This is a genomic window from Streptomyces sp. OZ13 (assembly GCF_052068155.1).
Classification (GTDB): Bacteria; Actinomycetota; Actinomycetes; order Streptomycetales; family Streptomycetaceae; genus Streptomyces.
This window is the reverse complement of record NZ_JBQHCZ010000003.1, coordinates 1-56,497: the sequence shown is the minus strand read 5'-3', so window position 1 is coordinate 56,497 and position 56,497 is coordinate 1. Positions and strand designations below refer to the sequence as shown.

The 56,497-nt window shown below is 72.2% G+C and carries 50 protein-coding genes and 1 pseudogene (1 of these 51 cut by a window edge); 21 read left to right on the top strand and 30 right to left on the bottom strand.

The genetic code is table 11. The annotated features are described in order from the left end of the window. On the bottom strand, positions 1–243 hold the 5' portion of the coding sequence (locus tag ACTMTU_RS07240; protein ID WP_441262655.1) for an arsenate reductase family protein. It extends 120 nt beyond the left edge of the window; 243 of the gene's 363 nt are visible here — the first part of the coding sequence; it begins with the start codon at positions 241–243; the stop codon falls past the left edge of the window. A 122-nt stretch (positions 244–365) separates the two neighbouring features. Between ACTMTU_RS07240 and ACTMTU_RS07235 the strand changes: the two genes are divergently transcribed. Then, the gene (locus ACTMTU_RS07235; RefSeq protein WP_441262654.1) at positions 366–632 is read left to right on the top strand and encodes a hypothetical protein; all 267 of its coding nucleotides are present in this window, start codon (positions 366–368) and stop codon (positions 630–632) included. A 10-nt stretch (positions 633–642) separates the two neighbouring features. On the opposite strand, the gene ACTMTU_RS07230 is transcribed toward ACTMTU_RS07235, so the two are convergent. The 4 genes from ACTMTU_RS07230 to glnA all read right to left on the bottom strand — a co-directional run bounded on the left by ACTMTU_RS07230 (position 643) and on the right by glnA (position 4,375). Continuing rightward, positions 643–1,509 carry an MOSC domain-containing protein gene (locus ACTMTU_RS07230; protein WP_441262653.1) on the bottom strand — a complete coding sequence of 289 codons (867 nt, stop codon included), beginning with the start codon at positions 1,507–1,509 and terminating at the stop codon, positions 643–645. Between the two features lie 41 nt (positions 1,510–1,550). Further along, positions 1,551–2,144: a GNAT family N-acetyltransferase gene (locus tag ACTMTU_RS07225; protein WP_441262652.1), complete on the bottom strand. Its 594-nt coding sequence runs from the start codon at positions 2,142–2,144 to the stop codon at positions 1,551–1,553. Positions 2,145–2,191: 47 nt separating this feature from the next. Further along, positions 2,192–2,827: a class I SAM-dependent methyltransferase gene (locus ACTMTU_RS07220; protein ID WP_441262651.1), complete on the bottom strand. Its 636-nt coding sequence runs from the start codon at positions 2,825–2,827 to the stop codon at positions 2,192–2,194. 138 nt (positions 2,828–2,965) lie between these two features. Then, positions 2,966–4,375 carry a type I glutamate--ammonia ligase gene (gene glnA / locus ACTMTU_RS07215; RefSeq protein ID WP_189476444.1) on the bottom strand — a complete coding sequence of 470 codons (1,410 nt, stop codon included), beginning with the start codon at positions 4,373–4,375 and terminating at the stop codon, positions 2,966–2,968. A 207-nt stretch (positions 4,376–4,582) separates the two neighbouring features. Here glnA and ACTMTU_RS07210 point away from each other — a divergent pair, with 207 nt between their 5' ends. Then, entirely contained in the window at positions 4,583–5,050 is a 468-nt protein-coding gene (locus ACTMTU_RS07210; protein WP_441262650.1) for an RDD family protein, read from the top strand. A 621-nt stretch (positions 5,051–5,671) separates the two neighbouring features. Here ACTMTU_RS07210 and ACTMTU_RS07205 read toward each other — a convergent pair. The 4 genes from ACTMTU_RS07205 to lipB form a co-directional block, all read right to left on the bottom strand. Then, complete coding sequence (locus ACTMTU_RS07205) at positions 5,672–6,379, bottom strand: DUF4191 domain-containing protein (protein WP_159692709.1); 708 nt, start codon at positions 6,377–6,379, stop codon at positions 5,672–5,674. 18 nt (positions 6,380–6,397) lie between these two features. After that, positions 6,398–6,607 carry an SCO2195 family GlnR-regulated protein gene (locus ACTMTU_RS07200; protein ID WP_307705989.1) on the bottom strand — a complete coding sequence of 70 codons (210 nt, stop codon included), beginning with the start codon at positions 6,605–6,607 and terminating at the stop codon, positions 6,398–6,400. Positions 6,608–6,843: 236 nt separating this feature from the next. Further along, the gene (gene lipA / locus ACTMTU_RS07195; RefSeq protein ID WP_441262649.1) at positions 6,844–7,830 is read right to left on the bottom strand and encodes a lipoyl synthase; all 987 of its coding nucleotides are present in this window, start codon (positions 7,828–7,830) and stop codon (positions 6,844–6,846) included. Between the two features lie 156 nt (positions 7,831–7,986). Further along, complete coding sequence (gene lipB / locus ACTMTU_RS07190) at positions 7,987–8,820, bottom strand: lipoyl(octanoyl) transferase LipB (protein WP_441262648.1); 834 nt, start codon at positions 8,818–8,820, stop codon at positions 7,987–7,989. A gap of 295 nt (positions 8,821–9,115) precedes the next feature. Between lipB and ACTMTU_RS07185 the strand changes: the two genes are divergently transcribed. Further along, complete coding sequence (locus ACTMTU_RS07185; RefSeq protein WP_441262647.1) at positions 9,116–10,564, top strand: regulator; 1,449 nt, start codon at positions 9,116–9,118, stop codon at positions 10,562–10,564. Positions 10,565–10,675: 111 nt separating this feature from the next. On the opposite strand, the gene ACTMTU_RS07180 is transcribed toward ACTMTU_RS07185, so the two are convergent. Together ACTMTU_RS07180 and ACTMTU_RS07175 are read right to left on the bottom strand one after the other, a co-directional pair. Continuing rightward, a complete protein-coding gene (locus ACTMTU_RS07180; protein ID WP_441262646.1) occupies positions 10,676–12,043 on the bottom strand; it encodes an NAD(P)/FAD-dependent oxidoreductase in 1,368 nt (455 codons plus the stop codon). Between the two features lie 173 nt (positions 12,044–12,216). After that, positions 12,217–13,116 carry a TIGR01777 family oxidoreductase gene (locus ACTMTU_RS07175; protein ID WP_441262645.1) on the bottom strand — a complete coding sequence of 300 codons (900 nt, stop codon included), beginning with the start codon at positions 13,114–13,116 and terminating at the stop codon, positions 12,217–12,219. Positions 13,117–13,159: 43 nt separating this feature from the next. Between ACTMTU_RS07175 and ACTMTU_RS07170 the strand changes: the two genes are divergently transcribed. After that, entirely contained in the window at positions 13,160–13,663 is a 504-nt protein-coding gene (locus ACTMTU_RS07170) for an N-acetyltransferase family protein (RefSeq protein ID WP_441262644.1), read from the top strand. A 29-nt stretch (positions 13,664–13,692) separates the two neighbouring features. Here the strand turns inward: ACTMTU_RS07170 and ACTMTU_RS07165 are convergent, their stop codons facing one another. Beyond that, on the bottom strand, positions 13,693–14,214 hold the full coding sequence (locus ACTMTU_RS07165) for a DUF4240 domain-containing protein (protein WP_441263149.1): 522 nt from the start codon (positions 14,212–14,214) through the stop codon (positions 13,693–13,695). Between the two features lie 133 nt (positions 14,215–14,347). Here ACTMTU_RS07165 and ACTMTU_RS07160 point away from each other — a divergent pair, with 133 nt between their 5' ends. Continuing rightward, on the top strand, positions 14,348–15,265 hold the full coding sequence (locus ACTMTU_RS07160) for an SDR family oxidoreductase (protein ID WP_441262643.1): 918 nt from the start codon (positions 14,348–14,350) through the stop codon (positions 15,263–15,265). Here the strand turns inward: ACTMTU_RS07160 and ACTMTU_RS07155 are convergent. The 7 genes from ACTMTU_RS07155 to ACTMTU_RS07125 form a co-directional block, all read right to left on the bottom strand. Further along, entirely contained in the window at positions 15,256–16,221 is a 966-nt protein-coding gene (locus ACTMTU_RS07155) for a helix-turn-helix transcriptional regulator (protein WP_441262642.1), read from the bottom strand. The genes ACTMTU_RS07160 and ACTMTU_RS07155 overlap by 10 nt on opposite strands. Before the next feature lie 7 nt (positions 16,222–16,228). After that, positions 16,229–17,056: a MerR family transcriptional regulator gene (locus tag ACTMTU_RS07150; protein WP_441262641.1), complete on the bottom strand. Its 828-nt coding sequence runs from the start codon at positions 17,054–17,056 to the stop codon at positions 16,229–16,231. 103 nt (positions 17,057–17,159) lie between these two features. Then, positions 17,160–19,829 carry a pyruvate dehydrogenase (acetyl-transferring), homodimeric type gene (gene aceE / locus ACTMTU_RS07145; RefSeq protein ID WP_441262640.1) on the bottom strand — a complete coding sequence of 890 codons (2,670 nt, stop codon included), beginning with the start codon at positions 19,827–19,829 and terminating at the stop codon, positions 17,160–17,162. A 308-nt stretch (positions 19,830–20,137) separates the two neighbouring features. Then, positions 20,138–20,761, bottom strand: coding sequence for a GntR family transcriptional regulator (locus tag ACTMTU_RS07140; protein ID WP_441262639.1), 624 nt, complete (start codon positions 20,759–20,761; stop codon positions 20,138–20,140). Positions 20,762–20,877: 116 nt separating this feature from the next. Beyond that, the gene (sucB, locus tag ACTMTU_RS07135; RefSeq protein WP_441262638.1) at positions 20,878–22,674 is read right to left on the bottom strand and encodes a 2-oxoglutarate dehydrogenase, E2 component, dihydrolipoamide succinyltransferase; all 1,797 of its coding nucleotides are present in this window, start codon (positions 22,672–22,674) and stop codon (positions 20,878–20,880) included. A 55-nt stretch (positions 22,675–22,729) separates the two neighbouring features. Continuing rightward, positions 22,730–24,118 carry a dihydrolipoyl dehydrogenase gene (lpdA, locus tag ACTMTU_RS07130; RefSeq protein WP_037774878.1) on the bottom strand — a complete coding sequence of 463 codons (1,389 nt, stop codon included), beginning with the start codon at positions 24,116–24,118 and terminating at the stop codon, positions 22,730–22,732. Between the two features lie 300 nt (positions 24,119–24,418). Continuing rightward, positions 24,419–25,936 carry a leucyl aminopeptidase gene (locus ACTMTU_RS07125; protein ID WP_441262637.1) on the bottom strand — a complete coding sequence of 506 codons (1,518 nt, stop codon included), beginning with the start codon at positions 25,934–25,936 and terminating at the stop codon, positions 24,419–24,421. A gap of 276 nt (positions 25,937–26,212) precedes the next feature. Between ACTMTU_RS07125 and ACTMTU_RS07120 the strand changes: the two genes are divergently transcribed. Genes ACTMTU_RS07120 through ACTMTU_RS07100 form a run of 5 tightly spaced genes read left to right on the top strand, consistent with a single transcriptional unit; the run spans position 26,213 to position 32,972 of the window. After that, positions 26,213–28,516: a hypothetical protein gene (locus ACTMTU_RS07120; protein ID WP_441262636.1), complete on the top strand. Its 2,304-nt coding sequence runs from the start codon at positions 26,213–26,215 to the stop codon at positions 28,514–28,516. A 52-nt stretch (positions 28,517–28,568) separates the two neighbouring features. After that, on the top strand, positions 28,569–30,083 hold the full coding sequence (gene pelF / locus ACTMTU_RS07115; RefSeq protein ID WP_441262635.1) for a GT4 family glycosyltransferase PelF: 1,515 nt from the start codon (positions 28,569–28,571) through the stop codon (positions 30,081–30,083). Then, on the top strand, positions 30,080–31,504 hold the full coding sequence (locus tag ACTMTU_RS07110; RefSeq protein WP_441262634.1) for a hypothetical protein: 1,425 nt from the start codon (positions 30,080–30,082) through the stop codon (positions 31,502–31,504). The genes pelF and ACTMTU_RS07110 overlap by 4 nt, the downstream gene beginning before the upstream one ends. 14 nt (positions 31,505–31,518) lie before the next feature. Beyond that, positions 31,519–32,151 carry a spherulation-specific family 4 protein gene (locus tag ACTMTU_RS07105; RefSeq protein WP_441262633.1) on the top strand — a complete coding sequence of 211 codons (633 nt, stop codon included), beginning with the start codon at positions 31,519–31,521 and terminating at the stop codon, positions 32,149–32,151. Further along, entirely contained in the window at positions 32,148–32,972 is an 825-nt protein-coding gene (locus ACTMTU_RS07100; RefSeq protein WP_441262632.1) for an endo alpha-1,4 polygalactosaminidase, read from the top strand. Before ACTMTU_RS07105 ends, ACTMTU_RS07100 begins: the two co-directional genes overlap by 4 nt. A 9-nt stretch (positions 32,973–32,981) precedes the next feature. On the opposite strand, the gene ACTMTU_RS07095 is transcribed toward ACTMTU_RS07100, so the two are convergent. Together ACTMTU_RS07095 and cobS are read right to left on the bottom strand one after the other, a co-directional pair. Further along, on the bottom strand, positions 32,982–34,172 hold the full coding sequence (locus tag ACTMTU_RS07095; protein WP_441262631.1) for a hypothetical protein: 1,191 nt from the start codon (positions 34,170–34,172) through the stop codon (positions 32,982–32,984). 63 nt (positions 34,173–34,235) lie between these two features. After that, the gene (gene cobS, locus ACTMTU_RS07090) at positions 34,236–35,030 is read right to left on the bottom strand and encodes an adenosylcobinamide-GDP ribazoletransferase (protein WP_441262630.1); all 795 of its coding nucleotides are present in this window, start codon (positions 35,028–35,030) and stop codon (positions 34,236–34,238) included. Between the two features lie 77 nt (positions 35,031–35,107). On the opposite strand from cobS, the gene ACTMTU_RS07085 reads away from it, so the two are divergent. Next, positions 35,108–35,863, top strand: coding sequence for a hypothetical protein (locus ACTMTU_RS07085; protein WP_441262629.1), 756 nt, complete (start codon positions 35,108–35,110; stop codon positions 35,861–35,863). Between the two features lie 172 nt (positions 35,864–36,035). Here the strand turns inward: ACTMTU_RS07085 and cobT are convergent, their stop codons facing one another. Both cobT and ACTMTU_RS07075 read right to left on the bottom strand, forming a co-directional pair. Beyond that, positions 36,036–37,130, bottom strand: coding sequence for a nicotinate-nucleotide--dimethylbenzimidazole phosphoribosyltransferase (cobT, locus tag ACTMTU_RS07080; RefSeq protein WP_441262628.1), 1,095 nt, complete (start codon positions 37,128–37,130; stop codon positions 36,036–36,038). Between the two features lie 86 nt (positions 37,131–37,216). Beyond that, positions 37,217–38,416 carry a bifunctional adenosylcobinamide kinase/adenosylcobinamide-phosphate guanylyltransferase gene (locus tag ACTMTU_RS07075; protein WP_441262627.1) on the bottom strand — a complete coding sequence of 400 codons (1,200 nt, stop codon included), beginning with the start codon at positions 38,414–38,416 and terminating at the stop codon, positions 37,217–37,219. Positions 38,417–38,512: 96 nt separating this feature from the next. Between ACTMTU_RS07075 and ACTMTU_RS07070 the strand changes: the two genes are divergently transcribed. Next, a complete protein-coding gene (locus ACTMTU_RS07070) occupies positions 38,513–38,716 on the top strand; it encodes a hypothetical protein (protein WP_441262626.1) in 204 nt (67 codons plus the stop codon). A gap of 71 nt (positions 38,717–38,787) precedes the next feature. On the opposite strand, the gene ACTMTU_RS07065 is transcribed toward ACTMTU_RS07070, so the two are convergent. From ACTMTU_RS07065 to ACTMTU_RS07055, 3 genes are all read right to left on the bottom strand, one after another. Next, on the bottom strand, positions 38,788–39,864 hold the full coding sequence (locus ACTMTU_RS07065; RefSeq protein WP_441262625.1) for a S1C family serine protease: 1,077 nt from the start codon (positions 39,862–39,864) through the stop codon (positions 38,788–38,790). 71 nt (positions 39,865–39,935) lie between these two features. Then, positions 39,936–40,649: a class I SAM-dependent methyltransferase gene (locus ACTMTU_RS07060; RefSeq protein WP_441263148.1), complete on the bottom strand. Its 714-nt coding sequence runs from the start codon at positions 40,647–40,649 to the stop codon at positions 39,936–39,938. A 95-nt stretch (positions 40,650–40,744) separates the two neighbouring features. Beyond that, entirely contained in the window at positions 40,745–41,344 is a 600-nt protein-coding gene (locus tag ACTMTU_RS07055) for a DUF3043 domain-containing protein (RefSeq protein ID WP_441262624.1), read from the bottom strand. A 272-nt stretch (positions 41,345–41,616) separates the two neighbouring features. Between ACTMTU_RS07055 and ACTMTU_RS07050 the strand changes: the two genes are divergently transcribed. The 5 genes from ACTMTU_RS07050 to ACTMTU_RS07030 all read left to right on the top strand — a co-directional run bounded on the left by ACTMTU_RS07050 (position 41,617) and on the right by ACTMTU_RS07030 (position 48,206). After that, positions 41,617–42,414, top strand: coding sequence for a PspA/IM30 family protein (locus ACTMTU_RS07050; protein WP_078535378.1), 798 nt, complete (start codon positions 41,617–41,619; stop codon positions 42,412–42,414). Positions 42,415–42,452: 38 nt separating this feature from the next. Beyond that, the gene (gene pspAA, locus ACTMTU_RS07045) at positions 42,453–42,737 is read left to right on the top strand and encodes a PspA-associated protein PspAA (RefSeq protein ID WP_441262623.1); all 285 of its coding nucleotides are present in this window, start codon (positions 42,453–42,455) and stop codon (positions 42,735–42,737) included. A 275-nt stretch (positions 42,738–43,012) separates the two neighbouring features. Beyond that, positions 43,013–44,254 (top strand): sensor histidine kinase, encoded by a 1,242-nt coding sequence (locus tag ACTMTU_RS07040; protein ID WP_441262622.1) that lies wholly within the window; start codon positions 43,013–43,015, stop codon positions 44,252–44,254. Then, positions 44,251–44,937 carry a response regulator gene (locus tag ACTMTU_RS07035; RefSeq protein WP_441262621.1) on the top strand — a complete coding sequence of 229 codons (687 nt, stop codon included), beginning with the start codon at positions 44,251–44,253 and terminating at the stop codon, positions 44,935–44,937. The genes ACTMTU_RS07040 and ACTMTU_RS07035 overlap by 4 nt, the downstream gene beginning before the upstream one ends. Positions 44,938–45,080: 143 nt before the next feature. Continuing rightward, a complete protein-coding gene (locus ACTMTU_RS07030) occupies positions 45,081–48,206 on the top strand; it encodes an efflux RND transporter permease subunit (RefSeq protein ID WP_441262620.1) in 3,126 nt (1,041 codons plus the stop codon). Between the two features lie 138 nt (positions 48,207–48,344). Here ACTMTU_RS07030 and nadA read toward each other — a convergent pair whose 3' ends face one another. Further along, positions 48,345–49,532, bottom strand: coding sequence for a quinolinate synthase NadA (nadA, locus tag ACTMTU_RS07025; RefSeq protein ID WP_441262619.1), 1,188 nt, complete (start codon positions 49,530–49,532; stop codon positions 48,345–48,347). A gap of 270 nt (positions 49,533–49,802) precedes the next feature. On the opposite strand from nadA, the gene ACTMTU_RS07020 reads away from it, so the two are divergent. Further along, the gene (locus tag ACTMTU_RS07020) at positions 49,803–50,159 is read left to right on the top strand and encodes a HesB/IscA family protein (RefSeq protein ID WP_005318559.1); all 357 of its coding nucleotides are present in this window, start codon (positions 49,803–49,805) and stop codon (positions 50,157–50,159) included. Positions 50,160–50,234: 75 nt separating this feature from the next. Here ACTMTU_RS07020 and ACTMTU_RS07015 read toward each other — a convergent pair whose 3' ends face one another. Beyond that, positions 50,235–51,683, bottom strand: coding sequence for a hypothetical protein (locus ACTMTU_RS07015; protein ID WP_441262618.1), 1,449 nt, complete (start codon positions 51,681–51,683; stop codon positions 50,235–50,237). Between the two features lie 132 nt (positions 51,684–51,815). Then, positions 51,816–52,040: a hypothetical protein gene (locus ACTMTU_RS07010; RefSeq protein ID WP_441262617.1), complete on the bottom strand. Its 225-nt coding sequence runs from the start codon at positions 52,038–52,040 to the stop codon at positions 51,816–51,818. 127 nt (positions 52,041–52,167) lie between these two features. On the opposite strand from ACTMTU_RS07010, the gene ACTMTU_RS07005 reads away from it, so the two are divergent. Continuing rightward, the gene (locus ACTMTU_RS07005; protein WP_441262616.1) at positions 52,168–53,142 is read left to right on the top strand and encodes a carbohydrate kinase family protein; all 975 of its coding nucleotides are present in this window, start codon (positions 52,168–52,170) and stop codon (positions 53,140–53,142) included. A 401-nt stretch (positions 53,143–53,543) separates the two neighbouring features. Here ACTMTU_RS07005 and ACTMTU_RS07000 read toward each other — a convergent pair whose 3' ends face one another. After that, positions 53,544–54,995, bottom strand: coding sequence for a cysteine desulfurase/sulfurtransferase TusA family protein (locus tag ACTMTU_RS07000; RefSeq protein WP_441262615.1), 1,452 nt, complete (start codon positions 54,993–54,995; stop codon positions 53,544–53,546). 273 nt (positions 54,996–55,268) lie between these two features. Here ACTMTU_RS07000 and ctaC point away from each other — a divergent pair, with 273 nt between their 5' ends. Both ctaC and ACTMTU_RS06990 read left to right on the top strand, forming a co-directional pair. Next, entirely contained in the window at positions 55,269–56,240 is a 972-nt protein-coding gene (gene ctaC / locus ACTMTU_RS06995; protein WP_441262614.1) for an aa3-type cytochrome oxidase subunit II, read from the top strand. Next, positions 56,237–56,497 (top strand): annotated as a pseudogene (locus ACTMTU_RS06990) (cytochrome ubiquinol oxidase subunit I); the annotation flags it as partial. The gene ctaC and the pseudogene ACTMTU_RS06990, both read left to right, overlap by 4 nt.

The following is a 56,497-nucleotide window of genomic DNA, read 5'->3' as shown; positions in this document are numbered from 1 at the left end:
CCAGCGGTCACGGGAGGCGTCGTCCCGCGGCCAGCCGGCGATGCCCAGCTCCTTGGCGACGGCCTCGCCGGTGCGTGTGATGTCCCAGGGCTCCAGGCCCAGACGCTCGAGGACGGCGCGGATCTCGTCCTCGGTCGGCACGTCCTCGAGGTAGCGGCGGACGGTGTACTCGGCGCCCTCCGCGTCGAGCAGGTCCACGGCGCTGCGGCACTTGGAACAGGCGGGGTTGATCCAGATCTCCATGGGCTCCACGGTACCGCTCCGGAGCCCCTCAAATGCCGTCTGGCCAGGGGAAATTGTCAGTGCCCGCCGGTAGAATGAACAGTAGTTCGGGATGGTCCCGCCACCGCGCCAGGAGGTTGCCGATGGCCGTAGCCACACTCACGACGAAGCCCCTGACCCCGCTCAGCAAGAAGCCGCTCCCGGCCGGACAGCCGCGCGAGTGGTACGTGTCCCACAACCGCCGGCTGAAGGCCATGCGCCTCGCGATCGCGCTGCTCGACTCCGGCGTCTACCACCCGGCGACCGCCGACAACCGGCGGATCCGGTCGACGGCGGAGCGCATCGGCGTCCATGTCCCGTCCGACACGACATGCCGGATGGTCAGGGCCCTGATCCGCTACGGGCGCTGAGCCGACCGGTTCACGAGGAGGCGGGGCGCCGGGGATCCGGCGTCCCGTTCCCGTACCGTTCCACCCGCACCGGGTCCCCGACCGACAGCGTGCCCTCGCGCACCACGGCCGCCTTCGCGCCGAAGCTCACCTTGTTGTCGTAGGCGGGCTCCCGTCGGTACGTGGCGAGCGTGCGCACCGGTTCGGGGCCGGCCCGCAGCCCCGTGCGCTGGTCCACCAGCGGAACGGAGCAGCGCATCGCCCGTACGGAGTGGGCGAGTCGCACGCCGCCCGCCTCCAACCGCCGCATGATGTCCTCGTCATGGGGCTCGGCGCACCCGTCCAGCACGATGTTGGCGCGGAAGCGGTCCATCGGCACCGGCTCCCCGCCCGCGGCCTCGATCCGCGCGTTCAGTCCGTCCAGCGACGCCTGGGACACGACGAGCACGGCATGGGCGTCCGCGAAGGCGACCTTCCCCGGCGTCTCGCCCCATCCGTCACGGTCGAACCCGCTCGGCACGCGCACCAGCCGCGACTTGGCGCCGAGCACCTCGGAGAACCACTCGGCCGCGTCCTCGCCCTGGTCCGGGCAGTGCCCGACCGGCTTGTCGAAGAGGCTCACCGGCCGCGGCTGCCCCTGGGGGTCGACCGCCACGACCACGCTCTCGATCCCGTGCGCGCTCAGCCGCATCGTCCGCCCGCCGTCGAGGAGCTCCGGCCGGACCGCGGCCATGGCGGGCGTCTTGCGCTGACTCCGGAACGACCCGTCGACGGCGTCGACGACCATGAACGTCCGGTCGTGCTCCAGACCTGTGGCGCCGACCCGGGCCGACTCCACGGATGTGCCGGCACAGCCCTTGACGGGGTAGTACGTCAGCGACTGCACGGTGATCCCCATGCCACCCGATCGTAGCGGCGCGCGCCCCTGTGGCCCGCCGGTCACAGCCGGCCCTCCAGCCGCTCCTTAGCGGCAGGCCACTCGTCGGCCAGCATCGAGAAGTACACGCTGTCGCGCCACGTCCCGTCCGGCCGCCGCCGGTGGCGTCGCAGCACACCCTCCCGCCGCGCCCCGAGGCGCGCGATGGCGTCCTGCGAGCGCCTGTTCATGTGGTCGGTCTTCAACTGGACGCGGCCCATGCCGAGTTCCTCGAAGGCGTGGCCCAGCAACAGCAGCTTCGTCTCGGTGTTCACGGCGGTCCGCCAGTACGCCCGCCCGTACCAGGTCCACCCGATCTCCAGGCGCTCGTCCCGGACGTCGACGTCCGAGAACGTGGTCCAGCCGACGGCCCGCCCGGAACCGAGGTGGATCACGGCGAACGGCACGTACCTGCCCTGCTCCGCCGCGGCCAGCAGCTCGCGGAGTGTGTCACCGAGCGCCGCCTCGCTCTGCGGGGCCGGTCCGCCCTGCCACCGCCAGACCTCTTCGTCCTTCCCGCCCGCGGCGAAGAGGTCGGAGAGATGGCCCTCCGTGAGCGGTTCGAGGCGCACATGGCGGCCGGTGAGCGTGACGGGGGAGGGAGCCTTGGCGGTCATACCCGGAACCTAGACCGATCCTGCACTAGAAGCAACCAGATTATGCACTAGTGCATAATTGACCGGCCACAGCCGCTGTTGCGGAAGACGAGCAGATACCGCCAGAACAGCAGCCGCCGCACGCCCGCCCCGGGCAGCAGCACCGCCGCCTCACGCCGGATGTCGGCCAGCGCCATGTCCGGCTGCCGTACCGGAGGGCGCGTCATGCGCCCGCCGTTCCCCGCACGGCACCGGTCCGCCGTGCCCACGGCGAGCCGGGCGACGGCGTTGACGGGCACGGCCGCCAGGCTCCACGCCCGGTCGGCGGCCGTCCTCTCCGCGTAACAGCCGAGGACCACCAGCGTGCCCCCGGGCGCGAGCGCGTCCCGCAGCGCGGCGACGGTGGCGAACGGCATGTGGTGGAGACTCGCCAGGCAGGAGATGAAGGCGTAGTGGCCGCGGGGCAGTTCCATCCCGGTGATGTCGCCCTGTACGAAGCGCGGTCCCCCGGCGGCGGCGGACCGCGCGCGTGCCTCGGCGATCACCCGGGCGGACGGATCGACAGCGTCCACGTCCAGGCCGAGCCCGGCGAGCCTCCGCGCGAACCGACCCGTCCCGCACCCGACGTCCAGCGCCGCGCCGCCGCCGCGCGGCGCATGGCGCAGCAGCAGGCGGTGGTAGTGGTCGTTGTGATCGAACGGCATGCCGCGACCCTGCCATACGCGCGGAACGGCACGGGGCCGGAACGACCGCCGGCCGCGCCTTCCCCTGGAGGAAGAGCGCGGCCAGCGGCCCCTGAAACCCGGGACCTGTCCCACCGGTGCGACCGGTGGAGCGGATCTTTAGATGTCGAAGTACAGCTCGAACTCGTGCGGGTGCGGACGCAGCTGGATCGGCGCGATCTCGTTCGTGCGCTTGTAGTCGATCCACGTCTCGATCAGGTCGGACGTGAAGACGCCGCCGGCGAGCAGGTACTCGTTGTCCGCCTCGAGGGCGTCCAGCACTGCCGGGAGGGAGGTCGGGACCTGCGGGACGCCCGCGTGCTCCTCGGGGGCCAGCTCGTACAGGTCCTTGTCGATCGGCTCGGCCGGCTCGATCTTGTTCTTGACGCCGTCGAGGCCCGCGAGCAGCAGCGCGGAGAAGGCCAGGTACGGGTTGGACGACGGGTCCGGCGCACGGAACTCGACGCGCTTGGCCTTCGGGTTCGAGCCCGTGATCGGGATACGCATCGCGGCGGAGCGGTTGCGCTGCGAGTAGACCAGGTTGACCGGGGCCTCGAAGCCGGGGACCAGGCGGTGGTAGGAGTTCACCGTCGGGTTGGTGAAGGCCAGCAGCGACGGGGCGTGCTTGAGGATGCCGCCGATGTAGTACCGGGCGGTGTCGGACAGGCCCGCGTAGCCCTGCTCGTCGTAGAACAGCGGGGCGCCCCCCTGCCACAGGGACTGGTGGACGTGCATGCCCGAGCCGTTGTCACCGAAGATCGGCTTGGGCATGAAGGTCGCGGTCTTGCCGTTGCGCCAGGCGACGTTCTTCACGATGTACTTGAAGAGCATCAGGTCGTCGGCCGCGGCGAGCAGCGTGTTGAACTTGTAGTTGATCTCGGCCTGGCCGGCGGTGCCGACCTCGTGGTGCTGGCGCTCGACCTGGAGGCCGTTCTTGTCCAGCTCCAGGGAGATCTCCGCGCGCAGGTCGGCGAAGTGGTCGACCGGCGGGGCCGGGAAGTAGCCGCCCTTGTAGCGGACCTTGTAACCGCGGTTGTTCTCGATGGCGCCGGTGTTCCAGGCGCCCGCCTCGGAGTCGATGTGGTAGAAGGACTCGTTCGCCGAGGTCTGGAAGCGCACGTTGTCGAACACGTAGAACTCGGCCTCGGGGCCGAAGTACGCGGTGTCGGCGATGCCGGTCGACGCGAGGTAGGCCTCGGCCTTCTTGGCCACGTTCCGCGGGTCACGGCTGTACTGCTCGCCGGTGATCGGGTCGTGGATGAAGAAGTTGATGTTGACCGTCTTGTCGCGGCGGAAGGGGTCGACACGGGCGGTCGACAGGTCGGCACGCAGCGCCATGTCGGACTCGTGGATCGCCTGGAAGCCGCGGATCGACGAGCCGTCGAAGGCGAGCTCCTCGGCCGGGTCGAACGCCGCTGCCGGGATCGTGAAGTGCTGCATCACGCCAGGCAGGTCGCAGAACCGGACATCGATGAACTTGACGTCCTCGTCCGCGATGAACTTCTTGACGTCATCGGCGTTCTGGAACATCCAACTCCTCCTACTCCCACCCGGGAGGGGCGGGGTTGCAGCTCGTCCGTGCGGCCAGTGCGGTGGCACACGCTGGTCTCGACCGTAGGCGGACGGGATTTCTCCAGCATGACCCATTTGTTTCGACGAAGTTAACCGGACGAGGGTCACAGTGCGGGAACGGCCCCGGACGCAGGAGGGTGAAAGGGGGCGCAGTACCGTGGACGGGTGGACAACAGGCAAGCAATCGGATCGTGGCTCTCCGGGCCCCGCGCGGCCGCGGAGGACATGGGTGTCGACTTCGGGTACCGGGGTCAGCGGCTGGGTCTGCCGGAGCACGGCCCGGGTTCCGTGGCCCCCCTCGGGCGCCGCTTCGGGGCGATCTTCATCGACTGGGGACTGTGTTTCCTGATCGCATACGGACTGTTCGCGGGCGGTGACCAGCAGGCGGCCGGAAACTGGGCCCTCGGCATCTTCCTCGTCCTCGGCGTCCTGACGGTGGGCACTGTCGGCTTCACGCCCGGTAAGCGCCTCCTCGGGCTGCGGGTCGCCTCGGAGAACGGCGGACGCCTCGCCTTCGGGTGGGCCGTCGTCCGGACTGCGCTGCTCTGTCTCGCGATCCCAGCGCTCGTCTGGGACCGCGACGGCCGCGGCCTGCACGACCGGCTCGCCCGCGCGGTGCAGGTGCGTATCTGAACCGTCCGCCGCGGCGACGGTTCACCCACGGCACGGCCCGCCCCACGGCGCATGCCACCGCCCGGCCCTGCCCGGACACCGCCACGGCCGGCACCGTCCACCCCTCGCCCGCCCCGGGCAGAGTCACGCCCGGCACGGCGGAGCACCCGGCGCAGACGTGAGGCGCCGACGCCCGGCACCCGGCCGCACCCGGCGCCGGAGCCGGCCGCCGTGCGGGCCCGCCCGGCCCGGACACAGCCACGGCCGGCACGGCAGGACACAGGCACGAGCCACCCCCGGCACCCGGCCCCGGACATAGCCCCGGCGATCGGCAAGGCACCGGCCGTGGCCGGTCCCGTCCCCCCGGTCGCCCGCCCCGGGCAGAGTCACGCCCGGCACGGCACAGCACCCGGCGCAGGCGTGAGGGGCCCGCACGGCCCCCGGCCGCCCGGATGCCACGGCCGGACCCCGCCACGGCGGTCACGGCACCCGCACCCGCGGCCGGCACCGGACCGACCCACGGCCGGCGCGGCGCAGCTCAGGCACCAGCCACCCCCGGCACCCGGTCGGAACACACCCCCACAGACGTGAGGCGGGGCCCGGACATCGTCCGGGCCCCGCCTCACGTCTGTGGGGCGCGCGTCAGCGCATCTTTCCGCCGCGCGGCATCCGCATGCCCTTGGGCATCGGGCCCTTCGGCAGCGGCATGTTGCTCATCAGGTCGCCCATCGCCCGCAGCCGGTCGTTGGCCGCAGTCACCTGCGGGCCGGTGAGCACCCGCGGGAGCTTCAGCATCGTGGTGCGCACCTTCTTCAGCGGCACCTGGCCCTCGCCGTTGCCGACGAGGATGTCGTGCACGGGGACGTCCACGACGATGCGGTTCATCTTCTTCTTCTCGGCCGCGAGCAGCGCCTTCAGCCGGTTCGGGTTGCCCTCGGCCACCAGCACGATGCCGGCCTTGCCGACGGCGCGGTGCACCACGTCCTGGTTGCGGTTCATCGCCACGGCCGGGGTGGTGGTCCAGCCGCGTCCCACGTTCTGCAGGACCGCGGCCGCCGCTCCCGGTTGGCCCTCCATCTGTCCGAAGGCCGCCCGCTCGGCGCGCCGCCCGAAGATGATCGCCATCGCCAGGAAAGCCAGCACGAAGCCGAGGATCCCCAGATAGACCGGGTGACCGATCAGGAAGCCGATCCCGAGGAAGACACCGAAGGTGACGATTCCCACACCCGCGACGACAAGACCGACCTTCGGGTCGGCCTTCCGGGTCATCTTGTACGTCAGGGCGATCTGCTTCAGTCGCCCCGGGTTCGCAGCAGCGTCAGCGCTGTCTGAATTTGCCTTCCTCGCCATACCCGAAGTTTACGTGGCCTATGACGTGCGGGTCGCCACGGCCTCCAGTACGTGCTGAGCCTCCACCCGGTCCTTGGCGCGGCGGCGGTCCTCGAGGACCGCGGTCCAGGCGTTGCGGCGGGCGGTGCGCTGGCCGGCGCCGAGGATGATGGATTCCATGGCGCGCAGTGCGCCGGTGACGGACGGGATCGGGTTGGCACTGACGTGGCGTGCCGGCACGGCCTGCATGGTGGCGATTCCCCCTCGGGGTGAACGGCGGTGAGTGGGAGCTGTGCGTGAGTCGAGCGTCACTGACTGGTGTTACCAGGGCATGACCGGCCGGTCAAACGCTGATGAAGGGTCGATTCGCGGGTCGTGGAGATTCGGAAACGAGAACGCGGCCCGTACCCCGCCCCCGACCTGCGGGGAGGGTGCGGACCGCGTCCAACCGGCCATTACCGGCCGGTAGTTGCTTGTGCCTGAATTCACACAGCCTGGGCGGCGCCGGTGCCGACGTCTACGTCGGCGGTGGTGCCACGGGCCTCCATCGCCTGCTGGAACAGACGGCCGGCCCGGTACGAGGAACGGACCAGCGGACCCGACATCACGCCGGAGAAGCCGATCTCGTCGGCCTCCTCCTTCAGCTCCACGAACTCGTGCGGCTTCACCCAGCGCTCCACCGGGTGGTGGCGCACCGAGGGGCGCAGGTACTGGGTGATCGTGATCAGCTCGCAGCCCGCGTCGTGCAGGTGCTGGAGCGCCTCGCTGACCTCTTCGCGGGTCTCGCCCATGCCGAGGATCAGGTTCGACTTGGTCACCAGGCCCGCTTCACGGGCGCGCGTGATGACCTCGAGCGAGCGCTCGTAGCGGAAGCCGGGGCGGATCCGCTTGAAGATCCGGGGCACGGTCTCGACGTTGTGGGCGAGCACCTCGGGACGCGAGGAGAAGACCTCGGCCAGCTGCTCGGGCACGGCGTTGAAGTCGGGGATCAGCAGCTCGACCTTGGTGTGGCCGCCTTCGCGGTCCGCCGTCATCGCGTGGATCTGGCGCACGGTCTCCGCGTACAGCCAGGCGCCGCCGTCCTCGAGGTCGTCGCGGGCGACGCCGGTGATGGTGGCGTAGTTCAGGTCCATCGTGACGACGGACTCGCCGACACGGCGCGGCTCGTCGCGGTCGAGGGCCTGCGGCTTGCCGGTGTCGATCTGGCAGAAGTCGCAGCGTCGGGTGCACTGGTCACCTCCGATGAGGAAGGTGGCCTCGCGGTCCTCCCAGCACTCGAAGATGTTGGGACAGCCCGCCTCCTGGCAGACCGTGTGCAGTCCCTCGCTCTTGACCAGTTTCTGCAGCTGGTTGTACTCGGGGCCCATCTTCGCCCGGGTCTTGATCCACTCGGGCTTGCGCTCGATGGGGGTCTGGCTGTTGCGGACCTCCAGGCGCAGCATCTTGCGTCCGTCGGGTGCGACTGCGGACACGACCGGCTCCCTACAGCTTCGATTCTTCGGCGAACACCAGGGTACGCCCGTTAAAAGTGCGGCCTTACGTTCGGCCAACCTGTGGCCACGGGACCGCATTCCCGCCCGCGTTCCGATCCGGGCCCCGGCCCCGCGGGACGGGGCCGGTTCTCCGGCTCAGACGGGCGTCTTCTCCGCCTCGGGCGCCGTCGTGGGCACCGCGTCACGCACGATCTCACGGGGCCGCGGCTCCGCGTTCTCCAGCACCTTCCGCAGGTGCCGCTCCAGCACGGGCAGCACCTCGGCGATGGTGACGTCGCGGCCCAGCTCGTTCGCGAGCGAGGCCACTCCAGCGTCCCGGATGCCGCACGGCACGATCTTGTCGAACCAGGTGTTGTCCGGGTTCACGTTCAGGGCGAAGCCGTGCATCGAGACGCCCTTGGCGATGCGGATGCCGATAGCCGCGAGCTTGCGGTCCTCGCGGCGCTGCCCGGCGTTGGAGGGGGCGTACTCGGGGCCGTTGAGCCGCGGGTCGAACTCCTCGTCCGTCAGCCGGGGGTCGAAGTCCAGCGAGAGGCCGCCGACGGCCGGGCGCTGTTCCACCGGGTCGCCGAGCACCCAGACACCGCTGCGGCCCTCGACCCGGCTGGTCTCCACGCCGAACTCGGCGCAGGTGCGGATCAGCGCGTCCTCGAGGCGCCGTACGTGCGCGATGACGTCCACGGGCCGCGGCAGCTTCAGGATCGGGTAGCCCACCAGCTGGCCGGGGCCGTGCCAGGTGATCTTCCCGCCGCGGTCCACGTCGACGACGGGCGTCCCGTCCAGGGGCCGCTCACTGTCCTCGGTGCGCCGACCCGCCGTGTAGACGGGCGGGTGCTCCAGCAGCAGGCATGTGTCGGGGATCTCGTCGGCGAAGCGGGCGGCGTGGACCTCGCGCTGCTTCTGCCATGCCTCCTGGTACTCGACGGCTTCGTCGCCGAACCCCAGTCGGACGAACCGCAGGTCACTCACGGCTGTGCCTCCCTCGAACCTCCGCCCGGTGATGACCGGGCCCCAGCCACTGTACGGCGGGCCGGAACCGAGTGGCCGGGCAGGGCGGACCGTCAGCTCCACGGTCCAGCGCCGCCGCCAATCCTCACACGATCGGATGAATCTGGGGCGAAGGTGGCGGAACAGCGATGGATGGCCGCTAAATTCGCGCCGTTCCTCCCCCAGGGCTTCTCCCCCAGAGCTACCTCCTGGGGGGACCCCAGGAGGTACCCCCATGGGCTGCTCCCGGCCCGGAAGGCAGGAGACGCCACAACCGATGACGGAACGGACCACCCCGCGCACCCCCAACCGGCAGCTCGCCGCGCTCATCGCGGAGGCCGGGTTCTCCCATGCCGGCCTCGCCCGCCGGGTGGATCAGCTGGGCCTCGAGCACGGCCTCGACCTGCGCTACGACAAGACCTCCGTGACCCGCTGGCTGCGCGGGCAGCAGCCGCGCGGAACGACGCCCGCGCTGATCGCGGAGGTGTTCACCCGCAGACTCGGCCGCCGGCTCTCCGCCCAGGACCTGGGGCTCGACGCCTGCGCCCCCGTCTACGCGGGGCTGGAGTTCGCCGCCACCCCGGAGGAGGCCGTGGACATCGTCAGCGGCCTGTGGCGCAAGGACTCCGGCAGCCACGCGGAACTCCGCAAGATCGCTTTCACACCGGCCGGACTGGTCGTGCCCAGCCGGGACTGGCTGATCGGCGGCCCCGACGAACGCGTGGGCCGGGGCGAGGCGCACCCGGGCTCCGGCCGGGTGCCCCAGCAGGGCGCCCGGGTGGCCGTTCCGCGGCAGCGCGGCGCGGGCGACCGGGGGCCCGGGCAGAAGGTCTCCGGCGGCGACATCGCGGCGCTGCGTGCCGTCGGCGAACTGTTCCGCGCCCTCGACCACGCCTACGGCGGCGGGCACGCCCGGCAGGCCCTGGTGCGCTATCTGGAGCACGAGGCGGAGCCGATGCTGCGCGGCACGTACGGAGAGACGATCGGGCGGCGCCTGTTCGCCGCGGCCGCCGACCTCACCAGGCTGGCCGGCTGGACCTCGTACGACATCGCGGCCCACGGACTCGCCCAGCGGTACTTCGTCCAGGCGCTGCGGCTCTCCCAGGCGGCGGGGGACCGGGCGTACGGGTCGTACGTGCTGGTCACCATGAGCCGGCAGGCCGTCTACCTCGGACACGGCCGGGAGGCCGTGCAGCTGACCAGGGTCGCCCAGCAGGGGGTGGGGCCGTCGGCCCCGCCGCCGGTCCAGGCGCTGCTGCACTGCGCGGAGGCCCGCGGGCACGCGGTGCTCGGCGAGGCGCGTGCCTGCACCGCCGCGCTCGTACGGGCCGAGCGCGCCTTGGAGGCCGCCCGGTCCGGGGACGACGTGCCGCACTGGGCGCGCACCTTCGACGAGGCACAGCTGGCGGACGAGTTCAGCCACTGCCACCGCGACCTGCGGCAGTACCGCAGCGCCGTGCAGCACGCGGAGCGCTCCCTCCAGCTGCGCGCCCCCGCCTTCGCCCGCAGCCGGCTCTTCTGCCGGGTCGTCCTGGCCTCCGCCCGGCTCGGTCTGGGCGAGCTGGACCAGGCGTGCGCGCTGGGCGCGGAGGCGGCGCTCCAGGCGTCCGAGATGCGATCGGTGCGCGCCACCGAGTACGTCCGCGAGTTCGAACGCCGGCTGGAGCCGTACCGCGACGCGGCACCGGTCCGGACCTACCGCGACCGGGTGGCCGCCCTCGGCTGACCCCGGCCGGCCGGCGGGCGGGGTGGCGGCCCCGCTGCCGGTGCACAAGCGGCCCCGCCCGCCGGTGCTCACGCGGCCCGCCCGCCGGTGCTCACGCGGCCCCGCCGGGCCTCAGGCTGCCGCGGTCAGCGCCGCTGCCGCGCACCCCGGCCGGATGCCGAAGTCGCTCAGCACCGCGTCCGCCGCCCTCCGCCCGGAGAACAGGGCGCCCTGCACCGTGCCCGTGTCGCGGTGGTCGCCGCAGACGTAGAGACCGGACAGCACCCGCACCGGGCGGCGCAGATCGTGCGGCGCCGGCATCGCGGGCACCGCCTCCGGGTCGTGGTGGACGGCGAGGAGCTCCCAGTCGTCCGTCGCCCTGCCGTAGAGATTCGCCAGCTGCCGCCGCACCCGGCGGTCCAGGTCGTCCGGCGGTGCGCCGAGCAGCGTCGAGGAGATCAGCACCCGGCCGTCGGAGGCCCGCGACGGATCGACCTCGCTCATCACCGCCGTGTGCGACACCGGCCCGCTCCGCTCCCCGGCCAGCACCAGCGACGGCTCCCCGAGCGGTGACTCGGGCGCCGTGTGGTGCACCACCGTCACCGGATGGAACGACGGCACCCGAAGCCCCGGCAGCAGTCCGGCCGCAGCCCGCGCCCCTGTAGCCAGCAGCACGGAGCGGCAGCGGATCTCGCCGAGCTCCTCCGTGGTCACGGACGTCGTCGCGATGTCGGTCACCCGCACGCCCGTCCGTACGGTGCCGGCCGGCAGCCCCGCCGCCATCAGCTCCGGCAGCGTCGCCGCGCCGCCCGCCGGCACGCACAGACGGCCGCGCGCGTATCCGCGCAGCACGAGGTCCGCGCAACGGCTGGAGGTGCCGGTCAGCTCCGGATCGCCCAGCAGCGCCGACAGCAGCGGACGCAGGAAGCCGTCCACCGTGCGCGCGGGCAGGCCGCGTCCGTACAGCGCCTCGGCGGCGGACCGCTCGGGGCGGGCGAGGAGACGGTCGACGGGTGTCGCCGCGAGCCGCGCCAGGGACGCGCCCAGCCGTGCCTGGTCGAGCTGGCGGGGCCGAGGGGCGCTCGCGAGGGCGCGCGCGACGGAGAATGCGACCCCCGCGCCCTGGGCGGTGGGGGGCGATCCCCGTCCCGCGCCCCTCCTCGCGTGGGAGGAGCCCCACCGTCCCGCGATCCCCACCTCGCCGGTCCGCTGGAGCCGGCCCCCGCTGTGGACGAGCACACCGGGCGAGAACATCCGCAGGTCGGCGTCCTGGAGAACCGCGGTGCGGCGCAGCTCCGGGAACGCGGTACTGAGCAACTGGCCTGTCCGGTCGAGCCGGAAGCCGTCGAGCTGCGTGGTGGCCATCCTGCCGCCCACCACCGGGGCGGCCTCCAGGACGCTGACCGTGACACCCGCACTGGTCAGCCGGTGGGCCGCCGACAGTCCGGCGATCCCGGCCCCGACGATGACGACATCCGCATCATGAGCGGTGCTGAGCACGTGCCCCTCCCCGAGGTCGGCGCGGCTGGTGGGGAGCTCATGCCCCCAACAGGACCGAGGAATACCCGAGTTCGGTTCGAGACTAAAGAGGTAGGCGGCCCGCTGAGGTAGCGCACATCGCGGAGCACCGGAGCGCGGGGGCGCACACCCCGCTCCCCCCGCCCGGACACGGTCTAGCGCAGCGCCGCCCGGATCGCGTCGTCGATGCGCGGGAAGGCGAACGGGAACCCCGACCCCAGCAGGACACCCGGCAGCACCCGCCCGCTGTTCAGCACGTCCTCCGCCAGCCCGCCCAGCACAACCCGCAGGGCCGGCGCCGGCACCGCGAACGGCGTGGGACGGCGCAGCACCCGGCCCATCGCCGCGGTCGCCTCCCGGTTGGTCACCGGCTCGGGGGCCGTCAGGTTCACCGGGCCCGACAGGGACTCCGTGTCGATGATGTGCCGCAGGGCCGCCACGGCGTCGTGCAGCGCGATGAAGCTCCAGTACTGCCGGCCGTCGCCCAGCCGGCCGCCGAGCCCCGCCTTGAAGAGCGGGAACAGCCGGCCCCAGGCGCCCCCGTGCCGTGCCACCACAAGTCCCGTACGGGCCAGGGCCGTTCGCACACCCGCTTCTTGAGCCGGGGCCGTGGCCTCCTCCCACTCCACGCACACCCCGGGCAGGAACCCCTCCCCGGGCGGCGCGCCCTCGTCCACGGGCCGGCCGCCCGTGTCGCCGTAGTAACCGACCGCGCTGCCGCTCACCAGTACCCGCGGCGGCGCGTCCAGGGAGGCCACGGCCTCCGCGATCGCCGCCGTGCCGAGGACGCGGCTGTCGCGGATCTCCTTGCGGTACGCGTCCGTCCAGCGGTGGTCGCCCACCCCGGCCCCCGCGAGATGCACCACGGCCTCGCAGCCGACCAGACCGGCCACGTCCACGTACTGCCGTGCGGGATCCCAGTGGACCTCGTCCCCGGCGCCGGCCGGGCGACGCACCAGACGCACGACCTCGTGCCCGTCCGCGCGCAAGGACCTCACCAGCGCCCCGCCGATGAGCCCGGAGGCGCCCGTGACGGCAATTCGGGTTCTCTGCATGGGCCCATCCTGCCCCGGTGGCCCGGCATGGCACAGTGGCCCCATGCCCGAGTCGCACATACGCCCCGCACGACATGACGACGACACGGAGCTGGGGGAGCTGGACCGCGCCACCTGGTCGCCCCTGCATGCCGTGACCCCCCGGCCGCAGCCGCCGTACGACTCGTTCTTCGACGCGAACCACCGCCCCGAACAGTTCCTCGTCGCCGAGGACGGGCACGCGGTGATCCTCGGCTACATCCGGCTCGCCGCGCCGACCCCGCTCGCCTGCAACCGGCACGTCCGCCAGATCCAGGGCCTCGCCGTCGCCGAGCGGGCCCGCGGCCGCGGTGTCGGGCGGGCGCTGCTGCGGGCGGCGTGCGACGAGGCCCGGCGGCAGGGAGCCGTGCGCATCACCTTGCGGGTGCTCGCCCACAACGCCCCGGCGCGGGCGCTGTACGAGGCGGAGGGCTTCGTGGTCGAGGGGATCCTGCCGGGCGAGTTCCACCTCGACGGCCGCTTCGTGGACGACGTGCTGATGGGCCGCGCCCTCACCGGCACCGCGTAGGCCGCGCCCGCCGAGGGGCCGACGGCCCGTCAGCCGCTGCCGAACCGCTCCCACAGCCGCGGGAAGCGTTCGGCGAGCACCGTGTCGTCGTCGAGGTCGAAGGGCGTGCCGGCCGGCTCCGCGGACTGCACGGGGATCCCCAGGTCGGGCGCGTCGGCGCCGGTCAGCTGCTCGTACGCCTCGTCGGCGGCGTAGCCCAGTTCCTCGCCGTCGCCGTCGATGTCCTCGTCGAAATCGTCCAGCAGCTCCGCCAGGGAGTCCGGCTCGTGCACCGCGCTCTCGAAGATCTCCCGGCCCTGCCCGATGAGCCAGCAGCGGAAGTAGTCGAAAGCGTCGTCGCTCGCCCCGTCGAGCAGCACCGCCGCCGCACCCCACACGTCCCAGTGGTAGGCGCGGTTGTAGCGGGCCTCGAAGTGCCGTGCGAAGTCCAGCACGGAGTCGGGGTCGAGCTGCAGCAGCCGTTCGACGAGCAGCTCCGCGTGTTCCTCGGGGTCGCCCTCGGCGGCCTCGCGGGTGCTGTCGATGATCTCCCAGAACTCCGTCTCGTCCATCACGGGTCAAGCATCGTGGTTGGCGGGGGCCGTCGCACGCGCAGCATGCCGAAACGCGGCTGTTTCGCAATACGGGGCTCCGGTCGGCCCAAGCCCGACAGAAGGTGTCCGGTTTCCGTGCGACGGTCGGCTCATGACGACGAACAAGCCGCTCGGCGGCAGGATCGCACTGGTCGCCGGCGCCACTCGTGGCGCGGGACGTGCCATGGCCGTGGAACTCGGCGCCGCGGGCGCGACCGTCTATGTGACCGGCCGGACCACCCGCACCAGCGTCAGCGAGGTCGGCCGGCCCACGGAGACCATCGAGGAGACCGCCGAACTGGTCACGGCGGCCGGCGGCGAAGGCATCGCGGTGCCCACCGACCACCTCGAGCCGGACCAGGTGAGGGCACTGGTCCGGCGCGTCGAACGCGACCACGGACGGCTGGACGTGCTCGTCAACGACCTCTGGGGCGGAAACTTCCTGCTCGACTTCGACACCCGGATGTGGGACGTCGACCTCGAACGCGGGCTGCGGATGCTGGACCTGGGCGTGAGGAGCCACATCATCACCAGCAGCATCGCGCTGCCCCTGCTGGTCCGTGAGCCGGGCGGACTGGTCGTGGAGGTCACCGACGGCACCGCGGAGACCAACAAGGGGTTCCGCGAGAACTTCTACTACGACCTCGCCAAGAACGGCCCGATCCGGATGGCCTTCACCCTCGGCGAGGAGCTGAAGAGTGTCGGCTGCACGGCCGTGGCCGTCACCCCCGGCTTCATCCGCTCCGAGGAGATGCTCGACATCTTCGGCCTCACGGAGGAGAACTGGCGCGACGGCATCGACAAGCAGAAGCACTGGGCCCTGTCCGAGTCGCCCGTGTACCTGGCCAGAGGCGTCGCGGCGCTCGTCGCCGACCCCGAGCGGTCCCGCTGGAACGGCCTGTCCCTGGACAGCGGCCGGCTGGCGAGGGAGTACGGCGTGACCGATGCGGACGGCAGCCGGCCCGACGTCTGGGGATACATGCTGGCCGAACAGGCGGGCGGCACACCGGCGGTGGAGGACTACCGATAGAGGTCCCGCAGCGCGGCCGCCGCCCGCGCGAAGCGGTCCCGCAGCTCCGGCGGCCCGAGGACCTCCACCTCGGGCCCCAGGGACAGCAGTTGGCCGTACGCCACGTCCAGCGACTCCACGGGCAGCGTCAGCGTCACCCGCCCCCGGGTGTCCGGCGGGCCGGCCGCCGCCAGTGCCTCCTCGGCGGCGGCGCGGTCCGTCACGTACGGCAGCCGGCCCGCGCCGTCCTCGCTCACCCGGAGGACGGCCTCCGCGCGGAGGATCGACCGGGCGAACTGGGCTGCACGCTCCTGCCAGAAAGCCGCCAGCTCGAAGTCCTCGTCCCGTTCGAACCGCTCCCCGTCCGCTTCCACCGACGAGAACCGGTCGATGCGGTAGACCCGCAGTGTGTCTTCCGCCCGCGCGCACAGGTACCAGACGCCCGCCTTCAGCACGAGCCCGTACGGTTCCAGCCGCCGTTCCACCTCGGTGTCCCTGCGGCGGTACGTGGCCCGTACGCGGCGGTCGTCCCAGACGGCCTCCGCGAGGACCGGGAGCAGTTCAGGGGTCTTCGGCTCCTGGTACCAGCCGGGGGCGTCGAGGTGGAAGCGCCGGGCCGCGGATTCGGGCGCGTTCCGCAGCGAGGGGAGCAGCGCCGCGGACACCTTCAGGCGTGCCGCGGACGCCGCGTCCTCGAGTCCCATGTCGCGCAGCGCGCCCGGCAGCCCGGACAGGAACAGGGCCTCCGCCTCGTCGCGTCCCAGACCGGTGAGCCGGGTGCGGTACCCGCCGATCAGCCGGTATCCGCCGGCCCGGCCGCGGTCCGCGTAGACCGGGACTCCGGCCTCCGACAGGGCGAGCGCGTCACGGGTGACCGTGCGCTCGGAGACCTCCAGCTCCCGCGCGAGCTCGGCGCCGGTCATGGAGGGCCGCGACTGGAGCAGCAGGACCATCTTGATCAGCCGGGCAGCGCGCATGCCCCCATCATCGCGCAGCGGGTGCCAGCGGTACCTGTAGCTCCGTCACCCACTTCTCCTTGTCCGGCGGGCACTCCAGATACACCTCGCGGGCATAGCCGGCCGAGTGGTGGCCGCCGGCGTCGATCCAGCGGGCCAGGTTCTGCTCGGTGGGCATGATCGTGTCCATCGGGCCGCGGTGCACGATCGTCGCCGCCCGCTCCACGGCGGGGAGTTCGGCGATCTCGAAGTCCGGTCCCGGCTGTGTCTCCGCGGAGACCGCGCACCCGGCGTGCACCACGATGCCGTCACCGTCCGGCGCGTCCTCGTAGTAGGCGATGCCGGGTCCGGCCGGGGTGACGCCGGCCGCCTTCAGCCGGGTGAACAGCTCGTCGTACAGCGGGCCGATCACCGGTCCGATGTGCTCGGGGGCGTAGCTGGCGGCGACGGCGGACAGTTCGGCGACGCGGACCGCCGGGGTGCTCTTGATCATGACGTCCTGGGTGGGCATACGACCCTCGCTCTCGATCGACCGGAGCCTCGCCTCGACCTGCGCCAGCCTGGCGGCCGCCGCGGCCATCGCCTCCCGCAGTTCCGCCTCCCGCAGCCTGAGCATCCCGCGCAGCTCCTCCGTGGTCACCTTCTCCTCGAGGATCTGCCGCACCTGCTGAAGCGTGAAGCCGAGGTCCTTGAGGGCGATGACGCGGTTGAGGGTGGCGAGCTGCGCCGCGGAGTAGTAGCGGTAGCCGCTGAAAGGGTCGGTGTGCTCGGGACGCAGCAGCCCGACCGCGTCGTAGTGACGCAGCATGCGGGCCGACACACGGCCGTGCCTGGCGAAGTCTCCGATGGCGAACATGACGTCTCCCAGTGCACGGCTTCACACGGTGTCAAGGTCAAGCATCGGACACGGAAGGCCCCCGCGGGCGGCTGCCCGCGGGGGCCTTCACGAACGAGCGGGCCTACAGGCCGTAGCGCTCGCGTGCCTCCTTTATGGCCGAGGCGGGTACCTCGCCGCGCTTCGCCAGCTGGGCCAGCGCCGCGACCGTGATCGACTGCGCGTCGACACCGAAGTGGCGGCGGGCCGCGTCACGCGTGTCCGACAGGCCGAAGCCGTCCGTGCCGAGCGAGGACCAGTCCTGCTCCACCCACTGGCTGATCTGGTCCGGCACCTGCCGCATCCAGTCGGAGACCGCCAGCACCGGGCCGGGTGCGCCCTCCAGGGCCTGGGTGACGTACGGGGTGCGCTGCTCGCCGCGGAGCAGGGCCGCGTCGGCCTCGAGCGCGTCGCGGCGCAGCTCGCCCCAGGAGGTCGCGGACCAGACGTCGGCGGCCACGTTCCAGTCGTCCGCCAGGAGCCTCTGGGCCTCGAGCGCCCAGTGGATCGCCGTACCGGAGGCGAGCAGCTGGAGCCGCGGGGCGTCCGCGCCGGCCGCGCCCTCCTTGAAGCGGTACAGGCCCTTGACGATGCCTTCCTCGACGCCCTCCGGCATGGCGGGCTGCGGCTTGGGCTCGTTGTAGACCGTGAGGTAGTAGAAGACGTCCTCAGGATTCTCGCCGTACATCCGGCGCAGACCGTCCTTGACGATCACCGCGATCTCGTACGCGAACGCCGGGTCGTAGTTGAGCGACGCCGGGTTGGTGGCGGCGATCAGGTGCGAGTGGCCGTCCGCGTGCTGGAGGCCCTCACCGGTCAGCGTGGTGCGGCCCGCGGTGGCGCCGACGATGAAGCCCTTGCCGAGCTGGTCGGCGAGCTGCCACATCTGGTCGCCGGTCCGCTGCCAGCCGAACATCGAGTAGAAGATGTAGAACGGGATCATCGTCTCGCCGTGCGTCGAGTACGACGTGGCGGCGGCGATGAAGTCGGCCATGGCGCCGGCCTCGGTGATCCCCTCGTTGAGGATCTGGCCGTCCTTGGCCTCCTTGTAGTACATCAGCTGGTCGCGGTCGACCGGCTCGTACGTCTGGCCCATCGGCGAGTAGATGCCGGCGGACGGGAACAGCGACTCCATACCGAAGGTACGCGCCTCGTCCGGGACGATCGGCACCCAGCGGCGGCCGGTCTGCTTGTCCCGCATGAGGTCCTTGACCAGCCGGACGAAGGCCATGGTCGTGGCCATCTCCTGCTTGCCGGAGCCCTTGTGGAGCGCCTTGAACGCGCGCTCCTCCGGCTGGGGCAGAGGCGCGGAGGCGTGCACCCGGCGGGCCGGGGCGGGGCCGCCGAGGGCCGCGCGGCGCTCCTGGAGGTAGCGGACCTCGGGGGAGTCGGCGCCGGGGTGGCCGTAGGGCACCACACCGCTGTCGAAGGCGCTGTCCGCGATCGGGAGCCCGAGCAGGTCACGCATGCCCTTGAACTCGTCGATCGTCAGCTTCTTCATCTGGTGGTTGGCGTTCTTGGACTCGAAGCCCTTGCCGAGGGTGTGGCCCTTCACCGTCTGCGCGAGGATCACGGTCGGCGCGCCCTTGTGGGCGAGCGCCGCACGGTACGCCGAGTACACCTTGCGGGCCTCGTGGCCGCCGCGGGAGGTGTGGAAGCACTCGGCGATCTTGGCGTCGCTGAGGATCTTCCCGAGCTCGACGAGCGCGGGCTCCGCGCCGAAGAAGTGCTCACGGATGTAGGCCACGTCGCGGGTCGCGTACGTCTGGAACTGCGCGTCCGGGACCTCGCGCAGCCGGCGCACCAGGGCGCCCGTGGTGTCGAGCTGGAACACCTCGTCCCAGGCCGAACCCCACAGCGACTTGACGACGTTCCAGCCGGCGCCGCGGAACTGGGCCTCCAGCTCCTGCACGATCTTGAAGTTGGCGCGGACCGGGCCGTCGAGACGCTGCAGGTTGCAGTTGATCACGAAGGTCAGGTTGTCCAGCTGCTCACGGGAGGCGAGTGCGAGTGCCGCGGTCGACTCGGGCTCGTCCATCTCGCCGTCACCGAGGAACGCCCAGACGTGGGAGTTCGAGGTGTCCTTGATGCCGCGGCCCTGGAGGTAGCGGTTGAACCGCGCCTGGTAGATCGCCGACAGCGGGCCGAGGCCCATGGAGACGGTTGGGAACTCCCACAGCCAGGGCAGCCGGCGCGGGTGCGGGTACGAGGGGAGGCCCTTGCCGCCGGCCTCCTGGCGGAAGTTGTCGAGGTGGTCCTCGGTGAGACGGCCGTCGAGGAACGCGCGGGCGTAGATGCCGGGGGAGGCGTGGCCCTGGATGTAGAGCTGGTCGCCGGAGCCGTCCCCCTCCTTGCCGCGGAAGAAGTGGTTGAAGCCGGTCTCGTAGAGCCAGGCCGCGGAGGCGAAGGTGGCGATGTGGCCGCCGACGCCGTGCTTGGATCCGCGGGTCACCATGGCCGCGGCGTTCCAGCGGTTCCAGGCGGTGATCCGGGCTTCCATCGCCTCGTCGCCGTCGAAGGCGGGCTCGGCGGAGGTGGGGATGGTGTTGACGTAGTCCGTCTCCAGCAGGCGGGGCAGGGCCACACCGGCCTTCTCGGCGTGCTGGAGCGTGCGGCGCATCAGATACGCGGCGCGGTGCGGGCCTGCGTGCTCCGCGACGGCGTCGAGGGACGCCGCCCACTCGGCGGTTTCCTCGGCGTCGCGGTCCGGGAGCTGGTCGAGCTCGCTCGGAAGCTTGCCTACGGGGTCGGTCATGATCGCCGCCTTCCGGACAGGAGGGGGGTTGAGATAAGGGGGTGCCGTGTCTGGCAGGACAGGGCGACGGGTCTGGTGGACCCGGGGACGACTGTAAGTCTCTGATCGATGATCGATCAAAGCCTGGGGTGAAATTGGCATCGGGTGCCTCAAAAGTGGGCACGCTGTGCCGCGACGAAAGGGTCCAATCGGACACGCAGGTGCACGTTCGAGCAGGCGCGGCGCCAGCCGTGCAGCCCGCGAAAGACGGACCGCGTGCCCGCCGCCGCGTGCGAAGAGCTACGGGCGGGGCACCGGCCGTGACCCGGCTACGCGCGCGGGGCGCAGCCGAGGACGTGCGCCTTCACCAGCGAGCCGATCTGCGGGTCGCGCCTTCGGAAGGCCTCCACCAGGTCCTGGTGCTCCTCCGCGTACGACTTCTGCACCGTGCCCAGCCAGCGGATCGACAGGGCCGTGAAGACCTCGATCCCCAGGCCCTCCCAGGTGTGCAGGAGGACGCCGTTGCCCGCCGCCCTGACCAGCTCCCGGTGGAAGGCCACGGTGTGGCGGACCTGCCCCGCCGAGTCCCCGGTCCGGTCCGCCTCGTACAGCGCCGTCACGTGCGGCTCCAGCGTCGTGCAGTCCTCCGCCAGGCGCCCCGCGGCCAGTTCGGCCGCGATCTGCTCCAGGCCCGCCCGCACCGGGTAGCTCTCCTCCAGGTCCGCGGCGGTCAGATTCCGCACCCGCACACCCTTGTTGGGCGCCGACTCGATCAGTCGCAGCGACTCCAGCTCGCGCAGTGCCTCACGCACCGGCGTCTGGGAGACCTCGAGTTCGGTGGCGATGCGGCGCTCGACGATGCGTTCCCCCGGCTTCCAGCGCCCGCTGACGATCCCCTCCACGATGTGCTCGCGGATCTGATCGCGCAGCGAGTGGACGACGGGGATGGTCATGGAGCGCTCCTTAAAGCCGCGTCGACCTGTGGCCCTTAGACAATACGGCTGCGCCCCCGCCCGGAAGTACTCCCGGGCGGGGGCGCAGCAGGTGAGGCTGGTTACAGCGGTGCCGCTCAGAGGCCGAGCTCGACCTCGAACTCACCGGCCTCCAGGATCTGCTTGACCGTCGTCAGGTAGCGGGCGGCGTCGGCGCCGTCCACCAGACGGTGGTCGTAGGAGAGCGCGACGTACGTCATGTCGCGGATCGCGATCGTCTCACCGAGGTCCGGGTGGTTCACGACCACCGGGCGGCGGACCGTGGCACCGATGCCCAGGATGGCGACCTGGTTCGGCGGCACGATGATCGTGTCGAACAGCGCACCGCGCGAGCCGGTGTTGCTGATGGTGAAGGTCGCCCCGGCGAGGTCGTCCGGCGTGATCTTGCTGGCGCGCACGGCGCCGGCGAGCTCGGCGGTCTTCTTGGCGATACCGGCGAGGTTCAGGTCGCCCGCACCCTTGATGACCGGCGTCATCAGACCCTTCTCGGAGTCCACGGCGATGCCGATGTTCTCCGAGTCGAAGTACGTGATGGTGCCCTCGGCCTCGTTGATCCGGGCGTTGACGACCGGGTGGGCCTTCAGCGCCTGGGCGGCGGCCTTGACGAAGAACGGCATCGGGGAGAGCTTGACGCCCTCACGGGCCGCGAACGCGTCCTTCGCACGGGCGCGCAGCTTCATCAGCTTGGTGATGTCGACCTCGACGACCGAGGTCAGCTGCGCCTGGTCGTGCAGCGCCTTCATCATGTTGTCGCCGATGACCTTGCGCATGCGGGTCATCTTGACCGTCTGACCGCGCAGCGGGGACGCCTCGAGCTTCGGCGCCTTGGCCGCGGCCGGAGCGGCAGCGGGGGCGGGCGCCTGCGCGGCGGCCTTGGCGGCCTCCGCGGCGGCGATGACGTCCTGCTTGCGGATACGGCCACCGACGCCGGTGCCCTTGACCGAACCGAGGTCGACGCCGTTCTCGGCGGCGAGCTTACGGACCAGCGGGGTCACGTACGCGTCGCTCGCCTCGACGGCGGCGGGCGCGGCGGGAGCCGCCGGGGCCTGGGCCGGCGCGGGGGCCGGAGCCGCCGGGGCCGGAGCCGGAGCAGGGGCGGCCGCGGGAGCCGGAGCCGGCGCGGGGGCCGGGGCGGCGGGCGCGGGAGCCGGAGCCGGGGCAGGAGCCGCCGGCGCGGGGGCCGGAGCAGCGGCCGGGGCGGGGGCGGCGGCCGGAGCCGCACCCTTCGCACCGATGACGGCCAGCTTGGCGCCGACCTCCGCCGTCTCGTCCTCCGCGACCACGATCTCCAGCAGCACGCCGGAAGCCGGGGCCGGGATCTCGGTGTCGACCTTGTCGGTGGAGACCTCGAGCAGCGGCTCGTCCTCCGTGACCTCCTCGCCGACCTCCTTCAGCCAGCGGGTCACGGTGCCCTCGGTGACGCTCTCGCCGAGCGCCGGAAGGACGACGTCGGTGCCCTCGGCGGAGCCACCGCCGGCCGCGGCCTCCGCGGTCGGGGCGGGAGCCGGGGCGGCAGCCTCGGTGGACGGCGCGGCCTGCGGCGCCTCCTGGGCGGGCGCGGGCGCCTCAGCCGGAGCCGGGGCGGGAGCCGCGGCCTCGGCGGCGGCCGGGGCAGGGGCGGCAGCGGGGGCGCCGCTGCCGTCGTCGATGACGGCCAGCTCGGCGCCGACCTCTACGGTCTCGTCCTCGGCGACCTTGATGGACGCCAGGACACCGGAGGCGGGGGCGGGGATCTCGGTGTCGACCTTGTCGGTCGACACCTCGAGCAGCGGCTCGTCGGCCTCGACGCGCTCTCCCTCGGCCTTCAGCCAGCGGGTGACAGTGCCCTCGGTGACGCTCTCACCGAGCGCCGGAAGGGTTACGGAAACCGCCATGGTTTCAGTTGCTCCTTAACGATGTGCGGAAGTGGTCTGTCGCGCCCGTAACTGACTAGTCGTGGGAGTGCAGCGGCTTGCCGGCCAGGGCCAGGTGGGCCTCGCCGAGCGCCTCGTTCTGCGTCGGGTGCGCGTGGATGAGCTGCGCGACCTCGGCCGGCAGAGCCTCCCAGTTGTAGATCAGCTGAGCTTCACCGACCTGCTCGCCCATACGGTCACCGACCATGTGGACGCCGACCACGGCACCGTCCTTGACCTGGACGAGCTTGATCTCGCCCGCGGTCTTCAGGATCTTGCTCTTGCCGTTGCCCGCGAGGTTGTACTTCAGGGCGACGACCTTGTCCGCACCGTAGATCTCCTTGGCCTTGGCCTCGGTGATGCCGACGGAGGCGACCTCGGGGTGGCAGTACGTCACCCGCGGCACGCCGTCGTAGTCGATCGGGACGGTCTTCAGACCGGCCAGCCGCTCCGCCACCAGGATGCCCTCGGCGAAGCCGACGTGCGCGAGCTGGAGGGTCGGGACCAGGTCACCGACCGCGGAGATGGTGGGCACGTTGGTCTGCATGTACTCGTCGACGAGGACGTAGCCGCGGTCCATCGCGACGCCCTGCTCCTCGTAGCCGAGGCCCTGGGAGACCGGGCCGCGGCCGATGGCGACCAGGAGGACCTCGGCCTCGAAGGTCTTGCCGTCGGCGAGGGTGACGCGCACGCCGTCCTGGGTGTACTCGGCCTTCTCGAAGAAGGTGCCCAGGTTGAACTTGATGCCGCGCTTGCGGAAGGCGCGCTCGAGCAGCTTCGAGCTGTTCTCGTCCTCGACCGGCACGAGGTGCTTGAGGCCCTCGACGACGGTGACGTCGGTGCCGAACGACTTCCACGCGGAGGCGAACTCGACGCCGATGACGCCGCCGCCCAGGATGATCGCGGACTTCGGAACGCGGTCCAGGACCAGCGCGTGGTCCGAGGAGATGATGCGGTTGCCGTCGATGTCCAGACCCGGCAGGGACTTCGGCACGGAGCCGGTCGCCAGGAGGACGTGGCGGCCCTGCACACGGCGGCCGTTCACGTCGACGGAGGTGGGGGAGGACAGCCGGCCCTCACCCTCGATGTAGGTCACCTTGCGGGAGGCGACCAGGCCCTGCAGACCCTTGTAGAGGCCCGAGACGACCTCGTCCTTGTACTTGTGAACGCCGGCGATGTCGATGCCCTCGAAAGAGGTCTTGACACCGAACTGGTCGGCCTCACGAGCCTGGTCCGCGATCTCGCCGGCGTGCAGCAGAGCCTTCGTGGGGATGCAGCCGTTGTGCAGGCAGGTGCCGCCGAGCTTGTTCTTTTCGATCAGTGCGACGTCCAGGCCCAGCTGAGCTCCGCGCAGCGCCGCAGCGTAACCGCCGCTACCACCGCCGAGGATCACTAGGTCGAAAACGGTGCTGGCGTCGTTCGCCACGTCACGTCCTCCATGCATGTGCGCCGTTCGCCGGGCCCCCGTCTCGGGAGATGACCGGCCGGTCGGCTGGTGTTCGGCCGCTGTCTCTTCGGCCCTGTGGTGGGGGCCCTGTCCTGCCGAGAACCCATCTTCGCACTTGTTGACGGACGGCGGGACGCGGGGCCGGAGCTTGAGATGGTGAGCTTGAGCGCTTTTCCCCGTTACCGGGGCGTAGCGGGGGCGGGCCGGGGGCGCGGGGGCGGGGCGGGGAACAGGCGCCGCGCGGCGGCACCCGCGGCCCCGCCCGCCCCGTGCCGACCGTCAGCCCAGGTCGCCCGCGGCCGTCCGCTCCGCCAGCTTCACCAGCGTGCGGATCGACGACCCGGTGCCGCCCTTCGGCGTGTAGCCGAACGGCGCGCCCTCGTGGAACGCGGGGCCCGCGATGTCCAGGTGCGCCCAGGTGATGCCCTCGCCCACGAACTCCTTCAGGAACAGGCCGGCCACCAGGCCGCCGCCCATGCGCTCACCCATGTTCGCGATGTCGGCGGTCGGCGAGTCCATGCCCTTGCGCAGCTCCGAGGGGAGCGGCATCGGCCAGGACGCCTCGCCGACCTCCTCGGCGATCTCGTGGATCGAGGTACGGAACGCGTCGTCGTTCGCCATGATGCCGAACGTGCGGTTGCCGAGCGCCAGCACCATCGCACCGGTCAGCGTCGCCACGTCCACGATCGCGTCCGGGTTCTCCTCGGACGCCCTCGTCAGCGCGTCCGCGAGCACCAGCCGGCCCTCGGCGTCGGTGTTGAGGACCTCGACCGTCTTGCCGCTGTACATGCGCAGCACGTCGCCGGGGCGGGTGGCCGAGCCGGACGGCATGTTCTCGGCGAGGGCCAGCCAGCCGGTGACGTTGACGGCGAGACCCAGCCGGGCCGCCGCGACGACAGCGGCGAACACGGCGGCCGCGCCGCTCATGTCGCACTTCATCGTCTCGTTGTGGCCGGCCGGCTTCAGGGAGATGCCGCCCGAGTCGTAGGTGATGCCCTTGCCGACGAGCGCGAGCGTCTTCGCGCCCTTGGAGTGCGTGTAGGAGAGCTTGACCAGGCGCGGCGGGTTCTCGGAGCCCTGGCCGACGCCGAGGATGCCGCCGAAGCCGCCCTTGGCGAGCGCCTTCTCGTCGAGCACCTGCACCTTGATGCCGTGCTCCTTGCCGGCGGCCGTGGCCACGGCGGCGAAGGCCTCGGGGGTGAGGTCGTTCGGCGGGGTGTTGACCAGGTCGCGGGCGCGGTTGATCTCCTCGGTGAGCGCGACCGCGCGCTCGGCGGCGGCCTTGAACGCCTTGTCACGCGGCTTGGCGCCCAGCAGGGCGACCTCGGCCAGCGGCTTCTTCGCACCGTTCTCGCCGGCCGTTCCCTGGTACGCGGTGAAGGCGTACGCGCCGAGCAGCGCACCCTCGGCGATGGCCTCCGCGTCCTCCACGGACTCTATGGGCAGCGCGAAAGCGGCCTTCTTGGCACCGGACAGCGCACGCGCCGCGGCACCGGCCGCACGGCGCAGCGCCTCGGTGCCGTACGCCTCGCCGTCCTCGGGGGCCGCGCCCAGACCGACGGCCAGCACGACCGGGGTCTTCAGGCCGGCCGGCGCGGGGAGCTTGGTGACCTCGCCCTCGCCACCGCCGGCGCCGAGGGTCTCGAGGACGGAGGCGAGCTTGCCGTCGAACGCCTTGTCCACGGCCTCGGCGCCCGGCGCGACCACCGGGCCCTTGGCGCCCTTCGCGACGCCGACGACGAGGGCGTCCGCGCGCAGCGTCGCAGCGCCTGCAGTGCTGAGAGTGAGAGCAGTCACGGTGGTGAAATCTCGCTTCCGTTGAGTTCCGGGGGTGCGGCGAGGGCGGATCGACACCCCACACCGGACAAGAGCCTACGCGCGGCCGTATGTATCGCTCACGGCGGCGGCGGTTCACTCGTGCGTGGTGTCTCTTTCATGTTCGGCCCGGAGGTTGTCACCGCTCGGCCACACTCACCACATTCCGGCAACGGGGCGCGGGGCCCCGTTGCGTCATCGGCACAGAACTTCCCTGCGCCCGGCGGGCGTTGGGGAAGCGTGCGAGGGGGGAACCACATGGAGCAGCAGGGTGCGCGCGAGGCGGGACGCCGGCCGGGGACCGTGTCTGGCGGCGGCGCCGCCGTCGGACACGGTCCCGAGGCGCGGACGTTCGGCGGGGCCGTGACGGCCTCCGAGGCCGACCCCGGCGGGCGGGGCAGCGGGCCCGCCGGAGCCCGTGGGACCGGAAGACGGTCCCGCCGCGCCGGGACCGGGTCCCGTGGCCGGCGCGGAGTGCCCGGGGCCACGGCTGAGCGGCGTGCGGCGGCCCGTCCGTGGTCCGGACGCGCGGCGGGCGGGCGGTTCGCCGTCGCCGCGACCGCCGCGGTCACGCTGGCAGGGATCCTGCCCGCCTCACAGGCCGCCGCCGCGCCGGTGCCCCGGATCGACCTCGTGGTGCTCGTCGTCGACGACGGGAGCGCGGCCGTCGACGCGATCGTCGCCGAACTGGCGGGCACCGGCGTGCCCCACCGGACGCTGGACCTGAACGACCCGGCCCGCCCCCGGGTCGACGCCTCCTTCCTCAGCGACACCGTGGACGGCCGCCCGCGCGCCAGGTTCCAGGGCGTCGTCGTGCCCGACGAGGACCCGTTCGGCGCGGACACCGCCGCCGGGGCCGCGGAGAACGCCGCCCTCTTCGCGTACGAGCGGACCTTCGGCATCCGGCAGGTCGACGCCTACACGTGGTCGCACCCCGGCGTGGGGCTGGAGTACGTCGACAACGGCGGTTACGCCGGCGTGCTGGACGGCGCGCGCAGCGCGGTGACCGCCGCCGGGCGTTCCGGAGTGTTCGGATACCTCGACGGGCCCGTCACCTTCGAGGACAACTCGCCGCTCGTCGCCGAGAGCTACGGCTACGCGGGCCGCCCCCGCGAAGGATTCACCAGCCTCCTCGACACGCCCGTCGGCGACGGCTCCTCACGCGCGAGCCTGATCGGCGAGTACACGCACGACGGCCGCAGCGAGCTGGTGGTCACCTTCGCGTACAACCGGCACCAGCGGCAGTTCCGGGTCCTCGCGCGCGGCATCGTCGAATGGCTCACCCAGGGCGTCCACCTCGGGCAGAGCCGCAACTACTTCTCCGTCCACATCGACGACGTCTTCGCGCCCGACGCCCGCTGGGACACCGCCCGCGACTGCACCCCCGGCGACATCGACTGCCCGGGCGGCGGCGACGGGGCCGGCGTGCCGATCCGGATGACCGCGGCCGACGCCGCGCACGCGGCCGCCTGGCAGCGGAGCGCCGGCTTCACCCTCGACATGGTCCACAACGCGGGCGCCGGCGAGGAGTGGAAGGCGGAGCACGGAGGCAGCGATCCGCTCACCGACCGGCTGCTCGCCGACAGGACGCAGTACCGCTGGATCAACCACACCTACACCCATCCGTTCCTCGGCTGTGTGCAGGACGCGTCCACCGTGCCCTGGAAGTGCGCGACGGACACGGCGGGCAACACCCGCTGGGTGGGCCGCGCCGAGATCTCCGCGCAGATCCGAGACAACCACGACTGGGCCGTGCGCAAGGGCCTCCCCGTCGACCGCACCGAACTCGTCACCGGCGAGCACTCCGGCCTGAAGACCCTGCCGCAGCAGCCGGTGGACAACCCGAACCTCGCCGGCGCCCTCGCCGACAACGGGGTGAAGTGGATCGCGAGCGACAACTCCCGCGAGCCGCGGCAGCGCCCGGTCGGCGCCGCGCAGACGGTGCCACGGCACCCCATGAACGTGTACTACAACGTCGGCACCGCGGCCGAGATGACCGACGAGTACAACTGGATCTACACGGCCGCCGCCGACGGCGGCAGCGGAGTCTGCGAGACCGACGCCGCCTCCACCTGCCTGCCGGAACCGCTCGACACCGCGACCGGCTACGCCTCGTACATCGTTCCTCAGGAGGCCCGCACCGCCCTCGGCCACGTCGTCGCCAACGATCCCCGCCCGCACTACGCGCACCAGTCCAACCTCGCCGAGGAACGCCTCCTGTACCCCGTGCTGGACAAGGTGCTGGCCGACTACCGCGCCCTGTTCGCCGACACGGCCCCGGTCGTCAACCCCGGCCAGCGGGAGGCCGGTACGGAACTCCAGCGGCGCGCCGCGTGGGAGCGGGCGCTCACGGACGGCAGGGTCACCGCCTACCGCATCGGCGGCACGGTCACCGTGAAGGCGCCCTCCGGTGTCGCCGCACCCGTCACCGCACCGGAAGGCACCCGTAAGCAACGGCTGCTGACCACCACGGTGTTCGGCTCCGCCTACGCCGGGACGCGCTCCGAGTGGGCCACGCCCGAACTGCTCCAGTCGGCGATCACGCTCAGGCTGCCGTCCTGACCCGACGGCACGAACCGGGCACAGCCGACCACCGTCCTGGGGGACACCATCCATGCCGAGCTGCGGCCGTCATGTCACCATGCTCACCGAAGGCACCTATCCGCACGCCCACGGCGGCGTCTCCACCTGGTGCGACCAGCTGCTGCGCGGAATGCCGGAGGTCGACTTCCAGGTCGTCTCCCTCACCGGCGGCGGACGCGAACCGGTCACCTGGGAGATGCCGCGGAACGTCTACCGGCACACGGTGTTCCCGCTGTGGGGACCGGAGCCGGCCCGCCGCCGGCTGCCCCGGGGGGAACGCGAGCGCTTCCTCGGCGTCTACGAACACCTCCTGCTGTCGATCCTCGACCCGTCGGCCGGCTGCGACTTCGGCGAGGCGCTGGACGGCCTCGCCGGCTACGCGCGTGCCGGGCGGCTGACGACGGCGCTCCGCTCCGAGTCCGCGCTGCGGTCCCTGATGTGGACATGGGCCATGCCGCACCTGGAGCTGTCCGCGGCCCGGCCCACCGTGCACGACGCCCTCACCGCCCTCGACCTGCTGGAGCACACCCTCCGGCCGCTCGCCGCCCGGATACCCGACGACTCCATCGCCCACGCCGTCAGCGGCGGCCTCGCCACCCTGCCGGCGCTGGCCGCCCAGCACTTCGACGGTGTGCCGTTCCTGCTCACCGAGCACGGCATCTACCTCCGCGAGCGCTACCTCTGGTACCGCGGCGAGGGACAGCGGGCGCCGGTGAAGGCGCTGATGCTGGGCTTCTACCGCGAGCTCAGCGCGCTCGGCTACCGGCGCGCCGACCTCATCACCCCGTGCAACCAGTACAACCGGCGGTGGGAGAAGCGGGGCGGCGCGCCCGACGACCGCGTCCGCACCGTCTACAACGGGGTCGATCCGCACGCCTTTCCCGATGCCGGCCCCGAACCGGACGTGCCGACCATCGCCTGGGCCGGCCGCATCGACCCCATCAAGGACCTGCGGACACTGATCCGGGCCTACGCGATGGTGCGCGCCGAACTCCCCGACGTACGGCTCCGGCTGTTCGGCGGCGTCCCCGCCGGCGGCGAGGCGTACCGCACCCGGATGGAGAAACTCGCCGCCGAGCTGGGGGTCGTGGACGGGATCAGCTGGGAGGGGCGGGTCGGCGACGTGGCCCGCGCCTACGCGTCCGGGAGCGTGGTGCTGCTCTCCTCGATCAGCGAAGGGTTCCCCTTCTCGCTCATCGAGGCGATGTCGTGCGGCCGTGCCACCGTGTCCACCGATGTCGGCGGGGTCCGGGAGGCGGTCGGCGACACCGGCCTCGTCGTACCGCCGCGTGAGCCCGCGCTGATGGCGGAGGCGACGCTCGGCCTGCTGCGGGACGCCGGACGGCGGGCCGAGCTCGGCCGGCTCGCCCGTCAGCGGGTCGTCGACCGGTTCACGCTCCGGCGCTCGGTGGACGCGTTCCGCCGGATCTACCTCGAACTGGCCGGGTTCCCGGAGCCGGTGACACCGCCGGTCGAGGTCGCGGAGGTCGCGGACGTGGCGGGGCTCGCGGAGACGGCGTCGATCGCAGAGGCGGCCCTGCGGTGACCGGAGCGCCCCCCGCGGCCCCGGCCGACCCGCTCGGTGAACTCGCCCACCGCATGGACGGCGTGATCGCCCGTGCCGTCCACCCCGACGAGATCGCCGCCGTCCTCGAATCGGACGGCATGACGGACGACCACATCCGCCGCATCTACGGCCGCGCCGACTCGTTCGCGCTCGCGGAGGCGCTCTACGAGAGGGGCCCGCGCCGCTACCCCGATCCTGCGCCGCCCGCCGCCGACCCTTGGTGGACCGGGCTCCTCGGCTGCCTGCTGCGCGGCCTCGTCTTCGCCCTTCCGGGCCTCGCGTACGTGCCGGCCGCCCCACTGCTCGCGGGCGCGGCCCTCGGCCCGCTGCTGGCCGGTGCGCTCACCGGCTGGGCGTGGAACCAGGCGCTGTCCCACCGGGCCCACTCCTGGCTGGCACTCGGCGACCGGCCCGCCGCCCTCCGCTGCCTGCGCACGGGCACCGCGGCGGGCGCCCTGCTGAGCACAGCGGCGGCCGGCGTGTGCGCCGGGCAGGGCCAGTGGCACGCCGCCGTGTTCGCGTCGGCGCAGGCGCTGTACGTGTCGGCGGCGACGGCCCTGCTGGTGCTGGGCCACGAACGCGCGCTGCTGTGCGCGCTCCTGCCGACGGCCGGGGTCACGGCCGTGACCCTGCTCCACGACCTGCCGCCGTGGTCCCGGAAGACGCTCCTGCTGGCGTCCCTCGCGGCGGCCACGGTCCTGGCGGTCCGCGCCACGCGCGAGCCGGGCGCGAGCGGCCGTGTCCGTCGACCGGCCCGGCGGGTACGGGCCCGGACCGGAACTCCGACGGCACGGGCCCGACTGCCCCACCGGCCGCGGGTCCTCGCCTCCCTGCCCTACGGAGTGTTCGGACTCGGCGCCGGAACCCTGGTGCTGTACACCGCTCTCGGGGACGTGCTCGCGGGCCGTACGGGCGCGGCTGTCGCCGCACCGGCCGCCGTGGCGCTGACCTTGAGCATGGGCCCCGCCGAATGGCTGCTCCGCCGCTTCCGCGGCGGGACCGTCGCCGGACTGCACGCGAGCACCACACGCGGCGAGTTCCGCCGGTGCACCGCCGCCGTCCTCGCGGAGTGTCTCTGCGGATATCTCGCGATCCTGTTCGCCCTCGCGGTGGCCGGGACCGTGCTGTGGCCCGGCGCCCCGGCGCTCGACGGGGTGCGGTCGGCCACCCTGCTGCTCGTGGGCGCGGTGCTTTGGACCGGTCTGCTGCTCCAGTCGTCCGGAGCGGCGAACCAGGCCGCGGCGGTCTGTGCCGGGGCCGCCGCCGTGCAGACCCTCGGACTGCTCACCGGCACCGGCGGCCCCGCGGCGGTGGGGCTGTGCGTGGCCGCCGTGTCGGCCTGCGTGCTCGCCGTACTCGTCCGTGTTCTGCTGGGCCGTGCCACCGCCCACCGTCTCTGACCCGGGAAGCGCCCGTGAAAAGCCTGTTGGTGCCGTTCTACGAGCACCCCGTCGACCGGCCGGACGCCTGGGACGCTGTCGTCGCGGCCGCGTCCCGCCTCTACGGCGTCGTCCTCAATCCGGCCGACGGGCCCGGTACTTCACCCGACCCCGCCTTCGCCGCGGTCGCCGGCCGACTGCGGCGGGCGGGAGTGCGTGTACTCGGCTACACCGACACGGACTACGGCCGGCGCCCGCACGCCGACGTCGCGCGGGACCTGCTGCGCCACCGGGACTGGTACGGCGCCGACGGCGCGTTCCTCGACCAGGTCTGCTCCGGGGGCGAGACCCTGGCCCACTACCGGCGGCTGGCGACGGAGGCCAGGTCGGCGGGCGCGGCCACCGTGGCGCTCAACCACGGTGTGCACCCCGACCCGGGCTACGCCGAGTTCGCCGATCTGCTGGTGACCTTCGAGGGCCCGTGGGACGCGTACCGGGCCGCCGGCATCCCCTCCTGGACCGCGGCCCACCCGCCGGAACGGTTCTGCCATCTCGTCTACGCGGCCCCTCCCGGCGTCTGCGCCGGCGCCGCGGTCCACTGCGTCGTCCCGGGAACCGGCGCCCACCCCTGGGGCACCCTCCCGCACCATCTGGAGCCCGTCCGGTGAAACGTTCGCCCTTCCTCCTGACTGTCCTGCTGCTGGTCCTGCTCGCGGGATGTACGAGCGGGCCCGACGACGACGCGGGCGGACCGACGCTCCCTCCCCGGCCGGTGAGGCCCGCCGGGGAGCGGTGGCTGCCCGGTACCGGCCTGGCGTGGCAGTGGCAGCTCAGCGGCCGCCTCGATCCGACCGTCGACGTGCCGGTCTACGACATCGACGGCTTCGACCACCCGGCCTCCGCCGTCGCCGACCTGCACCGCCGCGGCCGCAAGGTCATCTGTTACCTCTCCACCGGCGCCTGGGAGGACTTCCGCCCCGACGCCGACCGTTTCCCGAAGTCGCTGCTCGGCCGCGGCAACGGCTGGGAGGGCGAGCGCTGGCTCGACATCCGCCGCACCGACCTCCTCGAACCGCTGATGGCCGAACGCCTGGACATGTGCAGGGACAAGGGCTTCGACGCGGTGGAGCCCGACAACATGGACGGCTACGCCAACCGCACCGGCTTCCCCCTCACGGCCGGCGACCAGCTCCGCTACAACCGCCTGATCGCCCGCCTCGCCCACGAACGCGGCCTGTCCGTCGGCCTCAAGAACGACCTCGACCAGATCCCCGAACTGGTCGGCGACTTCGACTTCGCGGTCAACGAACAGTGCGCCGAGCACGACGAATGCGCGGCGCTCAGCCCGTTCGTCCGCGCGGGCAAGGCGGTCTTCCACGTCGAGTACGAGCTGCCGACACGGGAGTTCTGCCCCACGACGCGGGCGCTCGGCCTCAGTTCGATGCTGAAGAAGTACGACCTGGGGGTGTGGCGCGAGCCCTGCCCGTGACCGGGCGCGTCAGCGGGAGAGCACGTAGCAGCTGGCCACCGGGACGCCGCCCTCGCCCCAGCCGTCCTCGCCGGGCCAGGTGAACCAGTAATGGTCCTTCTTGACGGACTCCCGGGTCCAGACGTCGGGCGCCGCCCCGAACGCCTGCCCGCACTTCTCGCTCGCGTGCCGCTTCGCCTCCTCGGCGCCGGGGTGGTCGAGGGAGAACGCGGAGTGGCCGAACACGCGGGCGTCGTGGGGCTGTTCGCACGGGATCGCGACGACCATGTCCAGTACCCGCGTCCCGGTGTTGAGATCGGCGCATGCGCCGGGCTTCAGTTCGCCGATGGGCCTGACGGTTTCCTTGGCGGGCAGGTTCCGCTCGGACGCCGGCGGCATGGCCGGCGGCGAGGCCCCGAGGCCGCTCACCACCAGGGTGGCGTGCAGGCCGGTGATCGAGCCGAGGGCGCTGTCCTTCCTGTCGAGCAGGGCGGACAGGTCCGCCTCCGCCCGGGTGATCCTGCCCTGCGCGTCCACTGCCAGGGTGAGCGTGACCGGCGCCTCGGTGACGTCCGGGATCGACCTGACCAGTTCCTTCCGAAGGTCCGGGGAGAACATGCCGAGGGCGTTGAACGCCGTCAGTTTCGCCCGGTACAGGCGGCCTCCGCCGTCGCCCGCCGACTGCTTCACGTCCTGGGCGCCCGACACGATCTCCAGCATCGTGCCGCCGAAGGCCGCTTCCGCGCCGCGCAGCGCGTCGATCGTGCCACCGCTGCCGAAGGGGTCCGACTCGTCGTAGCGCAGCCAGTAGGCGGCCTCGCCGGAACGGATCCGGATGGTGGCCGGGTCGATCACGACACGGGACCGCGCGGGCGAGCGGCCTTCACCGAGCCGGGTGCCGAGAAGTGCGTCCTGGGCCTCTGCGGGCAGGCCCTCGGCGACCTTCCAGGCCAGGGAGCCCGCCGCGCGGCCGCCGGGGAAGTCCAGCCGTCCCTCGGACGTCTGCGTGGTGTCACCGTGCTCCGAAGTGAACGTCAGCGTCTGCGTGAAGCTCGCTGTGGCCGCCGCCTGCGTGGCGAGCAGCGCCTGGCGCGGTTGCTGTTGCAGGGCCGCGTCGAAGACCGGGTGCGCGGGGGCCTGCTCCTTCGCGGAGCAGGCGGTCAGAAGCACGGCGGCCGCGGCGGCCGCGGCGAGTATCGGAAGACGAGGACGTGTGATCACGTCGTTTGGACCGCCCGCTTTCCGGTGGGGTTGTACGCCCCAGGGTCAAGGAACGGGAAAATGTCAGCGCAAAGTCAGCGCCACCAGTGCCACCGTGCCCGCCGTCTCCGCGAGCGCCCCGAACACATCGCCCGTCACTCCGCCGAAGCGCCGCACGCAGTGCCGCAGCAGGAGATGGGCGGCCAGCAGACCGGCCGCCACCGCGAGGGCATGGTGCAGTGCCCCGTACGGGCCGAAGAGCGCGCCCGCGCCCGCCGCGCAGAGGCCCACGACGGCGCCCACGGCGAGCCCGGCCCGCAGTGGAACAGCCCCCGCGACGGCGACCCCGAGGCCCTCGGGACGGGCCGGCGGGACACCGGGCCGGCAGGCGAGGGTCAGCGCGAGACGGGCGGTCACGGCAGTCAACGCCGCGGCCGTCGCGCCCAGCGCCCAGCTCCGCGCGTACAGTTCGGCCAGCGCCGCGACCTGCCCGAGCAGCACGAACAGCAGCGTGATCACGCCGAACGGCCCGATGTCGGACTGCTTCATGATGCGCAGCGCGTCCTCCGCGGGCCTGCCGCTGCCGAGCCCGTCCGCCGTGTCCGCGAGCCCGTCGAGATGCAGCCCCCGGGTGAGTACGGCCGGAACCGCCGCCGTGGCCACCGCGGCCAGGAGCGGCCCCGAACCCAGCAGGGCCAGGAGCCCGCCGGCCGCCGCGGCGGACAGCCCGACCACGAGCCCCGCGAGCGGCGCGCACAGCATCCCGGCACGCGCGGCGTCGCGGTCCCAGCGGGTGACGCGGACGGGGAGCACGGTGAGGGTGCCGAAGGCGAAACGTATGCCGTGCGCAGAGGCCGCGGCGGCGGTCCGAGGAGTCATCGCGCGAAGGGTAGCCCGAGCCCCGTGACGGTAAATTGCGCATAACGGGCGAAGCGTCCTGAACGGGAGCGGGTGGCATGGGTCACTGGTTTTACCGCAACATCCTGGAACCCGGGAAGCTGCCGATGCTGCTCGCGCTGGCCTCGTTCGTGGTCACGTTCCTCAGCACCCGGATGGTCACCCGGCTGATCAGGGCGGGCAAGGGGCCGTTCAAGAACGTCACTCCCGGCGGCATGCACATCCACCATGTGGTGCCCGGGGTCCTCCTCACCGTGGTCGGCGGCTTCGGTGCCGTGGGCAGCGGCAGACACGGCGTCGGAGCCGCCGTCTGCGCGGTGATCTTCGGGATGGGAGCCGGGCTGGTCCTCGACGAGTTCGCCCTGATCCTCCATCTGGACGACGTCTACTGGACCGAAGAGGGCCGCAAGAGCGTCGAGGTCGTCGTGATGGCCACCGCCCTCGCGCTGCTGGTACTCGGCGGCTCCGTACCGCTCGGCGTCGACGGGCTGACGCCGGACGAACGCCAGAACCGCGCCGCCGTGATCCTCACCGTGGTGGGCAACCTGCTCTTCGCCCTGATCACCCTCCTCAAGGGCAAGGCCAGGATGGGCCTGCTCGGCGTGCTCGTGCCGGTGGTGGCGCTGGTCGGTGCGGTACGGCTCGCCCGCCCCGAGTCGTACTGGGCCCGCAGGTTCTACCGGCGCCGCCCGAAGGCCCGTGCCAGGGCGCGACTGCGTTCGGTCCGCCACGACCGGCGCTGGGCGGGGCCGCGCCGGGCGTTCCAGGACCTGATCGGCGGGGCGCCGGACCGGGTGCCGCCCCGCGACCCGTGACCGCGGAGCCTCGGACTCCGGCGCCGGCCGCCGGATGCCGCCCGCCGTGATCAGCGCCTGCCTTCCAGAGGCCGGCGGTGCATCGACAAGTGGCAGGCCGCGGGCCTCCAGGAATCCCTCGGCCCGGCCGGCGGCGAGCCCGATCCTCGGCGGACCGGGTCCCCGCCCGGCGTCACCGCGCCTCCGGCTCCGCCTCGGACGCCGCCTCCGGCTCGTCCGCAGCGGGCCGCTCCGGCAGCTCCGCAGCCAGCGCGGCAGCCGCCTGCACCAACGGGAGCGCGAGCAGCGCGCCCGTCCCCTCGCCCACCGTCACGCCGTGGTCGAGCACCGGATTGAGCGCCATCCGGTCCAACGCCTTCGTCTGCGCCGGCTCGCCGCTCACCTGGCCCGCGATCCACCAGTCCGGCGCACGGAACGCCGCCCGCTGCCCCACCAGCGCGCAGGCCGCCGACACCACACCGTCCAGGATCACCGGCATCCGGCGCACCGCGCTCTGCAACAGGAACCCGGTCGTCGCCGCCAGGTCCGCGCCGCCCACCGCCGCCAGCAGCTCCAGCTGATCGCCCAGCACCGGCCGGGCCCGCCGCAAGGCGTCCCGGATCGCCGCGCACTTGCGCATCCAGGCCAGATCGTCGATGCCCGCCCCGCCGCGGCCCGTCACCACGGACGCGTCCGTGCCGCACAGCGCCGCGATCAGCGTCGCCGCCGGCGTCGTACCGCCCACGCTCAGGTCGCCGAGAACCACGAGATCCGTACCCGAGTCGGCCTCCTCGTCGGCGATCGCCATGCCGAGGCGCACCGCCTGCTCCGCCTCCTCGGCAGTGAGCGCGTCCTCGATGTCGATACGGCCGCTGCCGCGCCGCACCCGGTGACGCGACACCTCCTCCGGCAGCAGACCCGGGTCGCAGTCCAGACCCGCGTCGACGATCCGCACCGGCACACCCGCCCGGCGGGCCAGCACGGCCACCGGGCTCGCGCCCTCCAGCACGCCCCGCACCAGCCGGTGCGCCGTGCCCGACTCCCGTGCCGACACGCCCAGTTCCGCGACACCGTGGTCGCCGGCGAACAGCACCGCGCGCGGCCGCTCGATCGCCCTCACGGGGACGGACGCCTGCGCGGCGGCGAGCCACTCGCCCAGCTCGTCGAGACGGCCCAGCGCACCAGGCGGCACGACCAGCCGCTCCCGGCGTTCCTCGGCGTCACGCCGCGTACCGCTGTCCGGGCGCTCGATCAGATCGGAGAAGTCGTCGAGATTCAGCCTGCTCATTCGCCGAACAGTACCGGCACCCGCCGACGCGCGGACGGCCAGCCGGGGACCGTGCCGGAACGGCCCGGCCCCGCCTCGAGCGGACCTCAGCCGCGGAGCACCAGCGCCTGGCCCGCGACCACCAGCAGCACCTGCTCGCACTCGTCCGCGAACGCCGCGTTCAGCCGGCCCAGCTCGTCGCGGAAACGCCGCCCGGACGCCGTGGCCGGGACCACCCCGGAACCCACCTCGTTCGTCACAGCCACGACCGTACGGGCCGTCGCCCGGACCGCCGCGACCAGCTCGCCGACCCGCTCCCGCAGCGCCCGCTCACCCTCCGCGGCCCACCGCTCGTCGTCCCAGGCGCCGGCCCTGTCCATGGCGTCCGTCAACCACAGCGACAGACAGTCGATCAGCAGCGGCGGCCCCTCCGCCTCCAGCAGCGGCACCAGATCGCACGTCTCCGTCGTACGCCACGAACCAGGACGGCGCTCACGGTGCGCGTGGACCCGTGCCGCCCACTCCGCGTCTCCGTCCCGGGTCCCGCCCGTCGCCACGTACAGCACGTCCGGGAACGCCTCCAGCCGGCGTTCCGCCTCCAGTGACTTCCCCGAACGCGCCCCGCCCGTCACCAGAGTCCGCCGGGGCACGTCCGGCACCGCGTGGTACTCGCCGACGATCAGCGTCGTCCCGTCCGGCACCGCACGGGCCCCCGCGGCCGCCAGACGACGGGTCAGCTCGGGGCCGCCCTGGGCGTCATGGTCCAGATGCACGGCGACCACGTCCGTCGTCGCCCCGACCGCCCCCGACGCCCGCAGCCGGGCGATCGCGTCCGGACGGCCCACGACATCGGCCACGACCATCTCGTACGCGGCCAGCCCCTCCGCGAGACCCGCAGGAGCCGCGCCGGGCGGCAGATACAGCAGCCGGTCACCGTCCGGGGACGTCACCTCGTAACCCGTGCCCGGGTTGTCCATCGGCAGGGCCCGCACCCGGTGCCCGCTGATCAGCGTCAACTCCCGCCCGTCCGGCACCCTCCCCGCCGTCGGGAGCCCCGCCGGCAGATCCAGGGGCGGACCGTCGTGAGGGTGCGTCAACAGCACCTGCCGGACGCCCACGAGCGAATGCCCCGCACGCGCCGCGGCGAGTGCGGCGCCCGGCGTCAGATCCAGAAGCAGCGCCCCGTCCACGAGCAACGCGGTCGCCGCCCGCGCCTCCGGGCCGCGGGCGGTGGCGCACACGGCGCAGGGGCAGTCGGGTCGGGGGAGGCCGGCGGGAGCGCCGGTGCCGAGCAGAGTCAGTTCCACGCCTCCGATCCTGCCGCCTCGCCCCGAGCGGTGCGCGCCCGGCTACGCTGCGGGCAGCAAACTGATCAGCTTGCCCTAGGGACGTGGGAGGCGCACATGGCGTGGACGTGGCGGTTCGAGAAGTCCGACGGTACGGAGGTCCAGCCGGCGGTGGAGCCGGAGGAGTTCACGACGCAGGGCGACGCGGAATCCTGGATCGGCGAGCACTGGAAGGAACTCCAGGAGGGCGGGGCGGACCAGGTCTTCCTCTCGGAGGACGGCACGAAGATCTACGGCCCGATGAGCCTCCACGAGTCCTGAGCCCGCGCTTGTGCCGGGCCCGGCCGGGGGTGTGACGCCCTCGGGCCGGGCCCGGCGCTCGTTTCGACCGGTCAGATCTCGCCCAGCGTGACCGTCACCGTCCGCTCCCGCCCCCCTCGTTCGACCGTCACCGAGACCTCCTCGCCCGGTCGTTTCGAGGCCAGCGCCTCCGCCAGGGACGTCATCGTCGCGATCTCCGCGTCGTCCAGCTTCGTGATGATGTCGCCCGCACGGATCCCCGCCTTCGCCGCCGGGCCGTCGGCGGCCACGGAGACCACCGCGACGCCCGAAGGGCGGTAGTCGTCGTCCAGGAGGGTGCGGCCCGTGATGCCGAGGGCGGCCCGGCCGGAGTCCCTGACCTCGCCGTACTTGATGATCTGGTCCGCGACCGTCCGCACCATCGAGACGGGGATCGCGAATCCGATGCCGGGTGCGGTGCTGCCTTCGAGGCCGGGGTCGGACGCCGCCAGCGTCGGGATGCCGATGACCTCGCTGCTCAGATTGACGAGCGCGCCCCCGCTGTTGCCCGGGTTGATCGCCGCCGAGGTCTGCACCATGTTGCCGATGGTCGCCCCGGTTCCGCCGCCCTCTCTGCTCGCGCTGACCGTGCGGCCCACGGCGGAGACGATTCCCTGGGTGACGCTGCTCGACAGTCCGAGCGGCGACCCCATGGCCAGGACGATCTGGCCGACCGCGACCTCGGAGGAGTCACCGAAGCGGGCGGCCCGGAGGCCCGGGGGGACGTCGTCGAGCTTGACGACGGCGAGGTCCTGCTCGGGGAAGGCCGAGACCAGCGTCGCGGTCAGCGGCTGTTCACCGGTGGCGACGGTGACGTTGAAGCGCTCCGTCCGGCCCACGACGTGCGCGTTGGTGACGATGTGGCCCTTGTCGTCGTAGACGATGCCGGAGCCCAGGCTCTCCCCGGCCTCGATCTGAACGACGGAGGGCAGCACGTTCGCGATGACCTCGCGGTAGCCGTCCTCGAGCTCGCTCGTGGCGACCGGGGCGGCGGCGGCACGGGTGGAGGACCGGGGCTCGGGCCCGGAGGCCGGCGAGCAGCCGGCGGCCAGGGCGGCCACGCAGAGAACGGCGGTCGCGGTCGCCGGCAGCCGGAGGGTACGACGGGCCGGGCGGGGAGATGCGTCCATGCCCGGAGTATCCCTACGGCCGCCCGGCCGGTGCCTGCGGTGCGCCGCCGATCAGGGGGCGGCGGCCGGAGTCAGATCCGCCGCACTCCGCACAGGTGCAGCAGTGCCGCCACCCCGCGGTACGGGTCGGTGCGCCCGGCGCGCTCCTCCAGCGTCAGCACCTGGTGCAGCTCGTCCGCGGCGGGGAGTTCGACGTCGTTGCCGATGTTGTCCGTGAAGATCCGCACCCCGTACCAGGCGTGCAGCGGCGCGGCGATGCCGTCCAGCGTCGCCGTGAGCGCCTCGAGCCGGTCGGCGCGCACCTTCAGCCCGAGGCGGTTGGTGTAGGTCTGGGTGTCGAAGGCGTCCAGCGCCGTCTGCCAGTCCCCGGCCGCTCCGGGCCGCATGGCCAGCGCGTCGCCGTTGCGGACGAGCAGGGACAGCAGCCCGCCCGGCGCCAGCATCCTGGCCAGACCGGCGAGCAGCCCGTCCGGCTCCTCCACGTACATCAGCACGCCGTGGCAGAGGACCACGTCGAAGCTGCCCGGCAGGAAGTGCACGCCGGTGTCCCGGCCGTCGCCCTCCACGAGCCGGACCCGCTCGCGGATACCGGCGGGCTCGCCCGCCAGTGCCTCACGGGCGGCCTTCAGCATCACGGCGTCCGACTCCAGGCCGGTGACCGTGTGCCCGGCGCGTGCCAGACGCAGGGCCTGGGTGCCCTGGCCCATGCCGACGTCGAGCACCCGCAGCCGCTGGCCGACGGGATACCGCGACGTGATCTGTTCCTCGAGCTGCCGGGCCACCAGCTCCTGGCGGACGGTGTTGCGCAGACCGCCGGCGCCGGCCAGCCAGTTCGCGGACGCCTCCGGCGTGAAGCCGCCAGGCTGCGACGAATCGGTGCTCAGGGCCGCTCTCCGCGCTTGACCTGCGGCTTGGGCAGGCGCAGCCGACGCATCTGGAGCGTACGCATCAGGCCGTAGGCGACGGCTCCGCGCTTCGGCTCGTTCGGGAAGCGCTCACGGAGCTGCTTCTTCAGACGGATCGACAGGCCGATCGAGTCGACGACGATCAGCACGATCACGCCGAGCCAGAGCAGCAGCGCGATGTTCTGCAGCTGGGCGACCCGGACCATGCTCAGCACCAGGATCACCACCGCGAGCGGCAGGAAGAACTCCGCGATGCAGAAGCGGGAGTCGACGAAGTCGCGGACGAAGCGCCGCACCGGGCCCTTGTCCCGGGCGGGCAGGTAACGCTCGTCGCCGCTGGCGAGAGCCTCCCGCTGCCTGGCCAGGTCGGCACGGCGTGCCTCACGCTGGCGCTTCATCGCCTCCTTGCGGTCCTGCGGCGCACCACTGGAGGCACGACGGCGCTGGCCCTGTGCCTCACTGCGCTTAGGCGTCGGGCGGCCCTTGGGGGCCTCGGGGTCGCGGGGCTGCTTGGAGAGGTCCGCCGTCACCTTGCCGGTGGGGGCCTTCTCTTCCTTGGAACGGCTACGGAACACAAAACCCAAGGGTACGGGTTGCCGGGCATGGACCCCACCCCGGTGGGGAACGATCCCGCAACGGCGTGCGTCCGTAAGGGACAGAACGGGACGGCGGGTACGGCTCCCCTGACAGCCACCTACTCCTTGCGCCGGATCGGAGCCGTACGCAGTCGTCCTTGGGGATGAGCGCATCCGCGCTCGAACAGTGCGGTAATGGATGCAGGGCCCGTACTGTGGGTTCTGTTGGAGTGCTGAAGCCGTAGTCCGTCAGAAGGGGGCGCGCGAAGCCCATGAGCGGTGTCATGAAGCGTATGGGGATGATCTTCCGCGCGAAGGCGAACAAGGCCCTCGACCGGGCCGAGGATCCGCGCGAGACCCTCGATTACTCGTACCAGAAGCAGCTGGAGCTGCTTCAGAAGGTCCGCCGCGGAGTCGCCGACGTGGCGACCTCCCGCAAGCGCCTCGAGCTGCAGCTGAACCAGCTCCAGGGACAGTCCTCCAAGCTCGAGGACCAGGGCCGCAAGGCGCTGGCCCTCGGCCGTGAGGACCTGGCCCGCGAGGCACTCTCCCGCCGTGCCGCGCTGCAGCAGCAGGTCACCGACCTCGAGACCCAGCACCAGACCCTCCAGGGCGAGGAGGAGAAGCTGACGCTCGCCGCGCAGCGGCTCCAGGCCAAGGTGGACGCCTTCCGCACCAAGAAGGAGACCATCAAGGCCACCTACACCGCGGCACAGGCACAGACCCGGATCGCGGAGTCCTTCTCCGGCATCTCGGAGGAGATGAGCGACGTCGGCGTCGCGATCCAGCGCGCCGAGGACAAGACCGCCCAGCTCCAGGCGCGGGCCGGCGCGATCGACGAGCTGCTCGCCTCCGGTGCCCTCGACGACCAGTCGGGGCTGGCGAAGGACGACATCCAGGCCGAGCTGGACCGCCTCTCCGGCGGCACGGACGTCGAGCTGGAGCTCCAGCGGATGAAGGCGGAACTGGCCGGCGGCCCGGCGTCGAAGCAGGCGATCGAGGGCGGCGCAGCGGGCTCGCAGGACGCCACGCAGCAGCAGAACAGCCCGCACAAGTTCGACAAGCAGTGACCGTCAGTACGGACCGGCACGGAGAGTAAGGACTCGTCATGATCGTACGGATCATGGGGGAGGGCCAGGTGGAGGTGGCGGAAAGCCACCTCGCCGAGCTCAACAAGCTCGACGACGAACTGCTCGCGGAGATGGAGAGCGGCGACGGGGCCGGCTTCCGCCAGACCCTGCACGCGCTGCTCGAGAAGGTCCGGGAGCTGGGGGAGCCGCTGCCCGACGCCTCTCTCGAACCGTCCGAACTGATTCTCCCAGCGCCGGACGCGACGCTGGAGGAGGTCCGTGACCTCCTCGGCGAGAGCGGTCTGATCCCGCCGGTGGCGTAGCGGCCGGCGCCCGCGCCCGCACTCCAACACGCGCGCCCCTTCTGTACCGGCTGCGCCCTCTCTTGAACGGGGGTCGCGCCGGCCTCTCCCCGACCGTGCCCCCGAACCGGAACGGTGCCGCTTCGCGGAGCCTTTCCCTCCCGCGCCTTCCCGGAGCCGGGCCCCGCCGGGACCCGTTACGGGGCAGGCCCCGGACCCTCGCGCCTCGATCTCCGGTTCCGCGCGGCGGTCGCGCCCGCCACCGTGCTCCGCCACCCCTCTCCCACGCCGTAACGTTGCCTGACGTGACCCCATTCGCCGCCCGGTACGACCGCGTCCGCAATTGGCTGCGCGCGCACCCGCTGGCGCTGGACGGCGCCCTCGCCGTGGCCGCGTTGATCTGCATGGTGGCCGGCTCCTTCGCCGATCCGAACGGGCCGCACGGCCCCACCTTCGGCACCCGCACACCCGACGCGCGCAGCGCGGTCCTGATGCTGGTCGCCGCCGGCGCGCTCGTCTTCCGGCGGCGTGAGCCGATGGGCGTGCTGCTGGTCACCGGCGCGGTGTCCGTCGTGGAACTGGTGGCGGGCGACCCGGCCGCGCCCGTCGCGATGAGCGCCGTGATCGCCCTGTACACCGTCGCCTCCCGTACCGACCGTCCGACCACCTGGCGGGTCGGCCTGCTGACGATGACCGTCCTGACCGCCGCCGCGATGGCCTTCGGCTCGAGCCCCTGGTACACGCAGGAGAACCTGGGCGTCTTCGCCTGGACCGGTATGGCGGCCGCCGCCGGTGACGCCGTGCGCAGCCGGCGGGCTTTCGTCGACGCCATCAGGGAGCGGGCGGAACGCGCGGAGCGGACGCGGGAGGAGGAGGCGGGGCGCCGGGTCGCCGAGGAGCGGCTGCGGATCGCCCGCGACCTGCACGACGTCGTCGCCCACCACATCGCGCTGGTCAATGTGCAGGCAGGGGTCGCCGCCCACGTCATGGACAAGCGTCCGGACCAGGCCAAGGAGGCGCTCGCGCACGTACGGGAGGCGAGCCGCTCCGCGCTGAACGAGCTGCGCGCCACCGTCGGGCTGCTCCGCCAGTCCGGGGACCCGGAGGCGCCCACCGCACCCGCGCCCGGTCTCGCGGTCCTCGACGAACTGGTCACCACGTTCCGTCAGGCCGGCCTTCCCGTGGAGGTCGCCCGCGCCGACGACGGCGAACCGGCGCCGGCGGCCGTCGACCTGGCCGCGTACCGGATCATCCAGGAGGCGCTGACCAATGTGCGGAAGCACGCCGGGAAGGACGCCAAGGCCGAGGTGAGCGTGGTGCGGGTCGGCTCGACGCTGGAGGTCACCGTCATCGACAACGGCCCCGCCGACGCGGCCGGTCCGTCCGACGGCGGCGGTCACGGTCTGCTCGGCATGCGGGAGCGGGTCACCGCCCTCGGCGGCACCCTCACCGCGGGACCCCGCTACGGAGGCGGCTTCCGTGTGCAGGCGATACTGCCGCTCAAGGTGCGGGCCGTCCGCGCGGGGGAGGACACATGACGATCAGGGTGCTGCTCGCCGACGACCAGACGCTGCTGCGCAGCGCGTTCCGGGTCCTGGTGGACTCCGAGCCGGACATGGAGGTCGTCGGAGAGGCGGCCGACGGCGCACAGGCGGTGGCGCTGGCCCGCTCCGAGCGGGCCGACGTGGTCCTCATGGACATCCGGATGCCCGGCACGGACGGACTCTCCGCCACCCGCGAGATCAGCGCGGACCCGGAGCTGTCGCACGTACGGATCGTCATGCTGACGACCTTCGAGGTCGACGAGTACGTCGTGCAGTCGCTGCGGGCCGGTGCCTCCGGCTTCCTCGGCAAGGGCGCGGAACCGGACGAACTGCTGAACGCCATCCGGGTCGCCGCCGCGGGTGAGGCACTGCTGTCGCCCGCCGCGACCAAGGGGCTCATCGCCACCTTCCTCGCGCAGGGCGGAGCGGCGGACGACGGCCGGAACGCCGGGGACTTCTCCGAGCGGCTCTCGGCGCTCACCGTTCGCGAGCGCGAGGTGCTGGTGCTGGTGGCCGGCGGCCACTCCAACGACGAGATCGCCACCCGGCTCGAGGTCAGCCCGCTCACGGTCAAGACCCATGTGAACCGCGCCATGGCCAAGTTGGGCGCCCGCGACCGCGCCCAGCTGGTGGTCACCGCGTACGAGTCGGGACTGGTACGTCCAAGGGTGGAGTGAGCCGGCGGGCGTGCGTACTCCAGCTGCGGTATGCGCGGCGTGAGGAACGGGACCTGGGGGCTAGGGAACGGCCCCTCCTCGTGGCCGAAGGTATAGGCGGGCCTCTGTGCCCGTCCCCGCGCAAGCCACAGAAGAGAGACCCCATGTCCTGGCTGTCCAGATTCAGCCTGTCGCAACGGGCCCTGATAGGGCTGATGTCCATCGTCGCGATCGTCTTCGGTGCGATCGCCGTCCCGCAGCTCAAGCAGCAGCTCCTGCCGTCCATCGAGCTCCCGATGGTCTCGGTGCTCGCCCCCTACCAGGGCGCGTCGCCCGACGTCGTCGAGAAGCAGGTCGTCGAGCCGCTCGAAGCGAGCATCAAGGCCGTCGACGGCATCGAGGGCATCACGTCCACGGCAAGCGAGGGCAGCGCCGTCATCATGGCGACCTTCGAGTACGGGGACGGGGGCAAGCAGCTCGTCGCCGACGTCCAGCAAGCTGTGAACCGGGCGCGCGCCCAACTGCCGGACGAGGTGGACCCGCAGGTCATCGCCGGGTCGACGGACGACATCCCCACCGTCGTGCTCGCCGTCACCTCGGACAAGGACCAGCAGGCGCTCGCCGACCAGCTCGAGCGGACCGTCGTACCCGCGATCGAGGACATCGAGGGCGTGGGCCAGGTCTCGATCGACGGCGTCCAGGACCTCCAGGTCTCCGTCACCCCCGACGACCGCAAGCTCGCCGCCGCGGGTCTGAACACCATGGCGCTGTCCGAGGCGCTCAGGACCGGCGGCGCCACGATGCCGGCCGGGTCGTTCTCCGAGGAGGGCAAGAGCCGCACAGTCCAGGTCGGCGGCGGCTTCACCAGCCTGCAGCAGATCGAGGACCTGCGGATCGTGCCCGCGCAGGGCACGAAGGGCAAGCCCGTACGCCTCGGCGACATCGCGACCGTCGAGCAGACGGAGGCGGGCCGGGTCTCCCTGACCCGCACGAACGGCAGGCCCAGCCTCGCCGTGCTGGCCACCATGGACAACGACGGCAGCGCCGTCGCCATCTCGGAAGCGGTCCAGGACAAGCTGCCCGGCCTGCGCGCCGACCTCGGCGCGGGCGCGGAGCTCACCGTTGTCTCCGACCAGGGCCCGGCGGTCTCCAAGTCGATCTCCGGCCTGACCACCGAGGGCGCGCTCGGCCTGGTCTTCGCGGTCATCGTGATCCTCGTCTTCCTCGCGTCGCTGCGCTCGACGCTGGTCACGGCGGTGTCCATCCCGCTGTCCGTCGTCCTCGCGCTGATCGTGCTGTGGACCCGTGACCTGTCGCTCAACATGCTCACCCTCGGCGCGCTGACCATCGCGATCGGCCGGGTCGTCGACGACTCGATCGTGGTCCTCGAGAACATCAAGCGTCACCTCGGCTACGGCGAGGAGCGGCAGAGTGCCATCATCACCGCGGTGAAGGAGGTGGCGGGCGCCGTCACGTCCTCCACGCTGACCACCGTCGCGGTGTTCCTGCCGATCGGTCTCGTCGGCGGCATGGTCGGCGAACTGTTCGGCTCGTTCTCCCTCACCGTCACCGCCGCGCTGCTGGCGTCCCTGCTCGTCTCGCTGACCGTCGTCCCCGTCCTGTCCTACTGGTTCCTGCGCGCCCCCAAGGCAGTGCAGGGCCTGGACCCGGAGGAGGCCCGGCGGAAGGCGGAGGAGAAGGAGGCGCGGAGCCGGCTCCAGCGGATGTACGTCCCCGTGCTGCGCTTCGCGACCCGCCGCCGCCTGACGAGTGTCGCCCTGGCGGTCGTGGTGCTGTTCGGCACGTTCGGCATGGCCGGACTGCTCAAGACGAACTTCTTCGACCAGGGCGAGCAGGAGGTCATGTCCGTCAAGCAGGAACTGCCGCCCGGCACCAGCCTCGAGGCGGCCGACGCCTCCGCGAAGAAGGTCGAGGAGGTCCTCGCGGGCGTCGACGAGATCAAGGACTACCAGGTCACCGTCGGCTCCTCCGGCTTCATGGCGGCCTTCGGCGGCGGCACCGGCGCCAACCAGGCGTCGTACCAGCTGACGCTGAAGGACTCGGCGTCGTACGAGAAGGTCCGCGACCACCTCGACGAGGAGCTCGGCAAGCTGGACGGCGTCGGCGACACGACGATCGCCGCCGGGGACGGCTTCGGCAGCCAGGACCTGAGTGTCGTGGTGAAGGCGTCCGACTCCGACACCCTCCAGAAGGCGTCGGAGGCGGTACGGGCGGAGGTCGCGAAGCTCGATGACGTGACCGACGTCCAGAGCGACCTGGCCCAGTCCGTGCCGCGCATCTCCGTCAAGGCCACGCCGAAGGCGGCCGACGCGGGCTTCACCGACGCCACGCTGGGCATGGCCGTCGGCCAGGCCGTGCGCGGCACCCCGTCGGGCAAGGCCATCCTGGCCGACACCGAGCGGGACATCGTCATCACCTCCGCCAAGCCGGCGAAGACGATGGAGGAGCTGAAGGCGCTGCCGCTCGGCCCGGTGAAGCTCGGTGACATCGCCGAGGTGAAGCTGGTCCCCGGCCCGGTCTCGATGACCCGGATCGACGGCTCGCGGGCCGCGACGATCACGGCGAAGCCGACCGGTGACAACACCGGCGCGGTGAGCACCGCGCTTCAGTCGAAGATCAACGCGCTGGACCTGCCCGAGGGCGCGACCGCCTCCATCGGCGGCGTGTCCGAGGACCAGGAGGAGGCGTTCCTGAACCTCGGCCTGGCGATGCTGGCCGCGATCGCGATCGTCTTCATGCTGCTGGTGGCGACGTTCCGGTCGCTGATCCAGCCGCTGATCCTGCTGGTCTCCATCCCGTTCGCCGCGACCGGCGCGATCGGCCTGCTCGTCGCGACGGGCACGCCGATGGGCGTGCCGGCGATGATCGGCATGCTGATGCTCATCGGCATCGTGGTCACCAACGCGATCGTGCTGATCGACCTGATCAACCAGTACCGGGCCCAGGGCCTCGGGGTGGTCGAGGCGGTCGTCGAGGGCGGCCGGCACCGGCTGCGCCCGATCCTCATGACGGCCCTGGCGACGATCTTCGCGCTGCTGCCGATGGCGCTCGGTGTCACGGGCGAGGGCGGCTTCATCGCCAAGCCGCTGGCGGTGGTGGTGATCGGCGGCCTGATCACGTCGACGCTGCTGACCCTGCTGCTGGTGCCGACGCTGTACGCGATGGTGGAGCTCCGCAAGGAGCGGCGCCGGGCCAGGCGTGCGGCGAAGCGCGAGGCCGCGAAGCCCGCGGAGACGGACGAGACGGCCCTGGAGCCGTCGAACGCCTAGCCTCCGTTCCGTCCCGCACGGACCAGGGTCCCGCAGCCGGTCGGCTGCGGGGCCCAGGTCGTTGCGTCGGCGCCCAGATCTCATACGTGAGGGGCGCCCCGCTGCGGCGGGACGCCCCTCGTGCGCGTAAGGCGGCGGCTACGGCAGCGCCAGCATCCGCTCGAGCGCGAGCTTCGCGAAGCTCTCCGTCTCCTTGTCGACCTCGATGCGGTTGACCAGGTTCCCCTCGGCCAGCGACTCCAGGGCCCACACCAGGTGGGGCAGGTCGATGCGGTTCATCGTCGAGCAGAAGCAGACCGTCTTGTCCAGGAAGACGATCTCCTTGCCCTGGTCCGCGTAACGGTTCGCCAGGCGCCGGACGAGGTTCAGCTCCGTGCCGATCGCCCACTTCGAGCCGGCCGGGGCCGCCTCGAGCGTGTTGATGATGTACTCCGTCGAGCCCACGTAGTCGGCGGCGGCGACCACCTCGTGCTTGCACTCCGGGTGCACCAGGACGTTGACGCCCGGGATGCGCTCACGCACGTCGTTGACGGAGTCGAGCGAGAACCGGCCGTGCACGGAGCAGTGACCGCGCCACAGGATCATCTTGGCGGCGCGAAGTTCCTCCGTCGTCAGACCGCCGTTCGGCTTGTGCGGGTTGTAGAGGACGCAGTCCTCGAGGGACATCCCCATGTCCCGGACGGCGGTGTTGCGGCCCAGGTGCTGGTCCGGCAGGAAGAGGACCTTCTCGCCCTGCTCGAAGGCCCAGTCCAGCGCGCGCTTGGCGTTCGACGAGGTACAGATCGTGCCGCCGTGCTTGCCGGTGAAGGCCTTGATGTCCGCGGAGGAGTTCATGTAGGAGACGGGCACGACCTGCTCGGCGACGCCGGCCTCCGTCAGCACGTCCCAGCACTCGGCGACCTGCTCGGCGGTGGCCATGTCGGCCATCGAGCAGCCGGCCGCGAGGTCGGGCAGCACGACCTTCTGGTCGTCCGAGGTGAGGATGTCGGCGGACTCGGCCATGAAGTGCACACCGCAGAAGACGATGTACTCGGCCTCCGGCCGGGCCGCGGCGTCCTTCGCCAGCTTGAACGAGTCACCGGTGACGTCGGCGAACTGGATGACCTCGTCGCGCTGGTAGTGGTGCCCGAGGACGAAGACCTTCTCGCCGAGCTTCTCCTTGGCCGCGCGGGCGCGCTCCACCAGATCCGGGTCGGACGGCGAGGGCAGGTCGCCCGGGCACTCCACGCCGCGCTCGCTGCGGGGGTCGGCCTCACGGCCGAGCAGCAGCAGTGCGAGCGGAGTCGGCGACACGTCGAGCTCGGGGCTGGTCTGGGCGGTGGTCACGACACGCACCCTTTCTTCGTCTGGCAGAGCGCTTTTCGTCTATTTGACGCTATCTATCATAACCGCTTCACGTCACTTTGACGATGGCCATAGTGTCGATGTGACGCACCCCCCTGTCCGCAAGGTGACGCACGCCCCGTCCACAGGCCGGTGCCGCTCCATGGCCGGGTGTGCGAGCATGAAGGGGAAAGACGAGCGGTCCGGAATGAATCCAGGGCCATGCCGGTTGCACCGTCGGCAAGCAGTCCGCACAACCCGGGAGAGAAGCAGATGTCCGTATCGGACGAGACCACCACCGTGAGCGACGGCATCCTCCTGTCCGACGCCGCCGCGGCCAAGGTCAAGGCCCTGCTGGACCAGGAAGGCCGGGACGACCTGGCGCTGCGCGTCGCGGTTCAGCCCGGCGGCTGCTCCGGCCTGCGTTACCAGCTGTTCTTCGACGAGCGCTCCCTCGACGGCGACGTCGTGAAGGACTTCGACGGTGTCAAGGTCGTCACCGACCGTATGAGCGCCCCGTACCTGGGCGGCGCCTCCATCGACTTCGTCGACACCATCGAGAAGCAGGGCTTCACGATCGACAACCCGAACGCCACGGGTTCCTGCGCCTGCGGAGACTCGTTCAGCTAAGAGTCCGGCTGCTCATGCCGAAGGCGGCGGACCCGTTCCAGGGTCCGCCGCCTTCGGCATGCGGCACGAGGGGCGTCAGCCCTTGCGCGGCAGTGGCTTGCCCGTGTTCGCGTCGACGACCTTCCGGTCGTCCAGCGGCTCGTCCAGCGTCACGGACGCCTTGAGCTCCTTGGCCAGCATGATGCAGACCCGCTCGGGGTCCGGGTTCGTCTCCATGATCCGGACCTTCACCTGGTCACCGCTCTCGGTCGCCTTCGCCTCGTAGTTGCTGCACACGCCGCCCCAGAACGTGACGGTCAGCGTCCGGCCCTGGACGCTGTACGAGATCTGGGCGGGGCCCTGGCCGGCCGGGTCCTCCGACGGATCCGCCGGAGCGATGTCGCGCGTCGGCGGCTCGGCGCTCTTGAGGAAACGCTCCTCCACGGCGGTCTGCGTCACCGTGAACGGCCGGCCCCCGTCCTTCGCCGCCACCTCGAACAGCCACGTCGGCACCAGTGCCTGCCGCCCGTCCACATACTGCGCGGAGAGCCCGAAGACGGCCGTGCCGATCGTCAGCCGCTCCGGCCCCGCAGTGGCGCTGTCGGGCTCGCAGGGTGCGTCCGGCTTGATCTCGCCCTCGTGGGGGACCGGGGTGGCGCACCCGCCGATGCCGACGCGTCCGCTGTCCTTGCCCGCCTCGTTCAGCTGACCGACCGCCTCCTCGGCGGAGACCACCGGGTACGTGTCGCTCTTCGCGGGCTTCTTCAGCTGCCCGCTGCCGCCGACCACGGTGCCGTCCGCGCCCACCTGGACGCCCGTCGTCCAGCCGTACGTCGGCAGTCCGCCCACGACCGGATTCGCGTTCACCACGCGCACCCCGCCCATCAGCTGGCCCGCGTTCAGCGCGGCGTCGCCCTGGCCAACGGCCTTCAGCAGCGGCGCCGCGGCCTTCTTCGCCTCGGCCTCGCTCACCGGCTCACCGCCCTCGCCCGCCGAGCCGCCCGAGGGGCAGCCCTTGCCCTTCAGGCAGTTGTCCCCGCCGGGGGAGGCGAAGCGGGCGAACGTCCAGGTCCCCGGGGCGTCCTTGTTCACCTGGAGTGTCGGCCCCTGGCCGTCCTTGGCCGGTCCGATCTTCCAGGCCGGCCCCTCCAGACGTGGCGTCCCCGGCAGACCGAGCGCCTTCGCCAGCCGGGTCACTTCCGCCTCCGTGACCGTCCCCGTCGCCCGGTGCACGGCCGCGCGGCCGGGCCCGTCCGGCAGGTCGCCCTTCGCGCTGTAGACGACGCCGCCCCCGGTGGGGTCGGGCTCACCCGGCGCGATCCCGCTCTCGGTACCGCTCCCGCCGAGGTCCAGGGCCAACGGGGGAGGATTCTTGGCTCCGGCGGCACCGCTCTTGGCGTCCGTGGCGTCCGCGCCCTCGGAGCCGGCGGTCGCGAAGTACGCACCGCCACCGCCGGCGACCAGCACCGCGGCCGCCACAGAGGCGACGACCAGCGGGGAACGCCGACGGCGGGGACTCTCCTGCGTGTTCTCCGTGCTGCTCACCGCATCGCTCCTTGTCTCGCGCCTCCTGCTGCGGAGGACACGTGTGGGACGGAGCGGGGGAGCACGTGGTTCCCTTCGCCTCTTCCCCGGGGCCGGCCGCAGGCGCCGGAGCCGCGGAGGGACCGGGTGGCGTCAGTCGCCGTACTCCGACATCGCGTCCACCAGCCGCGCGGACGCGGACGGCACCACGACACCGTGGATGAGGGACGGGTGCACGGGCGCGGGCGCCGCTGCCGCCGGTACGACCCAGTGTGGTGCCATCCGGGCGCAGTCGCCGCGCAGCTGGGCCAGACTGATCTCGGGCTCCCGTGGATCCCGCTGCGGCCGCGGCTCGAGCGCCGCCGTGTACTTGGTCATAGCCGCACCGTATGCACCTGGGAGTCCCGGAAAAAAGCCCTACTATCGGGTAGTTTCCGCACGTGGCCGGGTTCAGGGACCGGTAGCGTGGACTGTCACTGCCAGCCCGCCTCAGGAGCGCCTCACCGTGCGTATCGCAGTCACCGGCTCCATCGCCACCGACCATCTCATGACCTTCCCCGGCCGCTTCGCCGACCAGTTGGTCGCGGACCAGCTGCACACGGTCTCCCTCTCCTTCCTCGTCGACACGCTCGACGTGCGCAGGGGCGGTGTCGGGGCGAACATCTGCTTCGGCATGGGACAGCTCGGCACCGGCCCGATCCTCGTCGGCGCGGCGGGCTCGGACTTCGACGAGTACCGCGCCTGGCTCGACCGCCACGGCGTGGACACGGCGTCCGTCCGTATCTCGGAGGTCCTGCACACCGCGCGCTTCGTGTGCACCACCGACTCCGACCACAACCAGATCGGCTCCTTCTACACCGGGGCGATGAGCGAGGCCCGCCAGATCGAACTCCAGTCGGTGGCGGACCGCGTGGGCGGCCTCGACCTCGTCCTGATCGGCGCGGACGACCCCGAGGCGATGCTGCGCCACACCGAGGAGTGCCGTACGCGGGGCATCCCGTTCGCCGCGGACTTCTCGCAGCAGATCGCCCGGATGAACGGCGACGAGATCCGGATACTGCTGGACGGCGCGGCGTACCTCTTCTCCAACGAGTACGAGAAGGGGCTCATCGAGTCCAAGACCGGCTGGACCGACGAGGAGATCCTCGGCAAGGTCGGCCACCGGGTCACCACCCTCGGCTCGCGCGGCGTCCGCATCGAGTCCGCGGACGCGGACCCGATCGAGGTCGGCTGCCCCGACGAGGAGGCCAAGGTCGACCCCACCGGCGTCGGCGACGCGTTCCGCGCGGGCTTCCTCTCGGGCCTCTCGTGGGGCGTGGGCCTGGAGCGCGCGGCGCAGGTGGGCTGCATGCTGGCGACGCTGGTGATCGAGACGCTCGGCACGCAGGAGTACACGCTGCGGCGGGCGCACTTCATGGAGCGCTTCACGAAGGCGTACGGGGACGAGGCGGCGGCGGAGGTCCGCGAACACCTGTCCTGACGGAACGCGCCCCGCCGTGCGTCTCCGCCGCACGGCGGGGCAACCCCGGACCCGGCCCGGGCCCCGTCACGGGGCTCCGCCGGGTCCCGGCTGCCGTGCTCGGCCCGGGCCCGTCACGGGCTCCGCCGGGTCCCGGCTGCCGTGCTCGGCCCGGGCCCGTCACGGGCTTCGCCGGTCTCGGCTGCCGGTCTCGACCCGGGCCTGCCACCGGGCGGGCCGACTTTGTCAGCCTCGCCGGCGTTTGAGGCGCGGGGGTCCGGTGGGGGTCCCCCCACGCCGCCGGGCGTAGGGGGAGGAGCCCCCGAAACACCGCGCAACGCGCGGTACGGGCCCGGGCGGAGCCCCCACGCGGCGGAGCCGCACATCGGTACAGCGGGAAGGGGCGGGGAGGGGAACACGCGTCAGCGCAAGCGCCGCACCACGTACGCCACCCCCGCCTCCGCCCCCCGTTCCCCCACGTACTCCTGCCCCCGCATCCCGCACCACGCCGGGATGTCCAGGCGGGCCGCCTCGTCGTCGGAGAGCACCGTGACCGTGCGGCCGACCGGCACCTCGCCGATGACCTTCGCCAGTTCGATCACCGGGATCGGGCACCGCCGCCCGAGGGTGTCCAGCACCAGGGACTCGGACGCCTCCGTGGGCTCCGACGAGGGCTCCGACGAACGCTCCGACGACGGAGACACCCCCGCCCCCTCCGCAGACGCAGCCGCCGCCGCAGGCACCGGCGCGCCGAACCGCTCCCGTACCCCCGCCACCAGCCCCGGCAGCACCGCCAGAAAGCGGTCGACGTCCTCCTCCGAGGTGTCGAACGGCGCCAGCGACACCCGTACGTTGCCCTCCGAGAGGACGCCCATCGCCCTCAGCACATGGCTCGGGATCAGCGTGCTGCTCGTGCACGACGACCCGGAGGACACGGAGAAGCCGGCCCGGTCCAGTTCGTGCAGCAGGGTCTCGCCGTCGACATAGAGACAGGAGAACGTCACGACGTGCGGCAGGCGCCGCGCGGGATCGCCGACCACCTCCACGTCGGGCACCAGCTCCGGCACCCGCGCGCGGATCCGGTCCACCAGGGCCCGCAGCCGGGCCGACTCGGCGGCCGCTTCCGCGCGTACGGCCCGGAGCGAGGCGGCCGCCGCGACGATCGCCGGGATGTTCTGGAATCCGGCGGACCGGCCCGACTCCCGCTCGTCGGCGGGGCCTTGCGGGGCGAAGCGGACGCCCTTGCGCACGGCGAGCAGTCCGACGCCCGACGGGCCGCCCCATTTGTGCGCGCTCGCGGTCAGCAGCGACCAGTCCCCTTCCACGGCCCCCCAGGCGAGCGACTGCGCCGCGTCCACCAGGAGAGGCACGCCCAGGGACCGGCATGCCTCGGCCACTTCCCGCACGGGCTGCTCGGTGCCCACCTCGTGGTTGGCGGACTGCAGGCAGGCCAGAGCCGTGGTCTCGCCGAGTTCGGCGGCGTACGCGTCCGGTGCGACGGCTCCGTGCCGGTCGACGCCGACCTCCGTCACCGAACCGCCGGCGGCCTCCCATGCCTCCGCCGCGTGGAGCACGGCGGAGTGTTCGACGGCAGAGACGACGAGCCGCCGGCCGACACGCCGACGCCCCGCGAGCGCCCCGGAGACACCGGCGTGGATCGCCTGCGTCCCCGAAGGAGTGAACACGAGCTCGTCGGGGCGGCAGCCGACGGCGTCGGCCGCGGCCTCCCTGGCGGCATCGAGGAGCAGCCGGGCGCGGCGGCCCTCGCGGTACAGCCGGGCGGGGTCGGCCCAGCCCTCGTCGAGGGAGGCCTGCAGAGCCTGGCGGGCGACGGGGTGCAGGGGAGCGGCGGAGGCGGCGTCGAAATAGGGCACGTCATCACGCTAACCCCGGCCAGGACACGGAGTGTCAGTTGCCTGCCGGAATCGGGCATTCCAGGGCGCTCCGCACCTACCCCGAAGGGAGCAGCCACCCCTTCGGGGTGCCGGACGGCGCGTTGGGCACCCTCCCCGCGCGACCCCAAATAGCGTCCAGTAGGGTTTGGTCCGCATAAACATCCAAACCCCTGCCCGCGTCAGGGCCGGCGACCGACCAGCGAGACGGCCGCAGCCCGGCCGCGCGGGCCGAGACTCTCGGGAAGGCGCTACGTGAGTCCCAACGGCTCCGACCGCTCGTCGCGGCGCCCGATGCGGCGGAAGCTGCCGCAGGTGCTGACTGCGGGCCTGATCCTGGCTACCGCCTCCGGTTGCTCATACAACTGGGAGGATTTTCCCCGCCTCGGAATGCCCACCCCCGTCACGGAGGAGGCGCCGCGGATCCTCTCCCTCTGGCAGGGCTCGTGGGCGGCTGCGCTCGCCACGGGCGTGCTGGTGTGGGGCCTGATCCTGTGGAGCGTGTTCTTCCACCGGCGCAGCCGCACCAAGGTGGAGATCCCTCCGCAGACCCGGTACAACATGCCGATAGAGGCGTTGTACACCGTGGTTCCGATCATCATCGTGTCGGTCTTCTTCTACTTCACCGCGCGTGACGAGTCGAAGCTCCTCGAGCTCTCCGACAAGCCCGCCCACACCATCAACGTGGTCGGCTACCAGTGGAGCTGGGGCTTCAACTACCTCGAGGACGTGGACGGGAACCCGGCCACCGGGGACGCGGCCGCGGACAAGGAACTGAACGCGATCCCGGACAAGTACACCAATGACTTCCCGGCGGGTGCGGAGGGCGTCTACGACGCCGGTATTCCCGGCACCCGGAACCCGCAGAACGGCAACCCGGGCCCCACGCTGTGGCTGCCCAAGGGGGAGAAGGTCCGGTTCGTCCTGACCTCGCGTGACGTCATCCACTCCTTCTGGGTGGTCCCCTTCCTCATGAAGCAGGACGTCATCCCCGGCCACACCAATGTCTTCGAGGTGACCCCCAGCCGCGAGGGCACCTTCATGGGCAAGTGCGCCGAGCTCTGCGGCGTCGACCATTCGCGGATGCTCTTCAACGTCAAGGTCGTCTCCCCGGAGCGCTACCAGCAGCATCTGAAGGAGCTTGCCGAGAAGGGGCAGACCGGCTTCATCCCGTCTGGCATCGAGCAGACGGACCCGGCCAGGAATGCGGAGAAGAACCAACTGTGAGCATCCTCAACGAATCCCAGGGTGCCGCCGTGGCGGACGAAGACTCGTACGAGAACGAGCTGCCGGTACGGCGCAAGCAGCCCGGCAATGTCGTCGTGAAGTGGCTGACGACCACCGACCACAAGACGATCGGCACGCTCTACCTCGTCACCTCGTTCGTGTTCTTCTGCATCGGTGGCCTGATGGCGCTCTTCATGCGCGCCGAGCTGGCCCGGCCGGGCACGCAGATCATGTCGAACGAGCAGTTCAACCAGGCG

Coding starts and splice junctions, on each gene's coding strand:
- ACTMTU_RS07235 (WP_441262654.1), top strand. CDS start 366: ATGGCCGTAGCCACACTCACGACGAAGCCCCTGACCCCGCTCAGCAAG.
- ACTMTU_RS07230 (WP_441262653.1), bottom strand. CDS start 1,509: ATGGGGATCACCGTGCAGTCGCTGACGTACTACCCCGTCAAGGGCTGT.
- ACTMTU_RS07225 (WP_441262652.1), bottom strand. CDS start 2,144: ATGACCGCCAAGGCTCCCTCCCCCGTCACGCTCACCGGCCGCCATGTG.
- ACTMTU_RS07220 (WP_441262651.1), bottom strand. CDS start 2,827: ATGCCGTTCGATCACAACGACCACTACCACCGCCTGCTGCTGCGCCAT.
- glnA (WP_189476444.1), bottom strand. CDS start 4,375: ATGTTCCAGAACGCCGATGACGTCAAGAAGTTCATCGCGGACGAGGAC.
- ACTMTU_RS07205 (WP_159692709.1), bottom strand. CDS start 6,379: ATGGCGAGGAAGGCAAATTCAGACAGCGCTGACGCTGCTGCGAACCCG.
- ACTMTU_RS07200 (WP_307705989.1), bottom strand. CDS start 6,607: ATGCAGGCCGTGCCGGCACGCCACGTCAGTGCCAACCCGATCCCGTCC.
- ACTMTU_RS07185 (WP_441262647.1), top strand. CDS start 9,116: ATGACGGAACGGACCACCCCGCGCACCCCCAACCGGCAGCTCGCCGCG.
- ACTMTU_RS07175 (WP_441262645.1), bottom strand. CDS start 13,116: ATGCAGAGAACCCGAATTGCCGTCACGGGCGCCTCCGGGCTCATCGGC.
- ACTMTU_RS07170 (WP_441262644.1), top strand. CDS start 13,160: ATGCCCGAGTCGCACATACGCCCCGCACGACATGACGACGACACGGAG.
- ACTMTU_RS07165 (WP_441263149.1), bottom strand. CDS start 14,214: ATGGACGAGACGGAGTTCTGGGAGATCATCGACAGCACCCGCGAGGCC.
- ACTMTU_RS07160 (WP_441262643.1), top strand. CDS start 14,348: ATGACGACGAACAAGCCGCTCGGCGGCAGGATCGCACTGGTCGCCGGC.
- ACTMTU_RS07155 (WP_441262642.1), bottom strand. CDS start 16,221: ATGCGCGCTGCCCGGCTGATCAAGATGGTCCTGCTGCTCCAGTCGCGG.
- ACTMTU_RS07150 (WP_441262641.1), bottom strand. CDS start 17,056: ATGTTCGCCATCGGAGACTTCGCCAGGCACGGCCGTGTGTCGGCCCGC.
- aceE (WP_441262640.1), bottom strand. CDS start 19,829: ATGACCGACCCCGTAGGCAAGCTTCCGAGCGAGCTCGACCAGCTCCCG.
- ACTMTU_RS07140 (WP_441262639.1), bottom strand. CDS start 20,761: ATGACCATCCCCGTCGTCCACTCGCTGCGCGATCAGATCCGCGAGCAC.
- sucB (WP_441262638.1), bottom strand. CDS start 22,674: ATGGCGGTTTCCGTAACCCTTCCGGCGCTCGGTGAGAGCGTCACCGAG.
- ACTMTU_RS07120 (WP_441262636.1), top strand. CDS start 26,213: ATGGAGCAGCAGGGTGCGCGCGAGGCGGGACGCCGGCCGGGGACCGTG.
- pelF (WP_441262635.1), top strand. CDS start 28,569: ATGCCGAGCTGCGGCCGTCATGTCACCATGCTCACCGAAGGCACCTAT.
- cobS (WP_441262630.1), bottom strand. CDS start 35,030: ATGACTCCTCGGACCGCCGCCGCGGCCTCTGCGCACGGCATACGTTTC.
- ACTMTU_RS07085 (WP_441262629.1), top strand. CDS start 35,108: ATGGGTCACTGGTTTTACCGCAACATCCTGGAACCCGGGAAGCTGCCG.
- cobT (WP_441262628.1), bottom strand. CDS start 37,130: ATGAGCAGGCTGAATCTCGACGACTTCTCCGATCTGATCGAGCGCCCG.
- ACTMTU_RS07070 (WP_441262626.1), top strand. CDS start 38,513: ATGGCGTGGACGTGGCGGTTCGAGAAGTCCGACGGTACGGAGGTCCAG.
- ACTMTU_RS07065 (WP_441262625.1), bottom strand. CDS start 39,864: ATGGACGCATCTCCCCGCCCGGCCCGTCGTACCCTCCGGCTGCCGGCG.
- ACTMTU_RS07050 (WP_078535378.1), top strand. CDS start 41,617: ATGAGCGGTGTCATGAAGCGTATGGGGATGATCTTCCGCGCGAAGGCG.
- pspAA (WP_441262623.1), top strand. CDS start 42,453: ATGATCGTACGGATCATGGGGGAGGGCCAGGTGGAGGTGGCGGAAAGC.
- ACTMTU_RS07035 (WP_441262621.1), top strand. CDS start 44,251: ATGACGATCAGGGTGCTGCTCGCCGACGACCAGACGCTGCTGCGCAGC.
- ACTMTU_RS07030 (WP_441262620.1), top strand. CDS start 45,081: ATGTCCTGGCTGTCCAGATTCAGCCTGTCGCAACGGGCCCTGATAGGG.
- ACTMTU_RS07020 (WP_005318559.1), top strand. CDS start 49,803: ATGTCCGTATCGGACGAGACCACCACCGTGAGCGACGGCATCCTCCTG.
- ACTMTU_RS07010 (WP_441262617.1), bottom strand. CDS start 52,040: ATGACCAAGTACACGGCGGCGCTCGAGCCGCGGCCGCAGCGGGATCCA.